Here is a 47,397-nt window from a genome sequence, read left to right as displayed (position 1 = left end):
AAGAAGATAAGAAGGTAGAAGAGCAGCAAAAAGCAGAGGAAGAAAAACGTAAGCAAGAAGAGCAGCAAAAAGTAGAGGAAGAAAAACGTAAGCAAGAAGAGCAGCAAAAAGTAGAGGAAGAAAAACGTAAGCAAGAAGAGCAACAAAGAATAGAAGAAGAGAAGCATAAGCAAGAGGAACAAAGAAAGATACAAGAGCAACAGAAAGCACAGCAACAACAGTCTGCAAAACAAGAAAAAACAACACAAGCAACAGGTGGGAAACCGACAAGATCACAAATTTCGGTTGGTTCACATGTAGTTATTCAATTGGATAAAGATTATAGTAAAACAGTGAGTGGTATTGTGAAAGATATTTTAACAAACACAGAAACACACACGTACGGAATTAAAGTTCGATTACAAGATGGACAAATTGGCCGTGTTCAAAGTGTTGGGTAGTGAAAAAGAGATTTCCTTTCTTAGGAAATCTCTTTTTTCTATTCGGTATGTACAAGAGGTAACGGATGACATTATACGGAGGGTGTACATGAGAAGACGTTGTGTACATAATATGTTATGTTTATATAAGTAATATTTTATTACGGTGCGGGGTGAAATTAATAAACAGAAAAGAGGGAATGAATTGAGGTGTAATTTTTCATTTCATCAGCCAAGAAGAAGTATATTAATTTCAGCGATGTTAAGTGGCCTAGTAACCCTATATGTAATACCCACAATTTTCTTGATTTTAAAATATTTTAGTTTAGATACGATGAAAGATATGTTAAATCAAAAAATTGTCTTAAGTATAATGACAATTTTGATGTGGATTGTACTATTGTATGTTGCGCATTTGAATAAAGATATTGTTAATAAATTTAAACGGATTATTAGGATTTATATTAGAATGTTTTTAGTAGCGCATGTGGTTACTTTGCTTTTTATTTTTATGCAAAATAATATGAATCTCGTAAATACACTGAATTGGATTTACAATTATAACGCACAGTTTATATTTAGTTTAATTGTAATTTATGCGATATATGTTTTGGTGTATAACGTACTTGGGAAAGTTTTTTTGAGTACTATTTTGACAAGCATTTTGCTAATCATTTTGGCTATTGTAAATCACTTCAAAATTGTTTTTAGGGGAGACCCACTATATCCTTCTGATTTTACACAGATTGGACATATGCAATCTGTTATACCAATGGTGATGGATTATTTTAGTTGGGGTTATATTCTTCTCGTTATTGTAAGTGTTGTTGTCTGTATTTTGGCGGGTATGTATGTGAGGAAGTATATTCAAAATGTAAAAGTTCATGCAGGCGTACGAGTTCTATTTATAATAGGATCCGTTGTTATTTTATATGTGTATGGTAATTTTACGAATACGTTTATGAATAAATGGTTTCAAAAGTCGGGTATAGAGTTCGTTTTGTGGGATCAAAATGAAAATTATGCTTCAAATGGTTTTGTATTAGGATTTATAAGTAATTTAGATACGACAGTCATTGAAAAGCCGAAAGATTATTCAAAAGAAAATATGCTTCAAATAGCAAACGATATAAAGAAACAATATAGTAGCAATATAGGGACGCAGAAGCAAAAAGAGAAACCGAATATTATTTTTGTAATGAGTGAATCGTTTTGGGATCCAACGAAGTTAACGAACCTGTCCTTTAGTGAAGATCCTTTACCGAATTTACATCATTATATAGAAAGTTTTCCGGGTGGACAAACTATTTCTCCTTCGTTTGGAGGAGGTACTGCGAACGTTGAATTTGAGGCGTTAACGAGTTATTCAATGAGTTTGTTAAAGCCAGGCTCTATACCATATCAGCAGGTCGTTACAAGTAAGAAGGAAATCCCATCAATTTCGCGAGCATTAAAGAAAGAAGGGTATTACACAAGTGCAATTCATTCGTTCGGCCGCTCATTCTATAAACGTGATGATGTATATAGAGTGCTAGGATTTGATAAGTTTAATGCACAAGATACGATGGAAAATGTAGAAGTTGATGGAGAGTATATTAGCGATTTATCTATGAGTAAAGAGATAATAGCTGAATTAGAGAAGCAAAAGAAACCTACTTTTATTCATGCGGTTACAATGCAAAATCATTTTCCATTTACAGAAGGAAGATTTGGCGAAAATCAAATAGAGATTAGTGGTTTAGAGAATGAAGAATCGAAGGCTGAATTAGAGACTTATACAGAAGGTTTAAGACGTTCAGATGAAGCTCTTCAATATTTAATAGAGGAGCTAGATAATTTAGATAGACCTACATTATTAGTATTCTTTGGGGACCATCTCCCATCACTAGGAACAAATAAGTCTCTTTATAAAGAGACTGGTTATATAACGAATGAAAAAACGCCAAGTGAACGATTAGCGATGGCGCAAACGCCGTTATTAATGTATGCAAATTTTGATATGCCAAATGACAATTTAGGTTTAGTAAGTCCAATCTATTTTTCAAATCTTGTCTTTGATTATGCTGGATTAAATAAGGTACCGTTCTATCAATTTTTATCGAATTTATATGGAGAAATTCCCGTACTTCGTGATGAATTGAAGATAGGAAAAGACGGAGAAGCAATAAAAAGTTTAACAGAAAAACAAAAAGAAATGTTAAAGCAATATGAGTTTATTCAATATGACTTACTCATCGGAAAGCAATATAGTAAGGATATATTATTTAAATAGGCGACAAAAAAGAACTTGTATACGATACAAGTTCTTTTTTCATAGTATTTAACGGGATAACCAGACAAGCTAGGTTTAGGGAGTATTACTTGTACATTTAGTATAAATTAAAATAGAGTCGTTTTAATAATTGATTTGTGAGAAGTGTGTGAATTTTTTATCTAGTATATAATTGGACAATTTGTTTAATTTTAATAGAATCAGTTCCAGATTTGTTATTAATTTTTAGTTTGCAATTATTTGTTGTATGGATTTATAAACAGACAGGATATCGCTTCGTTACTATTTATGCGTTTAATGATGAACGTGCATATGTCTTACCGATTCTTTGTATGACGATTGTTCCAACTCTTCATTTTTTCCGCATTATCGTTTTATTTTTAATGGAAGAGAAGAATAAGCCATATGTGGAATTTGCTCGTGCAAAAGGTAGTTAAGAAAAAAGAATTTGCCGTAAAGGAACTATGAATTTAAAAATTTTATCAGTTCCTTATTTAATTCATCCGCTTGATCGATTGGAGAGCCGTGGCCACTATTTGTAAGAGGATATAGTTCAGAGTTTTTAATTCGCTCTTTTGTTAGCTCAGCACTTTTATAAGGGATGAGTTGGTCGTGAACACCGTGGAATATTTTTGTTGGGACGTTAATTTTACTTAAGTCTTTCGTTACGTCTTCGTTTGCAGCAGCTTGCAAAATTTTGATGAGAGCATAAGAAGCGGACTGCATACCGAGATAAGAAAACCATTCTAACGTGGCAGCTCCTAAGTTTCTATTAAAAAATGATAAAGATACATCACTTAGAAACTTAGGTAAATTTACATACATTTGAGCAATCAGAGCATCTGCTTGTTCTTTCGGTACGCCGTAAGGGGATTCTTGGTTTTTCACGAAAGAAGGAGAGACAGCATCCACTAATGCAAGTTTGGAAATACGACGCCCATTATATCGTGACATATACCGAATAGAGAGAGCGCCACCGACTGAGAAGCCGACTAACGTAGCATTTTCTATTTGAAGTGCATCTAATACAATTGCGATATCATCAGCTAAACGATCATAAGTGTAACCAGTCCATGGTTTATCAGACTGTCCGTTTCCTCGTATATCCATGGCGATGCAGCGGAAACCATGTTGTGGTAAGATATTAAATTGATATTGGTACATTTGATGATTTAAAGGCCAGCCATGAACGAAGAAGACAGGTTTACTTCCAGGGCCTGGGTTAATATCCTCAACAAAAATGTGTACATCTTTTTCCACTGTAACGAACATGACGTATCCTCCTCATGTATTTTAATAGGCTCTTTCCCAAAATCGCTGTTTTGTCATTGCCTGAATAAATTCATTCGCAAGTAAGGTAGGATTTTGTTCTGTTATAACGCCAGGTTTTCCTTCGATGTTTAAAGATTGAACAATAGTAGTTCCATTTTGGAAAGCGCCAATTGGCTTAAAGTGATTATACGATTCTACGACGAATGAACTTGCCTTGTTAAGAAAATGATCATTAATATTTCCGCCAATAAGAAGTAGCCCATCATAAAGAAGTGGTGATCCTGTTAAGAAAGTATCATTCACTTCCCACTGTCCATTTTGAGAGCCTTGCACAAAACCTAATCGTTCGGAAATAATAACGGGCTGAAGACCGGCTTGTTTGAATTGATTTATAATATATTGTGCGTTTTGACCGTCATATCCGTTTGCGACAATGACGCCTACTCGTAATGTATTTGGGCTGAATGTTGTATGTTCCATACTTAGTGCTGGTGAGGATTTTGTAACATTTGATTCTTGAACATTTGGCACTGTTGCCCCGACTGCTTCAGCTACTAAAGTAGCTAATTCTGTACTTATATGACCAATCATACCTACGACTTGTTGGCGAACTGATTTACTTTTTACTTTTCCTAATTCAAAGGAAAAGGCCTGCATAATATGGATTTTTTCGACGTGGCTCATACTATTCCAAAATAAACGGGCTTGTGAGAAATGGTCTTTAAAACTAGCGGCTGTTTCTCTTGTTTTATGTCCAGAAACAGTAGAAGGATATGTAACGAAACCGCCTTTCGTACCAGGTACAGTAAAGGGAGAGTTATTAGCTAAAGAGTTATTATGGTAAGCGACTTTTCCTTTATCAATTATATATTTAGACGCACCATCTCTTTGATTGTTATGAAAAGGACATACCGGACGATTAATCGGTAACTCTTGATAGTTTGTACCGACGCGTGCTAATTGTGTATCTGTATAAGAAAATAGTCTACCTTGTAAGAGAGGATCATTTGTAAAATCGATACCGCGGACGATGCTTCCAGGGTGCAGTGCGACTTGTTCTGTTTCCGCAAATACGTTATCAACGTTTCGGTTTAACGTCATTTTTCCGATGATTTTAACAGGGAAGTCTTCTTCCGGCCAAATTTTTGTTGCATCTAATATATCGAAATCGTATTTAAATTCATCCTCTTCTTCTAAAATTTGAACGCCAAGTTCGTACTCAGGGTAGTTTCCGGCATTAATATTTTCCCATAAATCACGGCGATGATAATCTGGATCAGCGCCGCCTAGTTTTTGAGCTTCATCCCAAATTAACGAGTGAACGCCAAGCTTTGGCTTCCAGTGGAATTTTACGAATCGTGACTTCCCATGTTTATTAACTAAACGAAATGTATGAACGCCGAACCCTTGCATCATTCGAAAACTTCTCGGAATTGCGCGATCCGACATAATCCACATCATCATCGCAGCTGATTCTTGATTATTGGCGATAAAGTCCCAAAAAGTATCGTGTGCTGTTTGTCCTTGGGGAATCTCATTATGTGGCTCTGGTTTAAGAGCATGAATAAGATCCGGAAATTTAATACCATCTTGAATGAAGAAAATCGGAATGTTATTACCCACTAAATCGAAATTTCCTTCCTCTGTATAAAACTTAACAGCGAATCCTCGTACATCTCGGTTCGTTTCATTTGCACCTTTTGATCCAGCAACTTCAGAAAAACGAATAAAAATAGGTGTCTTTTTAGATGGGTCTTGTAAAAAATGAGCCATTGTTAAGTCTTCTAAAGAATCATATAGCTCAAAAACACCATGTGCTCCGTAACCGCGGGCATGAACGACTCTTTCAGGAATTCGTTCACGGTCAAAATGAGCGAGTTTTTCTCGCATCAGGAAATCTTCTAAAAGTGTAGGACCACGATCGCCGGCGGTTAAAGAGTTTTCATCATTTGAAATTTTGACACCCGTATTCGTTGTCATCTCTTTTCCTTCATTGCTTTTCGTAAAGGATTGTAACTGTTCTATCTTCTTATTTTCACGACCGTCCATATAAAGCACCTCCCATATTATACGTATTATTGTTCATGGTTTTTATGCTTACATATGGTGTGGGGAAGTATATTATCTATGGATTGATTTTCCTCATTTGTTCAATTTATCTTTGTTTGTCTATGAAAATCATTTATTATAATAAATGGTATTCTTTTGAAGGGGTGTTGAAGTGGAAGAGAGTTTTCTATCAGCTAAAGAAGAAAAGAAAAACGCTAAGATTTTCTTATGGGTAATACATGTTATTTTAATTGTATACGAGGTTGCATACGCGATTATATTAGAAGATACAATGCCTTTAGGAAATTGGCATAAAGGGATATGGAAGCTTGCATATATTATGGCTATATTAGGTATTAGTGTTTACTTATTTGAGAGAGAAAAAGCATATTTAGTTAAATATACATATTTATTTGCATACATGATCGCAGAGACTTTTAATATTGGATGGTATGCTTTTCATAATAGAATAGCATTTGATGAAGGGAATGTAATTGAATATATTTTTATTTTCTTCGTACCGATCTTTTTGAGTAAAAGATATTTATTTGTCTTAGCGCCATTCCTTATAGGGAAATATATGATATACCTATTTGTATTTGGAGAACTTAACCTGTTTATGTCTCTTGTTATAAATATGGTGTTACTTTTCGTGTCATTTATTATTTTAAATCGATTTTTACAATATCTTTCAGCAGTAAAGGGACGTATTGCAGAGGCAAGTCAGTCACAAAAATTGGCGGTTATCGGAAAAATGGCAGCGACAGTCGGACATGAAATTAAAAACCCACTTGCTTCATTAAAAGGGTTTACGCAATTACAAAAAGAGAAACACGAAAAAGATGCAACATATGAACAAATGATTCTCGAAATCGAAAATATGAATAATATGATTAGTGAATTAATGGAGGTTGCTACATGTAAACCTTCTGTTTATGAAAAACACATTGTAAGTGATGTTTTAGTACAAGCGGTAGAAAACATGCGCGGAAAAATGAACGAGTTAAATATAAATTGCACCTTTAATGAAGAACAAAATAGAAGTGAAATTGAATGTGATAAACGCAAATTAAAAGGAGTATTTTTGTATGTTATTAAAAATGCTTTAGAGGCAATGGAACATGGCGGAACATTAAAAATACAAGTTGAAAATAAAAAAAGAGATTATGTAATAGTAAGTATAGTAGATAGTGGTTTTGGGATAAAAAAGGATAATTTAGGACGAGTTAAGGATGCTTTTTATACAACGAAGCAAGATAGAATTGGGTTAGGTCTTACGGTAGCAGAGCGAATTATGACAGAGCATCTTGGAGAATTACACATTTCTAGTGAAGTAAAGAAAGGAACGAGAGTAGAAATACTGCTCCCGAAAAAATGTGAGCACAATGTGACACAAGATTAAGAGGTGTTGTTAAAGGAGTTATCATATGGAAAAAGGAAATATATTTGAAAAAGAAGAGATAAAGGCATTAATAATATTTTTAAGCTTATTCTTCGTTATATTTTTTGCGTATGATTTTGCTGAAAAAGTTATTGTCCTTTTATCAGATAAAAATCAAAAACTAGCAGATGCTTTTGGAGAAGGATTAGGTTTATGGCTATATAGTTTGATGGTTGGATTATTCTTTATAGGACTTTATTTTATGAAATGGAAAAAGCCGTATATTGTGAAGTATATTATTTTAATTGGCTATAATATATTGGATTTTATTAATAACTTCATTATTTATTACGGAAGTGATGCGGAATTTGATGGCGGGAATATAGTAGAAGGATTCTTTATTTTATTTGCACCGATATTTGTGAATAAGAGGTACTTTTGGTTAGTTGCCGGAACTATTGTTGGAAAATATGCACTTATGGGATTCGTTGTTCAATCCTTTATCGTTCTTATCCCAATAGCATTATATAGCGTGTTTGTTATTATATGTTGGATTATATTTTTAAGATTCCAATCTTACGTTCGTACACTTGAAATGATGGATAAAGAAATACAAAATGTAGAAAAATTAGCGATGGTTGGAAAAATGGCGACAGTAATTGGTGATAAGATTAGACGACCGTTAGAAAAATTGAAAAAACTTGTGAATAAGCAAGCGAAAAAATATCCAGAAGATAAGATTTATAGTGAAATTATGAGACAGGAAGTAGAGCGAATTTATACAATTGCTACAGAACTAAATGGGTTTGAGAAATCTAAATCGGTAGAATCCGAAACTCATAATATTAAAGAAATCATCTCTTATGTTATCAGGGTTATGGAAAAGCCAGCTTTAGAACAAGGGATAAAAATGCATGCTATTTATAGTAAAGATATACCATCAATTACATGTGAGGAAAAACGATTGAAACAAGTATTTTTTAATTTAATAAAAAATGCGATTGAAGCAATGTCAGTTGGCGGAACTATTACTGTAAAAGTTATAGTGGAAGATGTGATCATTGTTCAAATTATAGATGAGGGATGCGGCATTCCGAAAGATAAAATTCCGAAGCTAAATGAAGCTTTTTACACAACGAAAGAAACTGGAACAGGCTTAGGATTAGTAGTTACGGAAAAAATTATTAAAGATCACCACGGTAAATTGAACTTTGAAAGTGAAGTTGGAGTTGGAACGACTGTTGAGATTATGTTACCGATTTAATTATAGTGTAAGAGATAAATAGAAAACATCACTTAATCAAAAGTGATGTTTTTTAATTTATTTTGCGTTAAGATCCAATTGGTTCAACCAATAATCAGTAGGGAAGGGATCCCCCTACTGATTAAAGCTTTTTCTATAGAGTACAGTTTAAATAGAGGTAATTAGAAAAATAGAGTATATAGCACTGTCAGTAATCCCAGGGCTAATATAAAGGCATAATGCGTCTCCTCTTGAAACTGGATTTCCAGTTGTTGTACTAGTCCAAATAACAGTGGCAGGTCCTGGTAAAGGGGTAGGGTCATACACTTGAACTAGCTGTGATCCAACGTCTGAAGGAGTAATAGTAAATGTGATTGTTCCAGTGATTTTAGCCGCAGTGGTAAAAGTAATAGTAGATATAACGTGATTAGAGGTAGGGGAGGAAAGGTTTGTTGGGACATTAGTGCAGATTTGAATTGTATAAACTTCTATAGGCAAATTATTTACATTTATAGATGCAGAAAAACCAGCTATATTTCCAGATCCAGCAATTACATAAGGAATAATATTGGAATCAACTGCTGGAGCACCTGCTATACGTTGAAACTCAGCGTTAGTTCCTTGGAAAAGGATGCTTTTTGCTGAACTGCTACCGGTGTGCCCAGTGATTCCGGTAGGTCCAGTAATACCAGTGGGTCCAATGCTGCCAGTAGGCCCCGTGTTTCCGGTAGAACCAATAGGTCCAATAGGTCCGATAGAACCAGTAGAACCGGTAGAACCAGTAGAACCGGTAGAACCAGTAGCTCCAGTAGAACCGGTAGAACCAGTAGCTCCGGTAGAACCAGTAGCTCCAGTAGAACCGGTGTTTCCGGTAGAACCAATAGGTCCGATAGAACCAGTAGGACCAGTAGCTCCGATAGAACCAGTAGCTCCAGTAGCCCCGGTAGGTCCGGTAGGTCCGGTAGAACCAGTAGCCCCGGTAGGTCCGGTAGAACCAGTAGCCCCGGTAGGTCCGGTAGATCCGGTAGCCCCGGTAGAGCCAGTAGCCCCGGTAGGTCCGGTAGAACCAGTAGATCCGGTAGGACCACCTTCTACCAATAAGATATAATCTTGAGACACATTCGGAAATCCTTGAGGTGCATCTTTTTTTACAACATAGCCGCTACTCGTGTAAGTGACAACTTGTCCCGTTTTATAGTTAGGAGCGGCTGCTAGACTAAAAGCGGTAGTACTTTGCAAACCGGACCCGGTAGGCCCGGCATTGCCAGTAGGTCCAGTAGCACCAGTGGGTCCTGTAGCGCCAGTAGGTCCAGTACTGCCGATAGAACCGCTGTTGCGTCTACCGTCACAATTAAAGCAATTGCGTTGGTACATATATTATCTCCTTTCTATATTTTTGAAAATATAGTTTTAAAAGTAGAACTACTATATATATATTGTAGATTCTATATTTTTGTGTGGTCGATCGTATTGTGTATATAGATTTTAAAAATAGGGGAGGTATTATTAGTTTTATAACCACCAGGTCTCCTGCGGAATCAAAGTAACATCTACATCAAAATTCTCTTTAAACCAATCATACATCAATGTCTCTTTCACTAAATATTCAGAGGCAGAGTGTGACACACCGATGAGTGACATATTTGTTTTTTTCGCATAATCCATAATGAGTGAGTATTTATGCCTACCATAATCATTGTCGATATGGCAATGGATTTCTCCTGTAATAAATGATTAAGTTATTGTTCTATTTCTTTTAAGGCTGGCATGGTTGGTAATCCTCCTTAAGATAGTTCTTACTTTGTTAGTTGTTTTTGTTTTTTTATGGAAAAATAAGAAGCGGATAGGAAACAAATAAAACCTAGAATCCAGCCAATAGAAGGAGAATAGGGAAGTATATGTTGTAATACCATTCCGCTAGAAATAAAAAAGCTACCTAATAGACCTAAGAAAATGAGATATCGCTGTAGTTTGAACATCAGTGATACAACCTCCTTTATCACGCATTAACTACTCGTAAAAGCCTGATTGGCGAGGGCTAATAATCAGAGGGGGATGGATACCTCCCTGATTAAAGTTTCACTTTATCACATATATTTTATGGTAGTCTTAATTTTCTGTATATAAGATTCAAGAAAAATGGTGGTACAATATATAAATGATACGAGAAGAGAGGATGTAGGTTAACACATGTACGTTACTGTAACAGAGGCAGCATATAAAAAGATTATGAATACGATTCCAAGTGAAACGAAATATATAAAGTTATTTTATGATAATGAAGGTTGCGGTTGTGTTATGAGCGGGATTATTGATTTAGTAGCCGTTTCAGAGAAAGATGAGCGCGATGTAGATATCGAATCAAGCGTACTAAACTTTATTGCAGATCGCACAAAGCTTGTATTTATGGATGATAAATTAACAGTTGATTGGCATGAAGTTGGAGGGACTTTCCAGTTGAAGAGCCCAAGCCAGTTTTATAATCCGAATATGAAGTTACATGTTCGATTATAATGAAGAGAGAAGGAGTATATAATATGCTCCTTTTTCTTATGGATTTTTTCACATAATGAAATGTACATATAGTTGAATTTTCTGTATAATTCTCTTTGCGGAGGGGGTTGCGCATGAAAAGATGGGGAATTGAGTTATTAATTTTAAGTGTCGTTATTATTTGGGGGATTAACTATACGATTGCGAAATATGGACTTTTAGAATTTACAGCAATAGAGTTTACTGCAGTTCGAATGATGACAGCAGCACCACTACTGTTATTACTTACGTTCTTTATCGAAAAGTCACTTTATATGGAGCGAAAAGATATACCAAGATTAATCATCGTTAGCGTTGTAGGTATTGTACTGTATCAAACGTTATTTATGGAAACTGTAAAATACACATCCGCTACAAATGCTTCTTTACTCATATCTATTTCACCTATTTTTACAACTGTATTTGCGATTTTCTTGAAACAAGAAAAATTTTCTTCTCGAAAGTTAGTTGGTTCCATGATTGCCTTTATTGGTGCTACATTAGTTTTAGTAGCGGGGCATTCACTCGCTAGTTCTTTCTACGGAAATGGGATTGGACTTATTACATCAATATGTTGGGGACTTTATCCCGTTTTAGCAGGGCCGCTTATTAAAAAATACTCAGCATTACGTGTTACTGCATGGTCGACATTAGTTGGAGCGATTCCGCTCTTATTGTTAAGTGGTCCACATGTATTTGTCATGCCATTTCACATTACACACGGAATGACACTATTTGCTTTATTATATTCTATTTTCTTTGTAACAGTATTCGGTTTAGTCATGTGGTATGTTGGTGTTCAAAAAATTGGTGCGTCACATACGATGGTATATATGTATATTACGCCGCTTGTAGCTGTTTTATTTGCAGCTGTATGGGCAAATGAATATGTATCGTTTCAACAAATAATCGGTGGAATCATCATTTTCTTCGGTCTATGGTTTGTGAAATCAGAGAAAGTAGAAGCTAATTCTATCGTGCAAGAACCTATATCAAAATAGGAAAACAGATCACCTATGATCTGCTTTCCTATTTTTTTATTTTTGGTAAAAATACGAGGAATAAAATGGCAGTAATAAGTGGGATTAAATTAAGAAAAGGAATGCGGAAGAGTGTAATTAGAATAATACCTGGAAGAAGAACACCGAGGACAGCATAGAAAATACTATGTTTTTTCGTGTACCAATACAAGGAAAGTCCAATAAGTGCAGGAACAATGAGATGAATGAGAGCCATTAAAAAATAAATCATTAGACGCCCCCTTTATTTATGTGCTTATTACATCATATCCGTATGTTCATAGATTGATATCAATTTTTTCATAATTGGACGAAAATGTTTTGAAAAACGTCACATTTATGAGGGATTCTATATTAGAAATCTTGTATAATATTATTTCCTAAAAGCATTTTAACAACATAAACATACCGTTTATGTTGTTTTTAATTTGAATGAAATAGATTTTAAGTAGTATGGACTCAAAAGAAATGAGTTATACAGCTTTTGTTGGATAAATAGAAAAAACATTGAAGGGGAGTACAGCATGATTAGTTTGTCATTAAAATCGTTTAAAATTCAATCGTATTATCTACTAGGTATTCTGTTATTAGGCTGGATGTTAACACCGTTTTCAGCACATTTTCTAGGTGCAGGAATTGGACTTATTGTAAGCATGTATTGTGTTTGGATTTTAGGAAGGCGTATCGAAAAGCTTGGAGATAGTATAGTAAAGAAGACGAAAGCGCCGACGCTTGGTATGTTTAATCGCTTTGCAGCTGCAATTTTGGGTGCTATTATCATGTACGAAATTGAGCATCATATGGTAATGTGGGCATTTGCAGTAGGTATTCTGGGTGGTTATTTCTTAATCGTTATTAATTTAGGGTATTATAGTATGAAGGATGAGGAAGAATTAACGAAGGGCTGAAAAAGATAAAAAGATGAAAAGCCTCTTTTTAGATGGAATAGAGGATCCGGCGATGGATAGTACAACAGGAAGCGTAACTTTGTATAAAATATAGGTTTCCGCTTCCAATAAGTTAATATGAAATCACTTAGTAGTATGACTCTTAGGTTCTTTAAAAAAGTTGGATACAATACAACAAACTATTCCGGTAATTAGAATAATGTATTTTATCGTTTCACTTGTATGCTCAAATAAATTAACGTTAAGCATCACAAGTCCCCAAAACATTTGAATCGCTCCATAACTGAATAAAATTTTTCCTGTACGAGAAAAATTTTTCATGGGCCTCACCCTTTCCTTTATATGTAAATTATATCATAGGAAACTACAAACGAATGATTATAAAATGGATTTTCTGTAAATTTATAGGTGTTGGTATGCAATAGATGAAGAGATTAAAGTTTCACTTTATATAAGATATAGAAAGAAGCTTATGTTTTTAACGTAAGCTTCTTTTTTATGTAAGTGTGTGTAACCGTTAAGCCGCATTGGGTTTTGTCGGTGAGTACGCGGAACTTTACGGTTACACGACACTTATTCATATGAGTAAAAGGGTTATTCCAACAGAAAATTTGTAATTAAGCGATTGGACCGCCTAAGTTAATAATAGCTTCAGAAACGCTATCGAATTTTTTGAAGTTTTCTTTAAATTCGTTTGCAAGCTCAATTGCTTTCACTTTGTAAGCATCTTTATCAGCCCAAGTTTGTTCAGGCATTAATACTTCATCAGGTACACCTGGAACATGACGAGGTACTTCAAGGCCAAAGATGTCGTGTTTTGCAGTTTCAGCTTTAGCAAGTTCACCGCTTAGTGCTGCTTGAATCATTGCACGAGTGTAACCTAAGTTCATACGTTTACCAACGCCGTATTCGCCACCAGTCCAGCCAGTGTTTACTAAGAATACTTTCGCATCATGTTTCTCGATTTTTTCACCAAGCATTTCAGCATAACGAGATGCATCAAGCGGTAAGAACGGTGAACCGAAGCAAGTAGAGAATGTAGCTTGCGGAGATGTAACACCGCGCTCTGTTCCTGCTAGCTTACTAGTGTAACCGCTTAAGAAATGGTACATAGCTTGTTCTTTTGATAACTTACTGATTGGAGGCAATACGCCAGATGCATCAGCAGTTAAGAAAATAATTGTATTTGGATGTCCTGCAACACTTGGCAGTACGATATTGTCAATCGCATGCATAGGGTATGCAGCACGTGTATTTTCTGTTAAAGTAGTATCGTTATAGTCAGCGATGCGTGTTTGACCATCAATGACAACGTTTTCTAAAACTGAACCAAATTTGATTGCATCGAAGATTTGTGGTTCTTTCTCATGAGAAAGGTTTACACATTTTGCATAGCAACCGCCTTCAATATTGAATACGCCGTTATCAGACCAACCGTGCTCATCGTCACCGATTAATTTACGGTTTGGATCAGCAGATAATGTTGTTTTGCCTGTTCCAGATAAACCGAAGAATAGTGCTACGTCGCCTTCTTCGCCTACGTTTGAAGAGCAGTGCATAGAAAGAATGTCTTGTTCAGGTAGTAAGAAGTTCATAATAGAGAAGATTGATTTTTTCATCTCTCCAGCGTATTCTGTACCACCGATTAGTACGATACGTTTTTCGAATGAAACCATAATAAATGCTTCAGAATTTGTACCGTCAATTGCTGGATCTGCTTTGAAGTTTGGTGCAGAAACAATTGTGAACTCTGATTCGTGAGTTGCTAATTCTTCTTCATTTGGACGAATAAATAATTGATGTACGAACAAATTATGCCATGCATATTCGTTAACAACTTGAATTGGTAGGCGATAGTTGCGATCAGCGCCAGCAAATCCTTTGAAGATGAATAACTCTTCTTTTTCTTTTAAGTATTCTAAAACTTTTATATATAATTTATTAAAATGTTCTTCAGAGATCGGTTGGTTCACGGCTCCCCAAGCAATTTTGTCAGCAACCGATGCTTCCTTCACAATAAATTTATCCTTAGGAGAACGTCCTGTGTATTTTCCTGTTGAAGCAGAAACGGCACCAGTAGAAGTTAATTTCCCTTCGTTTCGCATTAATACTTTTTCCACTAATTGCGGAACACTTAATTGAATCTGTGCATTGCTTCCGTTCAATAATTCATGTAAACCAATTTGGACATTCACAGTACTCATATTTATATACCATCCTTTTCATTTAATGAAATATTTCTCGTAATCCCCATCAATAGTATAACACAATTATATAAATAATGTATACTATTTATTTATTTTTGTTTGTGTGAATGTATCATTTCCCTATTAATATTTCATTCTATGGGTATTGAGAAAAACTTTCAGGAAAATGTGAATATTAATTGACAAATGAATATCATTTCTTTAGTATAGGTTGGGACGGATACTCTCTTATCCCGAGCTGGCGGAGGGACAGGCCCGATGAAGCCCAGCAACCTCATTTGTAGTGGTAAATACAGGTGAATAGGTGCTAAAACCTGTGCGAGGCTAACGGTCTCGAACGATAAGAGCAAAGGGCAAAAAGCAGTATGCAAGTAGCAAATTAAACCTTTCCTCTATGTTAAGTAGGAAAGGTTTTTCTGTATGCTTGTGTGGGAGAATAAATGTATGTCGCAGTTTGTGGCAAATTAAGGATGAGTTCCGTACAATATATACAATTACTGTAGGGAGGTTTACCACATGACAAAAAAACGTCATCTGTTCACATCTGAGTCTGTAACTGAAGGACATCCAGATAAAATTTGTGACCAAATTTCTGATTCAATTTTAGATGCGATCTTAGCAAAGGACGCAAATGCACGTGTAGCTTGTGAAACAACTGTAACAACTGGTTTAGTATTGGTAGCGGGGGAAATTACGACTTCTACTTACGTAGATATTCCAAAAATCGTTCGTGAAACAATTCAAGGCATTGGTTACACACGCGCAAAATACGGATTCGATGCAGAAACTTGTGCAGTTTTAACATCTATCGATGAGCAATCTGCTGACATCGCTATGGGTGTTGACCAAGCACTAGAAGCACGCGAAGGTCAAATGACTGACGCTGAGATTGAGGCAATTGGTGCGGGAGACCAAGGTTTAATGTTTGGCTTCGCATGTAATGAAACACAAGAATTAATGCCACTTCCAATCTCGCTTGCTCACAAATTAGCTCGTCGTTTAACTGAAGTACGTAAAGATGACACATTATCATACTTACGTCCGGATGGAAAAACGCAAGTTACAGTTGAGTATGATGAAAATGGTAAACCTGTACGTGTGGATACAATTGTAATTTCTACACAACATCATCCAGATGTTACGTGGGAAGAAATCGATCGCGATTTAAAAGAGCACGTAATTAAAGCTGTAGTTCCAGCAGAATTAATGGATGGAGAAACGAAATTCTTCATTAACCCAACTGGCCGCTTCGTAATTGGTGGACCACAAGGTGATGCTGGTTTAACAGGACGTAAAATCATCGTTGATACTTACGGTGGATACGCTCGCCATGGCGGTGGTGCATTCTCTGGTAAAGATGCAACGAAAGTTGACCGTTCTGCAGCATATGCAGCTCGTTATGTTGCGAAAAACATCGTAGCAGCTGGTCTTGCTGACAAAGCAGAAGTACAACTTGCATACGCAATTGGCGTAGCACAACCAGTATCAATTTCAGTTGATACATTAGGCACTGGTAAAGTATCTGAAGACGTATTAGTAGAACTAGTTCGTAACAACTTCGATCTTCGCCCAGCTGGTATTATTAAAATGCTAGACTTACGTCGCCCAATTTACAAACAAACAGCAGCTTACGGCCACTTCGGACGTACTGATGTAGATCTTACATGGGAACGTACAGACAAAGCAGCTACTTTAAAAGAGCAAGCTGGTCTATAATATATGAAAAAAAGCTTTGCGCTGTGTGTGCAAAGCTTTTTTTATTTGGTTTTATCCCGTAAAAGCCCGATTAGTTTAACTAATAATCAGTGGGGAAGAACAAAATCCCCACTGATTAAAGTTTCACTTTATTTACTACTTGAATGCAAGAACTACAATAAACTTCCCCGTCTAGCTCAATATACTTCTTCATATTTGTCATACCACTTGCCGGAAATGGCATATGAATCCACGCTTTTTCATACGTTTGTATTTCCTTTTCACATGATTTACAAAGGATTGGTTTCTTACGGAACATAGACGGTCACCCTTTCAGTTGGCGTGCTTTTCCTGCGCAAAAAGCACTGCTCAGTAAAAATAGCGTTGCGAATATAATACTCACTAATGTAGCGTATGGAATTGCTCCTTTTAGAGAAAAACCGACAGTGATGGAAGCAACAAATAAGAGGATGAATGTTGTTGTTAATTTTTTGTATAGTTCCATAGTGAGTGAACCTCCAAATTATTTTGTAATTTAAAATGAAATCTACTATGTAGAAAATATAAGGGGATTTAAAGAGTAGCTAATGGTGTGTAGTCCAGGCGTATAAGAAAGTATATTTTCCTTTTTGTGGTCGTATATACTTATATTGTATCACGGTGCATCATTGGCTTCATACATAATTGTGTAAAGATATGTATGATAAAATGAAGAAAAGTCTTTAGGAAAGGAAAGATGAAAAATGAGTGTAACTGAACATAAAAAACAAGCTCCAAAAGAAGTGCGCTGCAAAATCGTGACGATTTCCGATACACGTACGGAAGAGACGGATAAGAGCGGACAACTATTACATGAATTATTAAAAGAAGCAGGACATAAAGTGACCTCTTATGAAATTGTGAAAGATGATAAAGAAAGTATCCAGCAAGCAGTGTTAGCAGGTTATCATAGGGAAGATGTTGATGTCGTGTTAACGAATGGCGGAACTGGTATTACGAAACGTGATGTAACGATTGAGGCAGTGTCAGTGTTATTAGATAAAGAAATTGTTGGATTTGGTGAGTTGTTCCGTATGATAAGTTACTTAGAAGATATCGGAAGCGCTGCGATGTTAAGTAGAGCAATCGGCGGTACAATCGGGCGTAAAGTTGTCTTTTCGATGCCAGGGTCTAGCGGAGCGGTTCGTCTTGCGATGAACAAGTTAATTTTACCGGAATTAGGTCATATTACATTTGAGTTGCATCGTCAATGAAAATTGCAGGAATTGTATTAGCTGGCGGACAGTCTAGTCGTTTCGGAGAACCGAAAGCATTGGCGATTTGGAAGGGAACTACTTTTGTTGAGCATATTGTGCAAGTAATGGAAAGTATTTTGCAAGATGTTGTTGTTATTAGTCATACTGATATAAAAGAGAGAGTAGAGCAATTAGTACAAGTTCCAGTTATAGAAGATATGTCGCACTATAAAGGAAATGGGCCACTTGCTGGAATAGTGTCAGGAATGGAATACATAGATTCAGATTGGTATATTATCATGCCTTGTGATGCACCGAACGTTTCAAATGAATGGATTACCATTTTATTAGAGCAAACGAGCAATGAATATGATGCGGTTGTACCTATTATTAATGGAAGAAAACAACCGTTACTTGCAGCGTATAATAACCGCTTGAAAGAAAAGATTTATGCTTTGCTTCAAGAAGAAAAAAGAAGTATGGGCCAGCTTTTATCACAATGTAATGTGAAATATATTGCTGGTGAAGATGTACAAGCGAATGTAGATTGGTTTATAAATGTGAATACGAAAGAAGAATATGTACAGGCTCAAAAAGACCTTTCAAATGAATGAAAGGTTTTTTTGATATACAGAAATTGGGGAACAATTACTGTATAAAGGTATGTGAGTAAGTTGATTTTAAGGGGAATCTCTTAAAATCATCATACAGTAAAAATACTGTATAACCATATATTAATTTTTATGGGTTTTTATTACAAGTCTGTTTAGTTATGTGTTTTTTTGTTATAATGAATATAAGAATAATATGATACTTCACCTTATGTATCATTTATTAAACTAAAATTTCCAGTTATGTAAAAAACCCTCTTCATGTTATGAAGAGGGTTTTTCTGTTTAAGCGAGTAATTCTGATGCAGTGTTCTGAAGGACTACTTCATATTGGTCAAGTAAGCCAAGAAAGATCTCATCCCAGCTTTGTGTTTTAGCATAAGACGAAGCTGCTATGCCCATTTGCATAAGTTGATCTTCATTTTGCAATAAAGAATTGATGGAGGATAGAAAGGAATCTATATCTTTTGGTGGACAAAGAATTCCCGTTTTTCCATCTGTAATAATATTTTTAACCCCGCCACTATTCGCACCAATAACAGGTGTACCACATGCGAGTGACTCCAGCACGACGTTCCCAAATGTTTCAGTAGTAGATGGAAATACCATTAGATCGGAGGAAGCATAGACTTCAGCTAAATCTTTACCTTGTAAATATCCAGTAAAGGTTACATTTGTTTTTGGAACATTTTCATGCAGGCCCTTGGCAAGAGGTCCATCTCCAGCGATGAGCCAATGAATATCGTCACGTTCTTTGTTTGTCGTTTGAATAAGTGTTTGAAGAGTATCGATATCTTTTTCAGGAGCAAGGCGCCCGACGTAGGAAAGAATATATTTCGCTGTAATATTATATTTTTTTCGGAATAGGTCTTTATTGTAAGTTGGATGAAAGAGAGTACAATCTACACCACGTCCCCAAATATAGAGCTGTTGAAATCCTTTTTTCTTTAATTGATGTAATGTTTCAGGAGAAGGAACAAAGTTTTTTTGCATATGACTATGAAACCAGCTTAAATAGTTCCATAGCATATTGGAGAGAAATTCGATTTTGTAATAACGTAAATAGGCGTCAAAATCAGTATGATAAGAACCGACAACTGGGATATTTAGCTTTTTGGCATAATATAACCCACAAAGTCCCATATTGAAAGGCGTAGCGATGTGAATGATATCAGGTTTAAAGGCAAGAAGTTCCCGCTTAATGCGCGGAGTAGGAAAGGCAAAGCGACATTCTGGATATAATATTGTTAACGGGATACTTCTCATTTTGTTCACATTCGCTACGAAATTATCTTCTGCCGTATGCTGAGGGGCGAAAACAGAATAGGCGATATTTTCTTTTTGAAAATATTTAGTTAAACGTTCCAAAGTTTTCGCCACACCGTTGACTTGTGGTGTAAATGTATCGGTAAATATGGCGACTCTCATCATATCGCTCCTTTACATGAGTGGAATGAGTTGATAAAAAGAGATGATGCCAGAGCAAGTGCCAAGGCACATGCCTACAAATACATCTGACGGATAATGAAGCCCTAAATAAATACGGGAAATACCGACGCATAATGCTAACGGTAATAGAAAAGCAAGCAAGTTTGGATTATAGCAAATAAATGGAATGAGGACAGAGAAAACAGCCGTTGTATGTCCGGATGGAAAAGAATGATCTTTTAAAGGCTGTACTGGATATTTCGCATCTTGAATTGTTAAATAAGGGCGTTTTCGTGGATACCATCTTTTTAATATTTGCACAGGAATATGGCTAATTGTTAAAGAAATAGCAGTTGCAATTGCAGCTTGATGCAAATTCCCTGTTGCGAAAATTAAAAAGAATAGGGTAAGTGCAATGGAAAAACTTGCACCACCGATATGGGTAATATTGCTGAAAAAGATGTTTAATGTTTTTTGATCAAAGTAGCGATTAATTCCTTTGAAGATGTAACATTCTATTTTATATAGTCCACTGACCTTCATGAGATTTTTCCTCCCTCATTTACATATATATGGAGTTATTAACTTCTATTTTAATAAGATTTTATTGAGGGGATAATAAGGTTTTGTAAAGAAAAAGTTAGATTTTTTCATAAAAAAAGCTGCCAGTCTTATGGCAGCGATAAAATCACTTTTGTAACGATTTATAATATTGTCCTTTTTCAACGTATTGTGTGCGGATACGTTCCATATCTTTACGGTCTTCTTCTGTTAATTCGCGAATGACCTTCGCAGGGCGACCGAAAGCTAACGTATTAGGAGGGATTTTCTTTCCTTGTGAAACGAGACTACCAGCACCGATGAAAGCTCCTTCACCAATTTCAGCGCCATCTAATATGATAGATCCCATTCCGATTAAAGCATCTTTTTCAATTTTGCAGCTATGTAAAATAACTTGATGCCCAACGGTAACGTCATCTTCTAAAATAAGAGGATACTGGGGGCTTTGGTGAAGTGTACATTGATCTTGTACATTTACTCTATTTCCAATTATCGTTGGTGATACATCACCGCGGATGACTGTATTAAACCAAATGCTAGATTCTTCGCCAATTGTCACATCGCCTGTAATGGTAACATAGTCAGCGATAAAAGCACTACTCGCAATTTTCGGATTTTTTTCTTTGTAAGGATATATCATGTAAAGCCTTCCTTTCCTAGAGACTAGTTTTAGTGTATCAAATTATGAAAAAGAGTGAAATGGGGGAGTTTCGTATGTGGAACTATGAAGCGGAGGAAGCGAAAGCCGTCATTATTATCGTGCATGGTGCCATGGAATATCACGGGCGTTATGAAGCAGTTGCAGAAATGTGGAATCATATCGGTTATCACGTCGTTATGGGCGATCTTCCAGCACACGGAACCACTTCAAGAAATAGAGGACATATCGACTCATTTGATGAATACATAAAGGAAATAAAGTTATGGGTGAAAGAAGCAAGGAAATATAGATTGCCTATTTTTTTATTTGGTCATAGTATGGGAGGACTTGTCGTTATTCGTATGATGCAAGAAACGAAAAGAGAGGACATAGATGGGATTGTACTAAGCTCACCTTGTTTAGGAGTATTAGCTGCACCTTCCGCTTCGCTTCGTGCTGCTTCAAAAATATTAAATGTCGTTGCTCCAAAATTGCAATTTGCAACAAATCTCACTGTAGAAATGTCAACTCGTAATCATGAAGTGAGGGATGCGATGGAGAATGATTCATTGTTCTTGCGTAAAGTATCAGTACGTTGGTATAGTGAATTGATTAAGTCTATCGAGATTGCTCATGAGAAAATAGATGATTTTCCAGATGTTCCGCTCTTGCTAATGCAGGCGTGTGAGGATAAACTTGTAGATAAAACACGTGTCCGTACATGGTTTGATAATGTTAAAATTAGTGATAAGGCATATAAGGAGTGGCCTAATTGTTATCATGAGTTATTAAATGAGTATGAGCGTGATGAAATTTTGAATTATATTCAGTCATTTACTGAAATACGTGTCAATAATATAGTAGAAACAAACAAATAAATTATTATTTGTACATTTAATAGAGGAGATGAAGGAAGAAGTGAACGTACCGAGTAATCCCATAACGCTCATGGCCAAAGTATACCGTGATGTGTTTCCGGTTGTACACCATGAGCTAGCGATGTGGAAAGAGCGTGCCTACCATATTCCGAATGACGAGCTTCATAGTCAAGCGATCGCAAGTATTGAAAATAAAACGTTTCATTGCGAGGGCGGTGGTATTTTAGCGCTACTAGCAAATGAACATCGTGAGGAATGTATTCGTTTTATCGTAGCTTATCAAACGATTAGCGACTATTTAGATAATTTATGTGATCGTAGTACATCACTTGACCCGAAAGACTTTGCGGCTCTTCATGAGTCGATGGTAATGGCATTAAGCCCTGAAGTTGAAGGGGGCGGTAACTATTATCGTTATCGTGATGATCAAGATGATGGTGGTTATTTAGATGAGCTTGTTGAAACATGTCAGGATGTTTTAAAGAAAACGAAGCATTATGATAAAATTGCTCCAATTCTTCATGAACTTGCTTGTTATTATTGTGATTTGCAAATTCATAAACACGTGAAGTTAGAAGAAAGAGAACCACGCTTAAAAACATGGTTTGAAGCGCATAAAGAAAATTTACCACCGATGAGTTGGTTTGAGTTTTCAGCATGTGCAGGTTCTACGCTTGGAATTTTCTGTCTTGTAGCATATGCATTTCATGATGAGTTACATGAAGAAGATATTGTGAAAATTAGACAAGGATACTTTCCTTACGTACAAGGACTTCACATTTTACTTGATTATTTCATCGATCAAGAAGAAGACCGTATCGGAGGAGATTTGAATTTCTGTAGTTATTATGAAAACGAGCAAGCTATATTAGATCGTATGAAACATTTTGTAGAAGAAGCAGAGAAGAGCATTGGTGATTTGCCTCATGCGAAGTTTCATCGTCTCATAAGCCGAGGATTACTTGGTATTTACTTATCAGACCAAAAAGTATCAGCGCAAAAGAATATGAACAAAATGGCACGGCGCATTGTAAAATACGGAGGGCTTACTTCACGATTCTTCTATTGGAACGGGAAGATGTACCGAAAGAAAATGGCGCAGTGATGAAGAGACCATCTCAAAAGGTATTTTGGGATGGTTTTTTCCTATTAATAGGTTGCTCCTATTATCGTATTTTGTAGTTAAGTCGATATAATTTCATGTGCTGTTGCAATTTTGCTCAATAATGAAAAAGGGACAGTCCAAAATTAGATTTTTTGGACTGTCCCTTTTTACTATGATCGTATTTTTGAAAATACATATATGAGAAGTTCAATCGCGAAAATAACTAAAACAGATAGTCCGAATAAAGGCATGACAGCGCCTAGTATAACCATCATGATAAAGAAAACGAATGTGCTTTTCTTATCTCTTTGCTTAGGAGGTGCTGCTAATTTTCCTTTCGGTTTTCTCGCTAACCACATTTTTACTCCGTAATAAATAAGAAGTAATAAAGATAACGTCGTTAGTAAGCATAATATTTTATTTGGCCATCCGAATAAATGTCCTTCGTGAAGCGGGATACCGTAAGTGAACCATTGTGCAAATAATCCATAATCACGATAGTCCGTTTTCGAAATGAGTTCTCCGCTATATTGATCAAAGTAAGCTGTTATTTCTTCATTTGGTGCCACATCCATACCCGTAATACCGGAACCGCTTGATTTCGAAACAGTGAATACACCTTTCGGATCGGTCGGTAGTGAGATAACGTATGGCTTCTTTATTTCAATTCCTTTTTGTAATTCATCAACTGAAATTGCTTTTGGTTCATTTGAGTTTGATTCCGGAGGAGCTTCTTTTCTTGTTGCCCAGGGTAATTCTTTTACCTTTGATTCAGGTGGTGCCATATACAATTTCGGATATCCGATTGATTCATTCGACGCTGCGATTTTATAAATTTGGTTACCCATAAATCCTGACCAAGGTAAACCTGATGCAACTAAAAGAACGAGAGGAATTGTAAATATAATACCGATAATAGAATGACGTCGTTTTGCCTTTTCTCGCTTATTGGATGCTGGTGTGTTTTTGAATTGGCGTATACTCATATACAACCCGGTTACAATTAAAAAGATTGTCCAGCACGCTGCAAGTTCTACAATATAATTGACGACAGTGCCACCGACTAAAAGGGAACTATGTAATTCACGCATTATATTGGCAAACGTTTCAGCTGCATTTTGATCCCCAACAATTTGATTATTGCTATCTAAATACACAAATTTTTGCTTTCCTGTATATTCATTAGCAATGGTAAGTCTCGTATTATAATCCCCATTAAACTCACTAATTTTCGTCACGCTATAATGCGGATATTTTTTCTCTGTTAAGAAAAGCGAATCAGACATCGAAATAGATTCTGTTTGGGCGCTCTTCCCGAAATATAAATCTTTATAGATGAAATCTTCAACTTCTTCCCGAAATAAATACCCAATTCCGCTCAGTGACAAAGTAATAAGAAGCGGCGTAATAAAAAGCCCGGCATAAAAATGCCAACGCCAAAAAATATAATGAAGCGAACGATTTTGTTTCATACGACAGTTCCCCTAACCTTCCCTATATGAATAAACTACTTATTTAATATAGCGAGATTAAGTGTGATTACTTTGAAAGAATTGTGAAAAAAGTTAAAAGTTTTGGTTGTTTTTATCAAGCATAAAACACATTTTAAAAAGGATGTGTTCTATGTTTATGAAGACTTTTTTATATTTGATGCATAGATCCTAACAACTGCTTTCGCAAGACATTGAGCGGAATCAACAAAGTCCTCACTCACCACCACATTCAAATCGGTACATGCGATAATAGCGGTATCTACTTCGTCTTTTAACTGTAAAACGAGCAGACTCCATAATTTACGAGCTTCCTCAATTTCTCCGCCTTTAATACAAGTAATAATTTGATTAATCATTTCTTGCCAGTGTTCATTATGAATGTACTCTATATTACGTTTTGTAATCCCGTCTTGGTAAATACCTGCTTGAACAGTCGCTTCTGTTGCAAGAAGAGCGACTCTTTTTGTATTTTCAGGAATTGCTTTTAACGTCTCATCGACTATATTCAAAATAGGAATGGTAATAGAACGCTGTAATTCCTGGAAATAAAGATGCGCTGTATTACATGGCATTGCGATGAAATCTACACCAGTACTTTCAAGTTTTTGCGCTCCTTCAATAATCGCTTTTTTCATCGCCGCATGATCAATAGGGCGATCCATATAAAACGGTGTTGGGCACGAATAAATCATCATATGAGGAAAGTCCATATCATGCTTTGCTCCATATATTGTTTGGCACTCTGCTACAACTGTATCGACGAATGGTCCGGTTGATTTTGGACCCATTCCTGCTAGTATTCCAATCATTGTTTAGTCCCCTTTAATATGTAATCAAAAACGTTTTCTGCGAACGAGAAACAGAAATAAAGTAAGTAATAAAAATGAATATACGATAGCCCAAGCTGTAAGCCATAGAGTATGAGTAAGTATATTATATTTGTATTGTCCAAGCATTATAAAGCTTTCGACAGGTGGTAAAAAACATAGTAACTCTTTTTTTAACCGGATTGAGGCAATCGTCATAAGTAATATAAATGTAAGACTAAGCCAAGCGGTGCTTGCTTTTTGAATAATATTTCTAGTAAATAATGTTGCGATTGAAATTCCTAGTATAGATAAAGACATGTGAGCGAGAAATCCGACTAGAAATAAAGAAGCTGTCATTTTTTCATTAAACATTTGCAAAATAATTGGATAGATTACGGATATAAAAGATAAAACAGTACAAATAAGAAGAGCCGTAATATATTTACCAACGTATAATGCCGAAATATTATTTGTATGTGAAATAGTGATTTGTTCTTGTACAGGATCTTCAGTATGAAAAATTGTGACTGTAATCCAGGCAGATAATAAATAAAGGGCGAGAGCTGTTTCTAAGTATGTCGGTACAATAGGAGTCGGTTTATATGTATATACAAAAAGTAAGCTCGCAAAGTACATCGCAATAGGAGGGACGTACTTATATGATTTTGTATAGTCGAGAAAATGGTACCGAATAAGCGCGAACATAATAAACCTTCTTTCGATTTAAAAGTTAGGTTGTAGCAGTGTGATAGATGCTTTTTTATGTAATAAAAACTGAAGCATTTCGTTTGTATATTCTTTTTCGATTTGTAATTGAATAAGGTTTTGATTTGAATTGTGTGCAACGTGTATAAATCCTAATTGTTTCCGTAGTTCTATCGTAGAAAATGTTTCGTGAACGATTGCTTCAATATAGACTTGTTCTGCTCCTTTTTGCACAGAGATATCTTCCGTGATTGTATGATTTGCTAACGTCACAATTCTATCGGCGAAGTTTTCTAGTAGTTGTTTTTCGTGACATGTGAAGAGTATAGATATGCCGTGTTGTTTTAATGAGAGTAAAATATGTTCTAGTTCTTGCTGAGAGTTAGGATCTAGCCCAGAAAGTGGTTCATCTAAAATTAATAAATGGACATCTGTAAGTAATGCTTGCAAGATGCCTGTTTTTTGTTTCATACCTTTTGAAAAGTTTCGTACAACGGAATGCCTTGCATGATGTAAATGAAAAGATTCAAGAAGCATCGGAATTTTATCTTTTAAATATTTTGTTGATAAACCGTGGATGTGGCCAAGATGATATAAATAATCCTCTAATGTAAAACGAATCCCTTCAGGAAAATGTTCAGGTACATAGCCAATTTGTATATGTTCTTTTCTTTGAAGTGTCCCTGTTGTAGGTGAAATAAATCCTGCAATTATTTTGAGTAGAGTACTTTTTCCAGTCCCGTTCCCGCCAATAATAGCGAGCGCTTCTCCTTCTGGAATGGATAAATCAATGTTGTCTAGTATAAGTGATTTGCCATACTTCTTTTGAATTCCCCTTAGTTCTACTAGCAAAGTTCTATCCTTCTTTCTTCAAATAGTGTATATATCCATTATATAGGAGAATAAGAAAAAGACGTGCAATGAGTGCATGTCTTTTTTTGTTATGTTTTGTCGAATCGTCGATATATCGAAAAAATCGTTGATATATTATCGTTTCTCAATCGCCACAATAAATGGCGGGTTATTTTGCTGGTTAATGAAGCCGTATCGCAAAACGTGAGCTTGTTTTTGATCTAGTTCTTCTGCAAATTTGAGAACAGCGTCGCGTTCTACTTGTCCTTCTGGATGACCGTGATAAATAACAAGGATGATGATACCTTCTGGTGCCATTACGCCTAGTAATTGTTCGATAGCCGAGAGAGTTGAGTTCGGTTTTGTGACGATATGCTTGTCACCGCCTGGAAGGTAACCTAAGTTGAAAATTGCGCCTGTTACTTTTCCTTTTGCATCTTCTGGTAATACGGATAAGAGTGTGTCGTGACTGTCGTGAACTAAAACAGTGCGTTCGAAAAGTTCTTTTTCTTTTAGGCGGATAGTAGAGCTTTCGATTGCTTCTTTTTGAATATCAAATCCAAATACTTTTCCGTTATCCCCAACGATTTCAGCTAGGAAGCAAGTGTCATGTCCATTGCCAAGCGTTGCATCTACTGCGTAATCGCCTTCTTTAACAGCCGTTTGCAGCAGCGAGCGAGCAAACGGTAATACACGTTCTAATTTCATTTTTGTTTCTCCTCATTTGCATATTTTCCTTGCCAGCTTCCGCGGCGTACAAATTCTGCATCGATGGAATTTAATACTTCCCATTTATTTAAGCTCCACATTGGACCAATCATTAAATCAGGTGGACCGTCACCTGTGATGCGGTGCACAATTACGTCTTCAGGAATAATTTCAAGTTGGTCAACAACGAGACTTACGTAATCTTCAAGAGAAAGGAATTCTAATTGACCTTTTTCATATTGCTTCACCATTGGCGTACCTTTTAATAAATGAAGTAAATGAATTTTAATTCCTTGTACGTCAAGTTTTGCTACTTCACGAGTTGTTTCCATCATCATGTCGTAATCTTCAAGGGGAAGACCGTTAATAATATGAGAGCAAACTCTAATGCCATGTTTGCGTAATTTATTTACGCCTTCCACATAAGATGGATAATCGTGAGCACGGTTAATAAGATTTGCAGTACGTTCATGAACAGTTTGTAGTCCGAGTTCAACCCAAAGGTACGTACGTTTATTTAAATCCGCTAAATATTCAACGACATCGTCTGGTAAACAATCTGGACGAGTTGCGATAGAAAGACCGACAACGTCTTTTTCTGCTAGAAGCGGTTCGAATTTTTCTTTTAACACTTCAAGTGGTGCATGTGTATTTGTGTAAGCCTGAAAATAAGCGATACATTTTCCGTCTTTCCACTTTGAGCGCATTTTTTCTTTCATTTCATGATACTGCGTTATAACATCATCGCGGCGATCACCAGCGAAGTCACCAGATCCAGCAGCACTACAAAACGTGCAACCACCGTAAGCAACTGTACCGTCACGGTTCGGGCAATCGAAGCCAGCATCTAATGAAACTTTAAAGATTTTTTCACCAAATTCATTTCGTAAGTGGTAATTCCATGTATGATAACGTTTATTGTCGTTTGTATATGGAAAAGGGTTTTGAACCTTCATTACTTTCCCTCCTAAGACGAGTCAAAATAAAGTGAAACTTTAATCAGTGGAGGATGTTCCCCCCACTGATTATCAGCCCTCACGAATCGGGCGTTTACGGGCAGTTGAGCTCCCACCTACCTTTTTTTGTTTCATCCAAATTTTGAGGTAGAGGTCTTACTGCCCACAAATAGCGGGATGAAACAAAATCCATTATAACATACTCATAAGGTTCATATGGAAGGGACACACTAAAGGGGAATTGAAGCAAGGAGGGACAATTATGGCAGAGCGTCAATCACTTGAAGAGTATATTACACAGGCAGAACAAGCGGTGGAATATGCGAAAGAACAATTAGACCAAGGCATGAGACAAGAGCATTACAATACGATGGAGTATTCGGATGCTCAGTTACAATTAGAACAAGCATATAATGATTTACAAACGATGCAACAACATGCGAATGATGAGCAGCGTGAGCAGTTAAATAGAGCACGTATGGCAATTAGCCAATTGCAACATCAAATGATTATTACACCGCACTAAGAAGGAGTGAATGTAATGGCGAAACGTTCAGATCAAAATAATCCAGAGCAAAAAACGCAAAATGGACATAACGCTGAGTTTTCAAATGAGCTTGATCCGGTTGTGCAAGTGAAACAGCGTAATAGTAAAAAAGGACAACCGCAAAGATCAAAACAATCAGAGTAAACCAGGTCGCAATATGACCTGGTTTTATTTTGCTATATGACAATAATGTAAGATTCCTGTAAGGTTTGTCGATAGTTGTAAGCTTATTTTTCCAGTAGAGTAAGGGAGGATTTAATTTAGGACAAGGAGTTGCATTATGGGGAACAATATTACAAACAAACGAATTGATGAGTTAGATTACATTCGTGGCTTCGCATTACTGGGGATTATTTTAGTAAATATTTTGGCGTTACTTAATATTAAAGTTCCAGACCCTAATACAGTGGATGCAAGTTATCAAAGGTTTCTATACTTATTTGTAGAAGGTCGTTTCTTCTCAATCTTTTCATTCTTATTTGGAGTAGGATTCTATATCTTCATTACAAGAGCAATTGCGAAAGGGAAGAATGGATATGTTCTATTTCTACGCCGCTTAGTTGCACTATTTATTTTTGGTTTGATTCATCAAATGTTTCAGCCTGGGGAAGCACTAGCGTTATACGCAATTTGTGGATTAGTCACTTTACCATTTTATAAAGTGAAGAAGCAAATAAATTTAGTAATCGGTCTTATTCTTACGATAGTTTTTAGTATTATGGCAGCTAAGGAATTATTACCATTAGGTTTAATTTTATTAGGTCTTGCTGCAGGACAGTACAAAGTATTTGAAAATCTTTCAGCGAAAATAAAGCAAGTCGCTATTTTTACAGGAGCTATGTTTGTTTTAAGTGTGATAGCTTTATGGTATCAATATGGGCACGTTCCTGCTAATCCATTTGTAAATATGATACTTATGACTGAGGATGGAACAATGGATGCCGCAGGTCAGTTTTTAAAAATTGGTGTTACAGTTGGACCAATTATTTCAGCTTTCTATGTAGGAGCATTAATTTTATTACTTCAGTTAAAACCAGTTCAAGCATTGTTAGCACCACTGAAATATTACGGTCGTATGGCTTTAACAAATTATATTGGACAAACTGCAATGATTTTAATTGCAGGCAGTGTATTTAATTTTGCAGGAAACTTAACGTACATGCAGACGCTATATGTGTGTATCGCAATTTATGCAATTCAAATTATTTTCAGTGTGATTTGGATGAAAATCTTTAAAATGGGTCCATTAGAATGGATTTGGCGTGTTATTACGTATTGGACGGTAACGCCTTTAAAGAAATAAAGACAGAAATGGGCTGTTCCGCTTGTGGAACAGTCTATTTTTTTGTCAGCTTTTTGCGGTAAATCGCTAATGAAATTTTATCTACTAATGAAGAAAATGAATTTGTTTTAAAAGGATAAAAGCTAAGCTTACACACTCACCTTTTTTATATTACAAAAGTGTAAGGTAATTGTAATGTTAATAAATAGCAGTTCACCTCCAAAAGGCGCAAAATAGGTAATGGAAAAACAAGCGTAGGAGGATATATATGACGAAACCAGTTGTAGACGTGAAAAACGTTCAAAAAGTGTACGGTAAAAAAGGTGAGAACCAATCACACGCGTTAAAAGGTGTATCATTCTCAATTCAAGAGGGTGAATTTGTTGGTATTATGGGACCATCTGGTTCTGGTAAAACGACATTATTAAATGTAATTTCAACGCTTGATAAAGCAACGGGTGGCGTTGTTGAAATTGCGGGTACGGACATTACGAAAATGAAGCAAGGTGAGCTTTCTGATTTCCGTTCGCAAAAGTTAGGATTCATTTTCCAAGACTTCAACTTATTAGAGAACTTATCTATTTATGAGAACATTGCACTTCCACTTTCACTTCAAGGTGTTTCATCACGTAATATTGGACCGAAAGTAGAGAAAGTAGCGGATATGTTAGGGATTACAGAAATTCTTCAAAAGTATCCAACTGAAGTATCCGGTGGACAGAAACAGCGTTCAGCAGCAGCACGCGCACTAGTGCATGAGCCGGCAATTATTTTAGGAGACGAGCCAACAGGAGCCCTTGATTCGAAAAATGCAGCAAGTTTACTTGATGCGATGACAAACTTAAATGAAGAACAAGGCGTATCTATTATGATGGTTACGCATGATCCATATAGTGCAAGTTACTGTCAGCGTATTTTATTCATTCAAGATGGTGAGCTATATAAAGAAATTCATCGCGGTGGTACGCGTGAAGAGTTCTACAAAGAAATTTTAGATGTACTTGCAGATTTAGGTACACAAAAAGCGTAAGAAAGGAGGTTCCAGTATGTTATTTAAACTTTCCATGTCGGGGCTGAAGAGTAAGCTGAAAGATTATATCGTCTTACTTGTTGGTCTTGTCATGTCTATCTCAATTTTTTATATGTTCCAAACGTTAGCGCTGAATAAAGCGTTTATCGAATCTAACTCAGTTATTCAATCAATTGGATTCGTATTCCAAGCAGGTTCATTTTTATTAGCAATTATAACGTTCTTCTACATTTTATATGCAAACTCTTTCTTATTATCTCTTCGTCAAAAAGAGTTTGGTATGTACATGATGTTAGGTGCAAAAAAGCATAAAGTTACATTACTTATGTTTATTGAAACGATTGTATTAGGTGCTGCGTCTCTTGCGATTGGACTTACAGTTGGTGTAGGACTTGCAGAAGGTATCGGACAGTTATTAATGAAACAATTAGAATTTGCTGGTGAAGGTTATAAAGCATTTTATCTACCATCTATGACTGTTACTTGCATTTTCTTCTTTGCACTATTTGTATTATCGGCAATTATGAATAGTATTAAATTATCACGTATTTCTGTACTGCAACTTGTACATGCGGATGCACAAACAGAGCGTGTTGCGGTAAAAGGAAAAATGACAGGTGTCGTTGCAATCCTTGCTGTTATTTTATTAGGAATTGGCTATGCATCAATGATTTACATGGAAAAACTAAGAGAAATGGGAATCCTTATTGCATTAATTACAACAACAACTGGTACTTACATGCTATTTGGATCACTTCTCCCAGTTATCATTAGAAAGTTAAAGAGTAATAAAAAGCGTAGTGAAAAAGGACTTAATGCTTTTACGTTTGCACAATTAAATTTCCGTATTAATAGCTTAACGAAAGTACTTGCAACGGTAGCGATGTTAGTTGCTCTTGGAGCGGGTGCAATTTCAGGTGGTATGGCGTTTAAAAATAACGTTATAAAAATGGTTGATGGTTTAGTAATATATGATTCAGTTATTCATAACCCAACAGCTGAAGAAAAGAAAATTTTAGATGGTATTACATTTAAAGAGAAAAATGAATATCGTTACAAAGTTGATAATAAATACGTTTATTATGTAAAAGAAGATTTAGAGAACAACCCTCCTTTCGTACAAGATACAAAACAGATGGAAAGTATGAAGGATTTAGGAAAAACAAAGAAAGTTTCAGAGGAACTACCAGTAGGTGCAGTTTCTAGAGAAATGAATGAAAAAGATGCGAGTGCTAAAGAACTTCCAGAAGAATGGAACGAGGCTTTCAGAACAATTCAGCCATTTTATCTATATGAAGATCATGCAATTAAAATTGTAGATCAGAAAATGTACGATACTGTAAATGGTAAAGAAGGAATCGTAGTTACTGGAAAAACAGACGATTTTGTAGCATACACAAAAGAATGGAAAAAACTTGACGAGTTGCAGCTAGTTAAATATAAAAATGTAAAAGCTGAAAGATTAGATAGTAAATATCAATCTTACAATGGATTCTACGGCATTGCGAGTGGAACAGTATTTATGGGATTCTTCCTTGGAATTGCGTTCTTAGCAATGATGGCAAGTTGTTTAATGTTTAAAATTCTTTCTGGTGCATCAAAAGATATTACGCGTTATCAAATGCTTCGCAAAATCGGTGTGCGTCGTGAGTTATTAACGAAATCGATTTATAAAGAATTATTCTTAGTATTCTTATTCCCAGCAATTGTGGGGATCGCTCACGTATTAGTTGGTATGAATATTTTCGGATTTATTTTAATGGATCCTTACTTCCGTATTTGGGTACCAATCGTAATTTTCGTAGTTATTTATGCGATTTATTACTTCATTACAGTTCAATTGTATAAAGGAATTGTTCTTCCAAAAGAAGATTAATAGGTAAAAAGCCGAGTGAAAGTGCTCGGCTTTTTATATTTTCAGAAAAAACACTTTAATGTTACTGAAATATATAATATAATGTAAATAAGTAACGTAATATGAAAGTATCAGCAACCGAAAAATGAAAGGAGGAATCCGATCTGTAGAAAGAAGCTGAACTTGTACTCCCCCTATTTTTTCTACCCACACCGTATTTGTACAATCATAAATTTCCAAATGAAAAATTGTCGTAAGAGTATATTGTGAAAATAATGGATAATACATGGAAATCTCATAGTATGATAAGGTAAAATGGACAGGATAATGAGAAAATTACCGTTCATAAGATGAGGAGATACATGTATGGAAGTTGTAGAGGCATTAAAAGATATAAGCCAAATTGAGGCTATGAAAAAGTACTTAAAAGAGCACTCGCAGCGAGATTATCTTTTATTTGTTATTGGAATTAACACCGGATTAAAGATCACTGAGCTACTTAGTATGAAATTTGAAGAGGTATTAAATGAAGATAAGACTGTTAAAGAGTTTTATTCTCTTCCTGTGAAAGATGAAAAATTTAAACAAGATATTTATTTAAATACAAAAGTAAAAGAAGCCCTTTTAGATTACGTACAATCTATTGATGCTCAAAGAGAAAACTACGTATTTCAATCTAATAAAACGACAAATTCAATCTCACGCCAACAAGCATATCGTGTTATCCATAGCGCAGCTGAAGCGGTTGGGATTGTTGGAAAGATTGGAACGAATTCAATGCGAAAAACATTTGGATTTCATGCGTACAAAAGAGGAATAGCGATTGCGCTATTGCAAAAGCATTTTCATCACGCAACTCCATCAGAAACGCTCAAGTATTTAGGAATCTCAAAAGATGAGAAGTTTAAAACAGAGATTGATGTAGATTTGTAAAACCCGTAACTAAAAACTTTAGGAGGCGGAAAATATGAATATTAGAGAGAGTGAACTACCGGGTATTGGATGTAAATTCGAAGTGATAACAAAAGGTAATGAAAAAATGGTTATCGTTATTCATGATGATGGCCGAAGAGAAATGTATCATTTTGATGCGGATCACGATGAGAGTATTTCAAGCATTTCTCTTTGTGATTCTGAAGCGAGACAAATTGCGGCTATATTAGGCGGAATGGTATATAGGCCGCAAGCGCTAGACACAATTGAGATGGCTTTTGAAGGATTATCAATTGAATGGTTTAAGGTGGAGAATAATGCACCAGTAGTACAACAAACAATTGGTAGCTTACATGTCAGAAAAACGTATAACGTAACGATTATTGCTATTTTGAAAAAGAATATGAAGAAGTTCTTTAATCCAGGCCCAGATTCTATCATTGAAGCTGGCGATATGCTCGTATTATCGGGCGAAAGACATGAAGTGAAAAGAATCATTAAGGAATTACTTTCGGCAGGAGGTGATTCCTAATCGATGGATACTTTAATTTTGGAAGTTGGAACTGCGTTAGTATTAGTAGCTTTTGCAGCTATCCTCGCTGCAAAGTTAAAGTTTTCGATTATTCCGTTTCTCATTATACTCGGTATGCTAGTGGGGCCTCATGCCCCAGATTTAGGACTTATCGATTTAAGGTTTATTGAAAGCGGAGAAGTTATTTCCTTCCTCGGCCGTGTAGGCGTCATATTCCTCCTATTCTATTTAGGCTTAGAATTCTCAATAAAAAAATTAATTAAATCAGGAAAGTCGATTGCTTTTGGGGGTAGTGTTCATATATCGCTTAATTTCATATTAGGTTTACTTTATGGATATATAATGGGCTTCCCCTTACTAGAAACATTAATTATTGCTGGAATTATTACAATCTCATCGAGTGCAATTGTAGCGAAAGTAATCGTTGATTTAAGAAGATCTGGTAATAAAGAGACAGAGCTAATTTTAGGAATCATTATGTTTGATGATATCTTTTTAGCTGTATATTTATCAGTTGTTTCAGGATTAGTACTCGGAGGTGCAACATCATTTGTAGGTGCTCTTACATCCGTACTAATCGCAGTAGGATATATGCTACTATTCTTTGTAATCGCTAGAAAAGCTACGCCGTTCCTAAATAAAGTATTAGATATTTCGTCAAACGAAATTTTTATTATCGTAATATTCGCTATTTTATTCTTTGTAGCAGGATTTTCAGAAACAATTCATGTTGCGGAAGCGATTGGGGCTTTATTGTTAGGACTCGTCTTTTCAGAAACAGAGCATAGTGATCGAATCGAGCATCTCGTCGTCCCGTTTCGTGATTTCTTTGGAGCTATATTTTTCTTCAGCTTCGGTTTAAGTATAGATCCGTTTTCGCTTGGAGGAGCAGTATGGTTGGCATTAGGAGCAGTTTTCATTACTCTCATCGGTAATTTTACAGCTGGAATGATTGCAGGGCGTAAAGCTGGGTTATCCCATAAGGCTTCTACGAATATCGGTTTAACACTTATATCACGTGGGGAATTCTCCATTATTGTCGCGAATCTCGGAATAGCGGGTGGCTTAATGGCAACGATTAAACCATTCTCAGCTTTATATGTTTTAATATTGGCGTCGCTAGGGCCATTATTAACGAAGGAGTCTGGGAGAATATACTCTCTACTAGACAAAATATTTAAATGGAGTGCGAAAGAAAGTGCAAAACGTAAAAAGGAAGTTGGATAACCTTTCGCGAGGGAACAATTCCATTATTTATAGATTAATCTTTTACAAAGACGATTAGAATACATTCTAATCGTCTTTGTGCTATTATCTGAATTTCATCAACTATTAATCAGTTGCCTTCCTATTTAAAAACGACTACAATTTTACTGTTATATATATGAACGAAAAAAAGAGAATAGGAGGGGAGACTATGCCAAGGAAAGTATGGCTATTAGTAGCTGGGATGATTATTAATGTCACGGGTGCTTCTTTTTTATGGCCTTTTAATACAATTTACTTACATGATAGTTTAGGGAAATCTTTATCAGTAGCCGGAATGGTATTAATGATCAACTCGCTTACTGGTGTAATCGGAAACTTGCTCGGCGGTGTTTTATTTGATAAATGGGGCGGTTATAAATCAATTTTAGTAGGGATTATCATTACACTTGTATCGATTTTAGGTCTTGTATTTTTCCATGGTTGGCCATTATATGTTGTGTGGCTAGCATTAATCGGATTCGGTTCAGGAATGGTGTTTCCATCGATGTATGCGATGGTCGGTACGGTTTGGCCAGAAGGCGGGAGACGAGCGTTCAATGCAATGTATGTTGGACAAAACGTTGGGATTGCGATTGGAACAGCGTGCGGTGGATTAGTTGCGTCTTATCGTTTTGATTATATTTTCTTAGCGAACTTTATTTTATATTTTATTTTCTTCTTAATTGCGTTTATTGGATTTCGTGGTATGGAAGCAAAAAAAGAGCAAGAGGTACAAAAAGAAGCCGAAACGAAAAAAGGTTGGTCACTTACACCTGGCTTCAAAGCGCTTCTAATCGTATGTGTAGCATATGCTTTATGCTGGGTTACATACGTACAGTGGCAAGGGGCAATTGCGACTCATATGCGAGAATTAGATATTAGCCTCCGCCATTATAGTTTATTATGGACGATAAACGGAGCGATGATTGTTTGTGCGCAGCCACTTGTTAGTATGTTAATTCGCTGGATGAAGCGTTCTTTAAAACAACAAATTATGATTGGAATCATCATTTTTGCGGCGTCGTTTATTGTTTTAAGCCAAGCGCAGCAATTTACGATGTTTCTCGTTGCGATGGTGACATTAACAATTGGTGAATTATTCGTATGGCCGGCAGTTCCGACCATCGCAAATATACTTGCACCGAAAGATAAGCTAGGATTTTATCAAGGTGTTGTAAATAGCGCAGCGACTGTAGGGAAAATGTTCGGACCGGTCGTTGGCGGAGCGATTGTTGACTTATACAATATGGAAGTATTGTTTATTGCGATCATGGTAATGCTTGTAGTAGCGCTTATAGCAACGAGTATTTATGATAGACGAGTAAAAGTAGAAGAAACAGTTGAAGAAAAAATTGCAGTTTAGTTTGACGGAACATGCAACATGTTTTAGAATATATTTAAATAAATAGTAATAAAATATCCTTTGGAACAAGGGAGTTAGCTCGGCTGTCCAAAGACAAATTCGTTAGTTAGCAAGAGTAACGATTAACCGAGAAGCCCTCGCTTCAAGTAAGCTCTTAAGAGATACTAAGTGGTGGGTAGTTCACATTAACTCATATTTGTAATAACAGTGAGAAGGAGTAGTAGTAATAGAAGCTGGTTTAGAGAGTTGACGGTCGGTGCAAGTCAATCCACGTTTCGTTATGAACTCGCCTTTGAGTTGCAGTTGTGAAATCATTAGTAGCAATTGCCGTTAATCCACGTTACGGATCTAAGCGAATGTATTTATTACATTAATTTAGGGTGGTACCGCGGGAATCTATAACCTCTCGTCCCTTTCTAGGGATGAGAGGTTTTTTGTATTTTGGGCGGTGAAAATAAATAGAATTTCAAGGAGGGTATCTCATGAGCTTTAATCATCAAGAAATTGAGAAGAAGTGGCAAGGGCATTGGGAAGAGAATAAAACATTCCGTACGCCAGATGAAACAGAAAAACCAAAATTTTATGCACTAGATATGTTCCCATATCCATCAGGTGCAGGCTTACACGTAGGTCATCCAGAAGGTTATACAGCGACAGATATTTTATCTCGTATGAAGCGTATGCAAGGATATAACGTTCTTCATCCAATGGGATGGGATGCATTCGGTCTTCCAGCAGAGCAATATGCACTTGATACTGGGAACAGCCCGGCTGAATTTACAGAGCTTAATATTAATACGTTCCGTAATCAAATTAAAGCATTAGGCTTCTCTTACGATTGGGATCGTGAAGTAAATACAACAGATCCAACCTACTACAAGTGGACACAATGGATCTTCCTAAAACTATTTGAAAAAGGTTTAGCTTACGTTGATGAAGTACCTGTAAACTGGTGCCCAGCACTTGGTACAGTACTTGCAAACGAAGAAATCATTGACGGTAAGAGTGAGCGCGGTGGACATCCAGTTGAGCGTCGTCCGATGAGACAGTGGATGTTAAAAATTACAGCTTACGGAGATCGTCTATTAGAAGATCTAGATGAGCTTAATTGGCCAGAAAGCTTAAAAGACATGCAACGTAACTGGATCGGCCGTTCTGAAGGTGCAGAAGTACACTTCAACATCGACGGTACAGATGAGAAGTTCACAGTTTTCACAACGCGTCCTGATACACTATTTGGAGCAAGCTACTGTGTACTGGCTCCAGAGCACGCACTTGTTGCTAACATTACAACACCAGAACAAAAAGAAGCTGTAGAAGCTTACATTAACTCTGTTAAAATGAAGAGCGATTTAGAGCGTACAGAACTTGCGAAAGAAAAAACTGGTGTATTCACTGGTGCTTACGCAGTTAACCCAGTAAACGGTGAGAAATTACCAATCTGGATCGCTGATTATGTTCTTGCAACTTACGGAACAGGTGCTGTAATGGCAGTTCCAGCTCACGATGAGCGTGACTATGAATTCGCATCAACGTTCAATCTTCCAATGAAGGAAGTTGTAAAAGGCGGAGACATTTCGAAAGAGGCATATACAGGTGATGGTGCGCACGTAAACTCAGCATTCCTTGATGGTTTAAATAAAGAAGAAGCAATTGTAAAAATGATTGAGTGGCTTGAAGTAACAAGCGCAGGAAATCAAAAAGTAACGTACCGTCTACGTGACTGGTTATTTAGTCGCCAACGTTACTGGGGTGAGCCAATTCCAGTAATCCATTGGGAAGATGGTACAATGACAGCTGTGAAAGAAGAAGAATTACCATTAGTTCTTCCGAAAACAGAGAATATTCGTCCTTCAGGTACAGGTGAATCACCACTTGCAAACATTGAAGAGTGGGTAAATGTTGTTGATCCTGAAACTGGTAAAAAAGGTCGTCGTGAAACAAATACAATGCCACAATGGGCTGGTAGCTGCTGGTACTACCTACGCTACATCGATCCAAACAACAGCGAAGCACTTGTAGACCCTGAAAAAGTAAAACAATGGCTTCCAGTTGATATTTATATCGGTGGAGCAGAGCACGCTGTACTTCACTTACTATATGCTCGTTTCTGGCATAAAGTATTATATGATATCGGTGTAGTTCCAACGAAAGAACCGTTCCAACAATTATTCAACCAAGGTATGATCTTAGGTGAAAACAACGAGAAAATGAGTAAATCAAAAGGTAACGTTGTAAATCCTGATGATATCGTAGCAAGCCACGGTGCAGATACACTTCGTCTATACGAAATGTTCATGGGACCATTAGATGCTTCAATCGCTTGGTCTGAAAATGGTCTTGACGGAGCTCGTCGCTTCCTAGACCGCGTATGGCGCCTATTCATTCAAGAGAACGGTGAATTGAGTGAGAAAATTACTGATGCACCAAACAAAGATCTTGAAAAAGCTTACCACCAAACAGTGAAGAAAGTAACAGAAGACTATGCAGAGCTTCGCTTCAACACAGCGATTTCTCAAATGATGGTATTCATCAACGATGCATACAAAGCTGAAACACTTCCGAAAGAATATGTAGAAGGTTTCGTAAAAATGATTGCACCAGTTGCACCTCACATTGGGGAAGAACTATGGAGCAAACTTGGATACAGTGAAACAATCACATATGCAAGCTGGCCAACATTTGATGAGTCTAAACTTGTAGAAGATGAAGTTGAAATCGTTGTTCAAATTATGGGCAAAGTTCGTACAAAACTAACAATGAGTAAAGACGCATCAAAAGAAGAAATGGAACAACTTGCACTTGAGGCAATCAAAGAACAAATTGAAGGGAAAACAGTTCGTAAAGTAATTGTTGTTCCTGGAAAACTTGTTAACGTTGTTGCAAACTAATTAATTATTAATAAAAGCTCAGAGCGTCTATGCTCTGAGCTTTTTTGCGTGAAAAATAAGCTCAGGATCACCTTCATCTAAGTTTTCGATTATTCCACTACGCATAAATCCATTTGCTTTAAAAACTTTTTGCATATTTGTATTCGATTTGTTCGCTGAAGAAAATATTTTTTGAGTAGGAGAATGTCTTAACATATATGAGATTAATGAGCTTGCATGACCTTGTCTTCTTTTCGTTGGCGAAACAATGATTAATGAGAGGAAAGTATAACCAAAGAAATTTGTATCGTATGTTAGAAAACCAGAAATGGAATTGTCCTCTTTTGCAATGATGCAGGTTCCTTCATCAATAGCGTGTTTAATATAATCTCGTCTACTATCGTCTCCGATTACATCAACATCTATATGTAAGATTGAATCTAAATCGTCGATGGAAGCTTTTGCTACGTTCTCCAACGAAAACGCCTCCTTTGAAAAAATAATTAGCTAATTTAGTTTATCATGAATGAAGAACGAAGAAAAAGGCGCGGAATTCCCATATAGACAAACACCTATTCTTCTATAGAAAATATGATAAAAAAGGTAGGTTAAATTGAACAGAAGAGGTGAAAGGAATGAAAGGGATGGACAATAATGCACCACATGGCTTCTTCGGAGGTGGATCGGATAGTTATGGACAAATGATGTTCATGGGAGGAGATGGTCAACACGGATATGGCGGAATTCCAAGTTGGATGGGAGGAGCAGCTGGAGGATTTCCGACGTCAGTGGCGGGTGTACAAACAGGATTTCCAACGTCAGTAGCTGGAGCGCAAACCGGATTTCCGGCACTAGTAGGAGGTACACAAGGAGGAGTGCCTGTAGGTATGCCAACTACATTCCCATCTTTCGTTGGAGGCGTACAAACCGGATTTCCTGTACCTGGCGTTGGTGTTGTAGCTGGTGGAATCGGCGGCTTCCCTCAAGGTGTTCACGGTCATCATGTGCATCATGAGCATCACGGTCATCACGGTCAGCATGTACATCATGAGCATCACGGCCATCACGGTCAGCATGTACATCATGAGCATCACGGCCATCACGGTCATCATCAACACCACGGCCATCATCAGCATCATGGCCATCATCAACAACAAGTACATCATCATGGTCATCATCAAATTCATCCGCAGGCTGTCCTTTATCAAACTCATCATCATGGTCACCAAGGCCAGCATCAACACCATGGTCATCATGGTCACCAAGGCCAGCATCAACACCACGGTCATCATGGTCATCATCAACATCACGGCCACCATCAGCAACAAGTACATCACCAAGGTCATCATCAAATTCACCCGCAGGCTGTCCTTTATCAAACTCATCAAGGTCAACATCATCACCAAGGCCAACACCATCACCAAGGCCAACATCATCACCAAGGTCAACACCATCACCAAGGTCAACACCATCATCAAGGCCAACACCATCACCAAGGCCAACAGCATCATCAAGGCCAACAGCATCATCAAGGTCAACAGCATCATCAAGGTCAACAACAACATCAAGGTCAACAACAATACCAACAGTATCAGCAGCAACAACAGCCTTGGGCAGGTGGAATTGGAGCAGGGACGGCAGCAGGAGCAGCAGCTGGTACTGCAGGAGCAGCAGGACACGCGGGACACGTGGGTCATTAATAGGCCAAAGGAAAAAAGACATAATAAAAAACTGCTAGGAGATCCTAGCAGTTTTTTTCTGCCTCTTGACGTTGGCGTTCGATTTCCGCACGAAGTTGTGGTTCCGGTGCTTGCCATCCTTCTGGTTTCATAATTTTGCCGTCGCCCTCGCGGAATCGAGGCTTTCCATCAGGGAATAGTTTTGCCATGTTAGCATTGTTTACAATTTCGAATCCTTTATCTGGACGTACGCCCATTTCTGCAAACGTTCCGAATGCAAAGTAAATAAGGTCAATAAGTGCATCATATTGATCTTCAACAGTTGTTGCTTCTAGAAATTCTTCTAGCTCTTCTTGCATAAAGCTAGCACGAATTTTTGCACGCTCTTCTGTTAGTTTTGTTGGAGTACTTGTTACAGGATGTCCGAATTCTTCATGCATTTTTGCAACAAGTTCGTATCCTTTATCTAAACCTTTTTCGTTTGTCATGTTGTTTCATCCTTTCTTACGTTATGCCGAATTTTATCCCGCATTAACGGGCAGTAAGACTCCCACCTCAAAAGTCGCAAATGCGAGGAAGTGAGGTGGGAGATAACTGCCCGTAAAAGCCCGATTGGTGAAGGCTAATAATCAGTGGGTAATGGACAAAATCCCCACTGATTAAAGTTTCACTTTATTGTAACATAAGGTAGTTATTAAATAAAAAGAACATCTTATGAGAAATAAGATGTTCGCTCGTTATTCTTCTTTCTTAATTAAAACGGATAAAATAAGATCGATGCCAAACATTCCGATGAGTAGCATTGGTATAACTACAAGTAAATAACGTGTGAAAGAAACATTTTTTAAGTATGTATGAGCAAATAAAAAGACGCCGAGAAATAAAATACCATTTAAAATAGGTTTTACTAATTTTTTAGACATAAGCTCCCCCGTAAATATCCCTTTTCTCTATTTAAAAATAAAAACTCCCCTCTCCGTTGTACCATGCCAGAGAGGGGAGTTCAATCGTTAACTTATTCAATTACACCAGAATTTGTAATATTTACGGTGTATTTTACGTTAACAGGGACATCTTTGTACATTTTTTTCCACTCTTCTAATTTGAATGGGCGATAATGTTGTTTATATTTTGCTCCTAGTCCGAGGGGATCAACGCCTAAAGATTTAAACTGCTTAATTAATTTAGCAGCTTGTGTATCTAATTGTTTTTGTACATTTTTTTCAATGTTTTTTGTGTTCTTGTTATTTTCTAAGTTAATTTGCTTCGATAGTTCTTGAATACGTGCATCAAGATGAACGTGAATGAAAAAAGAAGGCTTTCCGTTTTTAATCTTTATATCGTAAGTTGGAACAGAACGAATATTATTAATCATTACGTACGCAGAATCTGTTTTAAATTCATGTGAATCTAATTTATGTTTCTCTAATAGTCCTTTAAATATGAACATATCTTTTTCCGCAATTTTATCGATATATTTATCCTTTTTAAAAAGACCAATTCCGGTGATTTTTATTTTATCACCATGTTTCTTTAAAATTGGAATATAGTAGTCTTGCCCTTCTTGATAATAACGGAATGCTCCTACATGCAGATTATCCGTTGGTAAAGGACCAGTTTCCATGTTATGCTCTAACAATTTTTTCATATAAATTGCAACGTTGTATGAAGTCGTATATTTCCCTTTTAAAAGTTCAGTACCATTACCTTCAAGTAAAGCAACATATAAAGCGTTCCCTATATTCACATCTCGAAGTAATGTATCGAATGAAGTAGACATTCCTTTTTTTGCAAGTCGTATAGTATATAGAGCAACACGCATTTGTCCGCTAGCAAATGGTTGAGAAGATTCTAAAGATGTGTCTGCTTTTACTTGTTTTACCGCATTTGCGCTGCCTTCAAAAACTTGAACTTTATTTCCTTTTTTCTGAATGGGACAAACGAATGTTACTTTTACTTTATTATTCTTTGCTGTATCAAAAACGGTTCCTTGAATAAGTTGTACATCATCGATAATATTTTTTTGTAAACATCCAGTTAAACTAAAAAGTGCTATACAAGAAATAAGTATTAATTTGCTTTTGATTTTTTCCATTTTCTTTTCACCCACACAATAATAAATAGGATTGGGATGTATACATAAATGAGCCAAAAACTAATTTTTGATGCATTACTAATAAAATTATTAATACCGTGTCTGTTTGTTAAAAGTTGTGAAACAATGAGAGTGATAATGATAAAAGCGATTAAAACACCTCTTTGTTTTACACGGAATATTTCATGCGTTGCTCTCATTGACGCCCATAAGGGAAGGATAAAGCTTGTAATAATAACAAGTGCATAGCCTGAGATTGCAATATATTCTAGTCTTTCTATGAAGGGTAATTGAATGACTTGGGTCATAGAAAGTTGCGACCATATCGTTTTTAACAATTGTTTCTCGCTAAAAAATGCAAAGGCTAAAAGGGTGCTAAATAAATATAGAAGGTTTGAAAATAGTGCCCCGTATTGAGCGTATTTATGAGACTGCTTAGGATTTTTTACAAACGGATAAATCATGAGATAAACTTCAAATCCTGTCATACTGTAGATTGACACATGGGCGGATTTTAAAATATCTGAAAAAGAATGTGTGAAAATAGGTAGTAAATTCGTCCAATGTGAGTATTTCAAAACGAATAGGCTAAGAATTAAATATCCTAGTGTACCACCAACAGAGATGACGCAAATACCAGTAATGACACGGAAGCCAGAAGAAATAATGTAATAACTAACTAAGCATAAAAAGAGTGTTAACATAAAGGTGGAAGCGGTAGGGAACATCCACACTTGAATAATTTCAACATATGTTCGAATGACGGAAATACTGACGATTAAAAAATAGGCTGTAAAGATGATATTAAAGCCATTCCCTAGCCACTTTCCAAATGTTTGCCGATGTAAGTCAATTAAATTCCCGTTTGTTTCTTTTAATAAAAAATACATCATCCATATAAGGATATGGATACATATTCCTGTGAGTAGAACCCCTATCCAGCCGTCGTATCCAGCAGCTTTCGCAATAATTCGAGCGAATCCGAGAACGCCAGCTCCAAACTGTGCACCGTGAATTAAGAAGAAAACAAAGACAGGAGATATTTGATATTTTTCTTGAACTTTACTCATCAATGTACCTCATTCCTTAATCATCAAAATCCGATCTATGTTTTGTTGAAATCCCTTTTGATGCTTTTTTTACATGTTGTGGTCTTGCTTGTACATCCCTTGTATCAATCATTGTTAAGGGAAAACGAATCCAAGAATCTTTAACAGATTGTTGTCTTGTCGGGTAAAACAAAGCGTATGGCTTACGTAAAGAAGTAAGTCTAAATAGATGAGTAAATAAAAACATAAATCCAAGAGAAATACCGAAGAGTCCTCCTATTTCTGCAAATATGAGAAACGGGAAGCGTAGTAAACGAACAGCATTACCCATTTTATAAATAGGTGTAATAAAGGAAGCAAGTGCTGATAAGGCAACGATAATTAATAAAATGTTACTTGTTAAACCAGCTTGTACAGATGCTTGTCCGATTACGATACCGCCTACAATACCGAGCGTTTGACCGACTTTCATTGGTAACCTCGCGCCAGCCTCTCTCAATAAATCGATTGCGAGTTCTAAAAAGAGTGCTTCAATTAAAGGTGGGAAAGGTACTTGTGCCCTTGATAAAATCAAAGTTTCAAGTAAATCACTTGGAATAAGTTCATAATGATAATTTAAAACTGCAACATATAAAGGCGTAGCACAGATTGAAAATAGAACAGCGATAAGGCGTAAAATGCGAGAAAATGTAGCGTATAGCCAAGAGACGTTATAGTCTTCTGGTGAAATGAAAAAATCGAAATAGGATACAGGTGTTAGTAGAACACTTGGAGAACCATCCACAAAAATAGCAATTTTTCCATCAATAAGTGCTTTTGTAACTCTATCAGTACGTTCTGTATTGATATAGAGAGGGAAAATCGACTTTTCACCCATTAGTTCTTGTATATAAGCACTATCATTAATTTGATCATATTCAAGAGCACGTAATGACTCCTCGAGAAAATCTACATTATCTTTTTCAGCGAGGTTGTCTAAATACATCATGACAACTTTTGTTTTGGAAAACTCGCCGATAATCATTTCTTTTGTTTGTAAATCTAAAACAGGAAGACGTTTTCGAACTAAATTAATATTTGTATCAATATCTTCTACGAAACCTTCTTGAGGACCGATAACAGTCGATTCGTTTAAAGGAGGGGTTGGCGCACGATAATTATCAATTGCAATGTTTGCAAGCATGCACTTTTGATCTTGCTGGTTCAATTGAATAATCGCATGTCCCTTCAAAACCATGTCCTCAATTTTTTGTAAATCGTTCGTAATCGTTATACCACTCATTGGAATATGTTCTTTTAATTCTTCTAATGGAGCGGAAGGACGTTCCATTAGAGTAGGCATTAAATATTTTTGTAATTTCTCTCCATCAAGTGAAGGACGATAGTAAGAAATCCAATAAGGCATCGTTTCATCATCAGATGTATGATAATTAATAAAATCACTAGACTTTTTAAGCTTCTCTATTAAATCTTGTAGAGAATGAATATGGTCATTTTCTGGTTTGCTAAAGTCATAAATGCTGTTACTTCCTGAGCTTTGGCTTTGCTGTTTGTTTTGAGAAGTATCATCTTGCTTAGAATTTTGCTGTTTGCTTTGAGAATTATCCTCTTGCTTAGGATTTTGCTGTTTGTTTTGAGAAGTATCATCTTGCTTAGAATTTTGCTGTTTGCTTTGAGAATTATCATCTTGTTTAGAATTTTGCTGTTTGTCTTGAGAATTATCATCTTGTTTAGAATTTTGCTGTTTGCTTTGAGAATTATCATCTTGTTTAGAATTTTGCTGTTTGTCTTGAGAATTATCATCTTGCTTAGAATTTTGATGCTTGTTTTGAGAAGTATCATCTTGCTTAGAATTTTGCTGTTTGTCTTGAGAAGTATCATCTTGCTTAGAATTTTGCTGTTTGTCTTGAGAAGTATCATCTTGCTTAGAATTTTG

Annotated in this window: 48 protein-coding genes, 1 pseudogene, 1 riboswitch and 1 other annotated feature; of the genes and pseudogenes, 24 read left to right on the top strand and 25 right to left on the bottom strand. The window is 36.3% G+C overall.

Going from position 1 to position 47,397, the window contains the following annotated elements:
- From MR066_RS26115 to MR066_RS26105, 3 genes are all read left to right on the top strand, one after another.
- A partial coding sequence (locus MR066_RS26115) for a YwbE family protein (RefSeq protein WP_242248986.1) occupies window positions 1-440 on the top strand: 440 nt, incomplete at its 5' end.
- A 184-nt stretch (window positions 441-624) separates the two neighbouring features.
- Window positions 625-2,691, top strand: a complete 2,067-nt coding sequence (locus MR066_RS26110; protein WP_242248984.1) for an LTA synthase family protein — start codon at window positions 625-627, stop codon at window positions 2,689-2,691.
- Between the two features lie 152 nt (window positions 2,692-2,843).
- The gene (locus MR066_RS26105; RefSeq protein ID WP_313954405.1) at window positions 2,844-3,128 is read left to right on the top strand and encodes an ABC transporter permease subunit; all 285 of its coding nucleotides are present in this window, start codon (window positions 2,844-2,846) and stop codon (window positions 3,126-3,128) included.
- 25 nt (window positions 3,129-3,153) lie between these two features.
- Here MR066_RS26105 and MR066_RS26100 read toward each other — a convergent pair whose 3' ends face one another.
- Window positions 3,154-3,963, bottom strand: a complete 810-nt coding sequence (locus MR066_RS26100) for an alpha/beta fold hydrolase (RefSeq protein ID WP_002129555.1) — start codon at window positions 3,961-3,963, stop codon at window positions 3,154-3,156.
- A 21-nt stretch (window positions 3,964-3,984) separates the two neighbouring features.
- Complete coding sequence (locus MR066_RS26095) at window positions 3,985-6,012, bottom strand: catalase (RefSeq protein ID WP_242248980.1); 2,028 nt, start codon at window positions 6,010-6,012, stop codon at window positions 3,985-3,987.
- Window positions 6,013-6,184: 172 nt separating this feature from the next.
- Here MR066_RS26095 and MR066_RS26090 point away from each other — a divergent pair, with 172 nt between their 5' ends.
- Window positions 6,185-7,414, top strand: a complete 1,230-nt coding sequence (locus MR066_RS26090; RefSeq protein ID WP_016102915.1) for an ATP-binding protein — start codon at window positions 6,185-6,187, stop codon at window positions 7,412-7,414.
- A 25-nt stretch (window positions 7,415-7,439) separates the two neighbouring features.
- A complete protein-coding gene (locus MR066_RS26085) occupies window positions 7,440-8,657 on the top strand; it encodes an ATP-binding protein (protein ID WP_016102916.1) in 1,218 nt (405 codons plus the stop codon).
- A gap of 147 nt (window positions 8,658-8,804) precedes the next feature.
- Here MR066_RS26085 and MR066_RS27510 read toward each other — a convergent pair whose 3' ends face one another.
- The 3 genes and pseudogenes from MR066_RS27510 to MR066_RS26065 form a co-directional block, all read right to left on the bottom strand.
- A complete protein-coding gene (locus tag MR066_RS27510; protein WP_472927096.1) occupies window positions 8,805-10,010 on the bottom strand; it encodes a collagen-like domain-containing protein in 1,206 nt (401 codons plus the stop codon).
- A 138-nt stretch (window positions 10,011-10,148) separates the two neighbouring features.
- A pseudogene (locus tag MR066_RS26070) lies at window positions 10,149-10,370 on the bottom strand (Nif3-like dinuclear metal center hexameric protein); the annotation flags it as partial.
- 62 nt (window positions 10,371-10,432) lie between these two features.
- On the bottom strand, window positions 10,433-10,615 hold the full coding sequence (locus MR066_RS26065; RefSeq protein WP_002034443.1) for a hypothetical protein: 183 nt from the start codon (window positions 10,613-10,615) through the stop codon (window positions 10,433-10,435).
- 211 nt (window positions 10,616-10,826) lie between these two features.
- Between MR066_RS26065 and MR066_RS26060 the strand changes: the two genes are divergently transcribed.
- Both MR066_RS26060 and MR066_RS26055 read left to right on the top strand, forming a co-directional pair.
- Entirely contained in the window at window positions 10,827-11,150 is a 324-nt protein-coding gene (locus tag MR066_RS26060) for an iron-sulfur cluster biosynthesis family protein (protein ID WP_061674603.1), read from the top strand.
- Window positions 11,151-11,263: 113 nt separating this feature from the next.
- Complete coding sequence (locus tag MR066_RS26055) at window positions 11,264-12,169, top strand: DMT family transporter (RefSeq protein WP_061688343.1); 906 nt, start codon at window positions 11,264-11,266, stop codon at window positions 12,167-12,169.
- A gap of 28 nt (window positions 12,170-12,197) precedes the next feature.
- On the opposite strand, the gene MR066_RS26050 is transcribed toward MR066_RS26055, so the two are convergent.
- Entirely contained in the window at window positions 12,198-12,419 is a 222-nt protein-coding gene (locus MR066_RS26050) for a hypothetical protein (protein WP_002034446.1), read from the bottom strand.
- A gap of 292 nt (window positions 12,420-12,711) precedes the next feature.
- On the opposite strand from MR066_RS26050, the gene MR066_RS26045 reads away from it, so the two are divergent.
- On the top strand, window positions 12,712-13,095 hold the full coding sequence (locus tag MR066_RS26045; protein WP_088040287.1) for an ATP synthase subunit I: 384 nt from the start codon (window positions 12,712-12,714) through the stop codon (window positions 13,093-13,095).
- A 123-nt stretch (window positions 13,096-13,218) separates the two neighbouring features.
- Here the strand turns inward: MR066_RS26045 and MR066_RS26040 are convergent, their stop codons facing one another.
- Together MR066_RS26040 and pckA are read right to left on the bottom strand one after the other, a co-directional pair.
- Window positions 13,219-13,416 (bottom strand): hypothetical protein, encoded by a 198-nt coding sequence (locus MR066_RS26040; protein ID WP_002089120.1) that lies wholly within the window; start codon window positions 13,414-13,416, stop codon window positions 13,219-13,221.
- A 296-nt stretch (window positions 13,417-13,712) separates the two neighbouring features.
- Entirely contained in the window at window positions 13,713-15,299 is a 1,587-nt protein-coding gene (pckA, locus tag MR066_RS26035) for a phosphoenolpyruvate carboxykinase (ATP) (protein ID WP_002034448.1), read from the bottom strand.
- Window positions 15,300-15,527: 228 nt separating this feature from the next.
- Window positions 15,528-15,649: riboswitch (SAM riboswitch) on the top strand.
- Between the two features lie 169 nt (window positions 15,650-15,818).
- On the opposite strand from pckA, the gene metK reads away from it, so the two are divergent.
- Window positions 15,819-17,018 carry a methionine adenosyltransferase gene (gene metK, locus MR066_RS26030; protein WP_002015707.1) on the top strand — a complete coding sequence of 400 codons (1,200 nt, stop codon included), beginning with the start codon at window positions 15,819-15,821 and terminating at the stop codon, window positions 17,016-17,018.
- Between the two features lie 115 nt (window positions 17,019-17,133).
- On the opposite strand, the gene MR066_RS26025 is transcribed toward metK, so the two are convergent.
- Together MR066_RS26025 and MR066_RS26020 are read right to left on the bottom strand one after the other, a co-directional pair.
- Window positions 17,134-17,316, bottom strand: a complete 183-nt coding sequence (locus MR066_RS26025; protein WP_002067721.1) for a hypothetical protein — start codon at window positions 17,314-17,316, stop codon at window positions 17,134-17,136.
- A gap of 6 nt (window positions 17,317-17,322) precedes the next feature.
- Window positions 17,323-17,502, bottom strand: a complete 180-nt coding sequence (locus tag MR066_RS26020; RefSeq protein ID WP_002067722.1) for a hypothetical protein — start codon at window positions 17,500-17,502, stop codon at window positions 17,323-17,325.
- 238 nt (window positions 17,503-17,740) lie between these two features.
- On the opposite strand from MR066_RS26020, the gene MR066_RS26015 reads away from it, so the two are divergent.
- Both MR066_RS26015 and MR066_RS26010 read left to right on the top strand, forming a co-directional pair.
- Entirely contained in the window at window positions 17,741-18,250 is a 510-nt protein-coding gene (locus MR066_RS26015) for a MogA/MoaB family molybdenum cofactor biosynthesis protein (RefSeq protein WP_085312575.1), read from the top strand.
- Complete coding sequence (locus MR066_RS26010) at window positions 18,247-18,846, top strand: molybdenum cofactor guanylyltransferase (RefSeq protein ID WP_088040286.1); 600 nt, start codon at window positions 18,247-18,249, stop codon at window positions 18,844-18,846. The genes MR066_RS26015 and MR066_RS26010 overlap by 4 nt, the downstream gene beginning before the upstream one ends.
- A gap of 282 nt (window positions 18,847-19,128) precedes the next feature.
- Here the strand turns inward: MR066_RS26010 and MR066_RS26005 are convergent, their stop codons facing one another.
- The 3 genes from MR066_RS26005 to MR066_RS25995 form a co-directional block, all read right to left on the bottom strand.
- A complete protein-coding gene (locus MR066_RS26005; protein WP_088040285.1) occupies window positions 19,129-20,271 on the bottom strand; it encodes a glycosyltransferase family 4 protein in 1,143 nt (380 codons plus the stop codon).
- Window positions 20,272-20,283: 12 nt separating this feature from the next.
- Complete coding sequence (locus tag MR066_RS26000) at window positions 20,284-20,814, bottom strand: phosphatase PAP2 family protein (RefSeq protein ID WP_002167520.1); 531 nt, start codon at window positions 20,812-20,814, stop codon at window positions 20,284-20,286.
- Between the two features lie 145 nt (window positions 20,815-20,959).
- Window positions 20,960-21,472: a gamma carbonic anhydrase gene (locus MR066_RS25995; protein ID WP_002015678.1), complete on the bottom strand. Its 513-nt coding sequence runs from the start codon at window positions 21,470-21,472 to the stop codon at window positions 20,960-20,962.
- Between the two features lie 74 nt (window positions 21,473-21,546).
- On the opposite strand from MR066_RS25995, the gene MR066_RS25990 reads away from it, so the two are divergent.
- Together MR066_RS25990 and MR066_RS25985 are read left to right on the top strand one after the other, a co-directional pair.
- Window positions 21,547-22,350, top strand: coding sequence for an alpha/beta hydrolase (locus tag MR066_RS25990; protein ID WP_002089108.1), 804 nt, complete (start codon window positions 21,547-21,549; stop codon window positions 22,348-22,350).
- A 40-nt stretch (window positions 22,351-22,390) separates the two neighbouring features.
- Window positions 22,391-23,455 (top strand): tetraprenyl-beta-curcumene synthase family protein, encoded by a 1,065-nt coding sequence (locus MR066_RS25985; RefSeq protein WP_002138728.1) that lies wholly within the window; start codon window positions 22,391-22,393, stop codon window positions 23,453-23,455.
- Between the two features lie 170 nt (window positions 23,456-23,625).
- Here the strand turns inward: MR066_RS25985 and MR066_RS25980 are convergent, their stop codons facing one another.
- The 6 genes from MR066_RS25980 to mnmL all read right to left on the bottom strand — a co-directional run bounded on the left by MR066_RS25980 (window position 23,626) and on the right by mnmL (window position 28,978).
- A complete protein-coding gene (locus MR066_RS25980; protein ID WP_242248978.1) occupies window positions 23,626-24,927 on the bottom strand; it encodes a PepSY-associated TM helix domain-containing protein in 1,302 nt (433 codons plus the stop codon).
- 155 nt (window positions 24,928-25,082) lie between these two features.
- The gene (locus MR066_RS25975) at window positions 25,083-25,757 is read right to left on the bottom strand and encodes an aspartate/glutamate racemase family protein (RefSeq protein ID WP_242248976.1); all 675 of its coding nucleotides are present in this window, start codon (window positions 25,755-25,757) and stop codon (window positions 25,083-25,085) included.
- 24 nt (window positions 25,758-25,781) lie between these two features.
- Window positions 25,782-26,462, bottom strand: a complete 681-nt coding sequence (locus MR066_RS25970; RefSeq protein WP_242248974.1) for an ABC transporter permease — start codon at window positions 26,460-26,462, stop codon at window positions 25,782-25,784.
- An 18-nt stretch (window positions 26,463-26,480) separates the two neighbouring features.
- Window positions 26,481-27,314 carry an ABC transporter ATP-binding protein gene (locus MR066_RS25965; protein ID WP_242248972.1) on the bottom strand — a complete coding sequence of 278 codons (834 nt, stop codon included), beginning with the start codon at window positions 27,312-27,314 and terminating at the stop codon, window positions 26,481-26,483.
- 135 nt (window positions 27,315-27,449) lie between these two features.
- Window positions 27,450-28,022 carry a tRNA 5-(aminomethyl)-2-thiouridylate-methyltransferase MnmM gene (mnmM, locus tag MR066_RS25960; RefSeq protein WP_242248970.1) on the bottom strand — a complete coding sequence of 191 codons (573 nt, stop codon included), beginning with the start codon at window positions 28,020-28,022 and terminating at the stop codon, window positions 27,450-27,452.
- Window positions 28,019-28,978: a tRNA modification radical SAM protein MnmL/YtqA gene (mnmL, locus tag MR066_RS25955; RefSeq protein WP_002034421.1), complete on the bottom strand. Its 960-nt coding sequence runs from the start codon at window positions 28,976-28,978 to the stop codon at window positions 28,019-28,021. Before mnmL ends, mnmM begins: the two co-directional genes overlap by 4 nt.
- Before the next feature lie 262 nt (window positions 28,979-29,240).
- On the opposite strand from mnmL, the gene MR066_RS25950 reads away from it, so the two are divergent.
- The 10 genes from MR066_RS25950 to leuS all read left to right on the top strand — a co-directional run bounded on the left by MR066_RS25950 (window position 29,241) and on the right by leuS (window position 40,659).
- On the top strand, window positions 29,241-29,504 hold the full coding sequence (locus MR066_RS25950; RefSeq protein WP_242248969.1) for a YtzC family protein: 264 nt from the start codon (window positions 29,241-29,243) through the stop codon (window positions 29,502-29,504).
- A 15-nt stretch (window positions 29,505-29,519) separates the two neighbouring features.
- Window positions 29,520-29,669: a hypothetical protein gene (locus MR066_RS25945; RefSeq protein ID WP_001129345.1), complete on the top strand. Its 150-nt coding sequence runs from the start codon at window positions 29,520-29,522 to the stop codon at window positions 29,667-29,669.
- Between the two features lie 136 nt (window positions 29,670-29,805).
- Window positions 29,806-30,828, top strand: coding sequence for a DUF418 domain-containing protein (locus MR066_RS25940; RefSeq protein ID WP_242248968.1), 1,023 nt, complete (start codon window positions 29,806-29,808; stop codon window positions 30,826-30,828).
- A gap of 247 nt (window positions 30,829-31,075) precedes the next feature.
- On the top strand, window positions 31,076-31,837 hold the full coding sequence (locus MR066_RS25935) for an ABC transporter ATP-binding protein (protein ID WP_002129519.1): 762 nt from the start codon (window positions 31,076-31,078) through the stop codon (window positions 31,835-31,837).
- A gap of 16 nt (window positions 31,838-31,853) precedes the next feature.
- Window positions 31,854-33,713 (top strand): FtsX-like permease family protein, encoded by a 1,860-nt coding sequence (locus MR066_RS25930; RefSeq protein ID WP_242248967.1) that lies wholly within the window; start codon window positions 31,854-31,856, stop codon window positions 33,711-33,713.
- A gap of 345 nt (window positions 33,714-34,058) precedes the next feature.
- A complete protein-coding gene (locus MR066_RS25925) occupies window positions 34,059-34,625 on the top strand; it encodes a tyrosine-type recombinase/integrase (RefSeq protein ID WP_002143468.1) in 567 nt (188 codons plus the stop codon).
- Between the two features lie 34 nt (window positions 34,626-34,659).
- A complete protein-coding gene (locus tag MR066_RS25920; protein WP_242248966.1) occupies window positions 34,660-35,157 on the top strand; it encodes a cation:proton antiporter regulatory subunit in 498 nt (165 codons plus the stop codon).
- Between the two features lie 3 nt (window positions 35,158-35,160).
- Entirely contained in the window at window positions 35,161-36,384 is a 1,224-nt protein-coding gene (locus MR066_RS25915; protein WP_060750061.1) for a cation:proton antiporter, read from the top strand.
- A gap of 190 nt (window positions 36,385-36,574) precedes the next feature.
- On the top strand, window positions 36,575-37,768 hold the full coding sequence (locus tag MR066_RS25910; RefSeq protein ID WP_242248965.1) for an MDR family MFS transporter: 1,194 nt from the start codon (window positions 36,575-36,577) through the stop codon (window positions 37,766-37,768).
- Between the two features lie 198 nt (window positions 37,769-37,966).
- Window positions 37,967-38,185 (top strand) — a binding site (T-box leader).
- 65 nt (window positions 38,186-38,250) lie between these two features.
- Window positions 38,251-40,659 (top strand): leucine--tRNA ligase, encoded by a 2,409-nt coding sequence (gene leuS / locus MR066_RS25905; protein ID WP_002129511.1) that lies wholly within the window; start codon window positions 38,251-38,253, stop codon window positions 40,657-40,659.
- Between the two features lie 27 nt (window positions 40,660-40,686).
- On the opposite strand, the gene MR066_RS25900 is transcribed toward leuS, so the two are convergent.
- Complete coding sequence (locus MR066_RS25900) at window positions 40,687-41,115, bottom strand: GNAT family N-acetyltransferase (protein ID WP_242248964.1); 429 nt, start codon at window positions 41,113-41,115, stop codon at window positions 40,687-40,689.
- Between the two features lie 158 nt (window positions 41,116-41,273).
- Here MR066_RS25900 and MR066_RS25895 point away from each other — a divergent pair, with 158 nt between their 5' ends.
- A complete protein-coding gene (locus MR066_RS25895) occupies window positions 41,274-42,338 on the top strand; it encodes a VrrB protein (protein ID WP_242248963.1) in 1,065 nt (354 codons plus the stop codon).
- 44 nt (window positions 42,339-42,382) lie between these two features.
- Here MR066_RS25895 and MR066_RS25890 read toward each other — a convergent pair whose 3' ends face one another.
- The 5 genes from MR066_RS25890 to MR066_RS25870 form a co-directional block, all read right to left on the bottom strand.
- Window positions 42,383-42,805: a pyrophosphohydrolase domain-containing protein gene (locus MR066_RS25890; protein ID WP_002034433.1), complete on the bottom strand. Its 423-nt coding sequence runs from the start codon at window positions 42,803-42,805 to the stop codon at window positions 42,383-42,385.
- Between the two features lie 249 nt (window positions 42,806-43,054).
- Entirely contained in the window at window positions 43,055-43,240 is a 186-nt protein-coding gene (locus MR066_RS25885) for a hypothetical protein (protein WP_002129504.1), read from the bottom strand.
- Window positions 43,241-43,332: 92 nt separating this feature from the next.
- On the bottom strand, window positions 43,333-44,412 hold the full coding sequence (gerHC, locus tag MR066_RS25880; protein ID WP_242248961.1) for a spore germination protein GerHC: 1,080 nt from the start codon (window positions 44,410-44,412) through the stop codon (window positions 43,333-43,335).
- On the bottom strand, window positions 44,388-45,482 hold the full coding sequence (locus tag MR066_RS25875) for a spore germination protein (RefSeq protein WP_242248959.1): 1,095 nt from the start codon (window positions 45,480-45,482) through the stop codon (window positions 44,388-44,390). The genes gerHC and MR066_RS25875 overlap by 25 nt, the downstream gene beginning before the upstream one ends.
- Window positions 45,483-45,498: 16 nt before the next feature.
- Window positions 45,499-47,397 (bottom strand): spore germination protein (locus MR066_RS25870; RefSeq protein ID WP_242248957.1); only part of this gene is annotated, 1,899 nt, incomplete at its 5' end.

The sequence above is a fragment of the Bacillus cereus group sp. BfR-BA-01523 genome, from assembly GCF_022662615.1.
GTDB classification, from domain to species: Bacteria; Bacillota; Bacilli; order Bacillales; family Bacillaceae_G; genus Bacillus_A; species Bacillus_A mycoides.
This window is presented reverse-complemented; position numbering and strand designations above follow the sequence as displayed.

What these genes read in the sequence shown, in the direction of transcription:
- MR066_RS26100 (WP_002129555.1), bottom strand. Translation starts at nt 3,963, where the DNA reads ATGTTCGTTACAGTGGAAAAAGATGTACACATTTTTGTTGAGGATATT.
- MR066_RS26095 (WP_242248980.1), bottom strand. Translation starts at nt 6,012, where the DNA reads ATGGACGGTCGTGAAAATAAGAAGATAGAACAGTTACAATCCTTTACG.
- MR066_RS26085 (WP_016102916.1), top strand. Translation starts at nt 7,440, where the DNA reads ATGGAAAAAGGAAATATATTTGAAAAAGAAGAGATAAAGGCATTAATA.
- MR066_RS27510 (WP_472927096.1), bottom strand. Translation starts at nt 10,010, where the DNA reads ATGTACCAACGCAATTGCTTTAATTGTGACGGTAGACGCAACAGCGGT.
- MR066_RS26065 (WP_002034443.1), bottom strand. Translation starts at nt 10,615, where the DNA reads ATGTTCAAACTACAGCGATATCTCATTTTCTTAGGTCTATTAGGTAGC.
- MR066_RS26060 (WP_061674603.1), top strand. Translation starts at nt 10,827, where the DNA reads ATGTACGTTACTGTAACAGAGGCAGCATATAAAAAGATTATGAATACG.
- MR066_RS26055 (WP_061688343.1), top strand. Translation starts at nt 11,264, where the DNA reads ATGAAAAGATGGGGAATTGAGTTATTAATTTTAAGTGTCGTTATTATT.
- MR066_RS26050 (WP_002034446.1), bottom strand. Translation starts at nt 12,419, where the DNA reads ATGATTTATTTTTTAATGGCTCTCATTCATCTCATTGTTCCTGCACTT.
- MR066_RS26045 (WP_088040287.1), top strand. Translation starts at nt 12,712, where the DNA reads ATGATTAGTTTGTCATTAAAATCGTTTAAAATTCAATCGTATTATCTA.
- MR066_RS26040 (WP_002089120.1), bottom strand. Translation starts at nt 13,416, where the DNA reads ATGAAAAATTTTTCTCGTACAGGAAAAATTTTATTCAGTTATGGAGCG.
- pckA (WP_002034448.1), bottom strand. Translation starts at nt 15,299, where the DNA reads ATGAGTACTGTGAATGTCCAAATTGGTTTACATGAATTATTGAACGGA.
- metK (WP_002015707.1), top strand. Translation starts at nt 15,819, where the DNA reads ATGACAAAAAAACGTCATCTGTTCACATCTGAGTCTGTAACTGAAGGA.
- MR066_RS26025 (WP_002067721.1), bottom strand. Translation starts at nt 17,316, where the DNA reads ATGTTCCGTAAGAAACCAATCCTTTGTAAATCATGTGAAAAGGAAATA.
- MR066_RS26020 (WP_002067722.1), bottom strand. Translation starts at nt 17,502, where the DNA reads ATGGAACTATACAAAAAATTAACAACAACATTCATCCTCTTATTTGTT.
- MR066_RS26015 (WP_085312575.1), top strand. Translation starts at nt 17,741, where the DNA reads ATGAGTGTAACTGAACATAAAAAACAAGCTCCAAAAGAAGTGCGCTGC.
- MR066_RS26010 (WP_088040286.1), top strand. Translation starts at nt 18,247, where the DNA reads ATGAAAATTGCAGGAATTGTATTAGCTGGCGGACAGTCTAGTCGTTTC.
- MR066_RS26005 (WP_088040285.1), bottom strand. Translation starts at nt 20,271, where the DNA reads ATGAGAGTCGCCATATTTACCGATACATTTACACCACAAGTCAACGGT.
- MR066_RS26000 (WP_002167520.1), bottom strand. Translation starts at nt 20,814, where the DNA reads ATGAAGGTCAGTGGACTATATAAAATAGAATGTTACATCTTCAAAGGA.
- MR066_RS25995 (WP_002015678.1), bottom strand. Translation starts at nt 21,472, where the DNA reads ATGATATATCCTTACAAAGAAAAAAATCCGAAAATTGCGAGTAGTGCT.
- MR066_RS25990 (WP_002089108.1), top strand. Translation starts at nt 21,547, where the DNA reads ATGTGGAACTATGAAGCGGAGGAAGCGAAAGCCGTCATTATTATCGTG.
- MR066_RS25980 (WP_242248978.1), bottom strand. Translation starts at nt 24,927, where the DNA reads ATGAAACAAAATCGTTCGCTTCATTATATTTTTTGGCGTTGGCATTTT.
- MR066_RS25975 (WP_242248976.1), bottom strand. Translation starts at nt 25,757, where the DNA reads ATGATTGGAATACTAGCAGGAATGGGTCCAAAATCAACCGGACCATTC.
- MR066_RS25970 (WP_242248974.1), bottom strand. Translation starts at nt 26,462, where the DNA reads ATGTTCGCGCTTATTCGGTACCATTTTCTCGACTATACAAAATCATAT.
- mnmM (WP_242248970.1), bottom strand. Translation starts at nt 28,022, where the DNA reads ATGAAATTAGAACGTGTATTACCGTTTGCTCGCTCGCTGCTGCAAACG.
- mnmL (WP_002034421.1), bottom strand. Translation starts at nt 28,978, where the DNA reads ATGAAGGTTCAAAACCCTTTTCCATATACAAACGACAATAAACGTTAT.
- MR066_RS25950 (WP_242248969.1), top strand. Translation starts at nt 29,241, where the DNA reads ATGGCAGAGCGTCAATCACTTGAAGAGTATATTACACAGGCAGAACAA.
- MR066_RS25945 (WP_001129345.1), top strand. Translation starts at nt 29,520, where the DNA reads ATGGCGAAACGTTCAGATCAAAATAATCCAGAGCAAAAAACGCAAAAT.
- MR066_RS25940 (WP_242248968.1), top strand. Translation starts at nt 29,806, where the DNA reads ATGGGGAACAATATTACAAACAAACGAATTGATGAGTTAGATTACATT.
- MR066_RS25935 (WP_002129519.1), top strand. Translation starts at nt 31,076, where the DNA reads ATGACGAAACCAGTTGTAGACGTGAAAAACGTTCAAAAAGTGTACGGT.
- MR066_RS25930 (WP_242248967.1), top strand. Translation starts at nt 31,854, where the DNA reads ATGTTATTTAAACTTTCCATGTCGGGGCTGAAGAGTAAGCTGAAAGAT.
- MR066_RS25925 (WP_002143468.1), top strand. Translation starts at nt 34,059, where the DNA reads ATGGAAGTTGTAGAGGCATTAAAAGATATAAGCCAAATTGAGGCTATG.
- MR066_RS25920 (WP_242248966.1), top strand. Translation starts at nt 34,660, where the DNA reads ATGAATATTAGAGAGAGTGAACTACCGGGTATTGGATGTAAATTCGAA.
- MR066_RS25915 (WP_060750061.1), top strand. Translation starts at nt 35,161, where the DNA reads ATGGATACTTTAATTTTGGAAGTTGGAACTGCGTTAGTATTAGTAGCT.
- MR066_RS25910 (WP_242248965.1), top strand. Translation starts at nt 36,575, where the DNA reads ATGCCAAGGAAAGTATGGCTATTAGTAGCTGGGATGATTATTAATGTC.
- leuS (WP_002129511.1), top strand. Translation starts at nt 38,251, where the DNA reads ATGAGCTTTAATCATCAAGAAATTGAGAAGAAGTGGCAAGGGCATTGG.
- MR066_RS25895 (WP_242248963.1), top strand. Translation starts at nt 41,274, where the DNA reads ATGAAAGGGATGGACAATAATGCACCACATGGCTTCTTCGGAGGTGGA.
- MR066_RS25890 (WP_002034433.1), bottom strand. Translation starts at nt 42,805, where the DNA reads ATGACAAACGAAAAAGGTTTAGATAAAGGATACGAACTTGTTGCAAAA.
- MR066_RS25885 (WP_002129504.1), bottom strand. Translation starts at nt 43,240, where the DNA reads ATGTCTAAAAAATTAGTAAAACCTATTTTAAATGGTATTTTATTTCTC.
- gerHC (WP_242248961.1), bottom strand. Translation starts at nt 44,412, where the DNA reads ATGGAAAAAATCAAAAGCAAATTAATACTTATTTCTTGTATAGCACTT.
- MR066_RS25875 (WP_242248959.1), bottom strand. Translation starts at nt 45,482, where the DNA reads ATGAGTAAAGTTCAAGAAAAATATCAAATATCTCCTGTCTTTGTTTTC.